The following is a 57,671-nucleotide window of genomic DNA, read 5'->3' as shown; positions in this document are numbered from 1 at the left end:
TTTTTTCATGGATTGAACGGGCTGATTCTAGGGCTTGAGCTTGTGCTTTAATGTTTTCAATCGTCTGGGCAATATTTTGAATATATTGCTGATGGGTTAAAAGGGTATGTTGCATTGTTTCAAGCTTGAGCTCCTGTTCTTGCACCTTGTTCTCAAGTTCAATAATATCTTGGGGTTTTTGATCTTTTAACTCTGACGTTAATGTTTTGACCTTTTCCTGTGTTAATAGATAACGTTGAGTAAATTTTTCGACTACCTGCCGATTATCTGAAAGCTTAGGAATCAGTTTTTGTGCTTGCAGAAATTGCGTTTCATCAGCAGACTGACTTCCTTCCCGTCCCTCACTCTCCTCGTCTTCCGTAGTTGTTTGTCGGCATTCTATTATCCATGAGGCATTGAGAAGCACTTCTTGGAAAGCGCATTCTGCTTTTTCTAAACTCGTGATAATTTTTGCTTTTTGCGCTTGATATTGCTCAACGCTTTGAGCGGCAAGTGCACCTTGTTGTGCTGTTTCTTGGAGGTTTTTTTCGGCTTCTTTTAAGCGGTTTTTGAGGGTTGTGAGTCGTGATTTTTGTGCGCCTAAATGTGTTTGATAGGCAGTGGAATCCCGGAGGCTTTCCGGGATATGTTGTAAAATTTGGGTTAAGGCGCTTTGGGCTTCTGTTAATCGTGTTTTTTCAGTCTGATGGGATTCTTTCAGCACTTCAAGTTCTGACTGTTGTTGTGTGATTAACAGCTCAATTGCGCTAATCTCTGAGCGTAAAGTCTGTAATGACTGCCAATATGTTTGTCCCTTTTTAAGCGCTAATGCCACCTTATTGCTGTTAGTTTCTATGACAGACGTTGTCATTGCTTCCGCGTTAAGTTCTAAGGTGAGCGGTGCAATATATTGTGCTTCTCTGTTTGCGAAGTAGCGCACTGTTTGCCATGCTTGATAGATCTCTTGCTCGATACTTTCAATATTTGCAAGTATCTCTTGAGCGCGATGAACTGCTTGATCATATTCTCGTTGCGCTAGACTTAAAGCTTCATTGGCGCTATCAAAACCGGCTTGAGGATTTTGAGCATGATCTCCAAGGATTTGCGAATGATGAGCCTCTGCTTTTTGCGGATGCTCGATGCTACCGCATACAGGGCAGGGTTCGAACTCTTTTAAAGTGTATGCAAGATTCACCGCTTGTTCTTGATAGAATTTTATGGCAGCGCTTTCTCTTGCTTCTTTTGCTGCTTGCAGTGTGATCGATTTTTGTTGTTTTTTCTCATTAGCCGTAATGAGTGCCTGCTTTTGTTCTGCTTGTTTTGCGGATAACTTTGCTAGTTGCTCTAAATAGCTCTGTAATTGTTGATAAATGGCAATAGGGTGGCTAATGGTTTCAGCTTCTCTAACGGCATCCTGTAGCCTATTTTTTTCTGATTGCTTTGTGGTGATTTCTTGTTGTAAATGGCTAATGTTTTGCTGAAGTTGCGCACTCTTTTTTTGAGTCCTTATAACCGTAGCTTGCAGATCGTCGAGCATTTCAACGTCTCTTTTTCGGCTCTCAAGCAGGGTGATCTCTTCGCTTAATGCAAGTATTTCAGCCTCTTTCTCTTGGGCTTCTTGATATTGCTCCGTTGCATGTTGGTGATTTTTTTGCACTTCAGTGAGTTGCTGTTTTGCCGCTGAAAGATGATTTTCGGTATCCTGCTTCTCTTGTCGTAAGCGAAAAACTTCATGGGCAAACTTCTCCATAGATAACGCTTTTTCAGCCAATGAAATCTCATTTTTCAGTCTATTAATCTCTACTTGTTGTGCATTTAAGTTATCAAAATCTTGTTGAGCATTCGCTAAGGCTTGAAATTTCTCATTGATATTTTGGGTATTGAGTAATGTCTGTTTCTGCACATCGAGTTTTTGCTTTTGAGTCATAATATCGCCGGTAATGGCTTTGACTTTCTCTTGGTAAAAGAGGCTCTCTGCTTCTAAACCTTCAATGGCTTGATAACTATTGATTTGCAGCTCAGCTTCTTCTTGGAAGAACTGAAAAAAGGGAGACTCGCGAACTGGAAGTTGTTGATAAATAGATTGAATCAGTGAGTTATAATGGGCTTGCAGTTTGATGACCGATTTTTGTGACTGATCGGCTTTTAATTTGAGGTTTTCAACGACATTTTGATACTTTTCAGTATTAAAGACTGTACGTAAAATCGCCTCTTTATCAGCAGTTTTAGAGGTTAAAAAGCGCTGATATTCCCCCTGAGGAAGCATCACGAGCTGATTAAATTGATCTCGATTTAAACCAAGTAATGCCTCGATCTTAGGGTTAACCATATTGGGAATTTGCCGTTCCACTAAGGGGGTTTCGGCAAAAAGATCATCTTGATCACCCGTATTATTGAGTGCATATATCTCTGCTTTACCTTGTGTCAGTGTTTTATTCCCACTTTTGAGATAAGGTAGTTGCCGGAAGATACGATACTGCTTTCCTCGGAGTTCAAAAATCAATTCCGCCGTTGTCGGCTCTTGATCGCTCGCAAAATCACTGCGAAGTGACAAGGTTGCATCTTTACGGTCAGCACCGCTCGCTTCCCCAAAGAGTGCATAAGAGATGCCATCAAAAATCGATGTTTTGCCGGCACCGGTTTTCCCGGAAATCACAAAGAGATCGTGAGGTGCAAGTTTACGAAAATCGATCACTTCTCTCCCTTGATAAGGGCCAAATGCAGTTAATGTTAATTGGATAGGGCGCATACCGATTCTCCTTTATATTTTATCGCTATGTTGAATCGCATCGGCAAAGATCTGTAATGTCTCAGGGTCAGGTTCTTTATCGAGAAGTGTTCGATAAAAGCCCTTAAATAGGGTGAGATCATCTTCTCGTGTTGTTTGCGAAGTGTCGAAATGTTTCTTGTGAAACAATGGCGTATTTTGGGGAATACGCTGGATATGCATTGCATTAGGAAATACGGTACGAATCTGTTCCATCGGCTGTAGAACCGGCGTTTCATCGAGTAATGTAACAAAATAGTAATCCTCACTCATCGTCATTTGCAGAATCTCTTTCAAGTAGCCTTTCACTTCCCGAAGATCGCGCCGAGGTGTTAAAAAGCATTTTTCAATGGTGAGCTCACCTTTTTGATTGAGTTCGATCTCTAAAATAGCTTTGCGATGATTGGCTTCAGATTGTGAGTATTTGAGTAGCGAGCCAGAATATTGGATACGTTGATCTTTAATATAGTGAGCTTGGTGGAGATGACCTAGCGCCACATAATCAAAAATATCGAGATATTCAGCAGAGACATATTCACTGCCCCCAATCGAAAGCGGTCTTTCTGAATCTGAAGTCTGTTTCTCTGGGGAGGAGGAATGGGTCACAAAGGCATGTAAAATAAGCACATTTCGAACATTGGGGTCGTATTGTTCTTCAATTTTGGTCACGATCGCTTGAAGTGCACTATCGTGATCGGTGATGGAAGGATCTTGCAATGTGTGGCGAACAATAGCGGGCTCTAAGTAGGGAATAGGATAAAAATGGATCTCGCCAAATTGATCAAAGAGTACGATTGGTTTAAAAGCCGGATCTAATTCGGTGATAAGGTAACACTGTTTGGCTTGAAGGAAATCATTCCCAAATTGCAAGCGTTTGGGGCTATCGTGATTGCCGGTAATAGCGATAATGGGAATATTGAATTCTAACGTCACACGATTGAGGAAATGATTTAAGAGTTCAATGGCTTCAACCGGTGGGATGGCACGATCATAAATATCGCCGGCGATAATAATGAGATCAGGCCGCTCTTTTTCAATATGATCGATCAGTTGCTTAAGCAGAAAGCCTTGATCCTCAGTCATATAGATACCATGAATCAATTTGCCTAGATGCCAATCTGCAGTATGGAGTATCTTCATCGTTTACCTTACTTTCCTCATTATTAATATCTTCAATTGCCGTGTGATAGTATTGAAATTATAGCTTATTCCGGGGAATTAGGGCAGTGAAAGAGATTGGATACGAAAAGCCTATTGCTCGATGAATCTTTTTGTTGCAGGGAACAATTTTTAAATCGCTTTTCAAACAGAATAAACCCGTTATTAAATGTCAATGTGCTAAAATAGTTGTCAAATTCAATTAATAAATAGGTTATTAATGGTGATTAAAATGGTGATTAAAAACACTATCATTTATGACATAAATTGTGGATATTACACCTCTAAAGGAGCTTATGATGACAACACAACCAGAACAAGTTTATAAAGATAATCAACGGGGCAGAATTATTCTGACTTTCTTCTATCTCTTTAATCTTTTGATGCTCATTACGTATTTAATCGGCTTTGGTGCTCTGCATACTCTTGCATCAGAGCATGTACGAGAAGCCGTGCAATTAAGTAAAATCTTGCCATTTTCGATTATCACTTTCTCGGCCATTTTACCCCTTGGGTTATTGTTGGGGTTCTGGATGAGCGCTTTTGCCTCGCAACCTCTCGATCAGCACTTTAGAATGGCAGCGATGAAACGCGGATTTGTGCTCTCATTCTTCTATCTGCTTCTCTTTATCGGTCTTGTGCTCTTTATTGATGAGCCGATTGCGCAGATGCTTGGCTTGCAAGCTTTCTCTTATCAGCTTTTAATCGTCGTACCGATCGGGGCAGTCTTAAGTGCGATTTATGCCTATATCTGTGCCATTGTGGTGGGTAAATTCTCCAAAGTGGCTAAGAAATATGATGAAACCGTTAAACCTGGGCGTGTAGAAGAGCCTAATTAATAAATATCAGAATAATAAACATTAAAATCAAATAAGCATCAGAATTAGAACAAAAATAAGAACGAGATAATTGAACGTAATGAAACAAAATAATCATTCAAACGCTTCTACTGAGGCGTTTTCTTTTTTCTTAGCGCCGATCGAAGCACGATCAGATGCTGAGATCGATCAGCTCATGACAATTTGGAAAAGAGCGGTAGAAGCGGTTAATCAGCGCTGCGGCAAATCACTCTATAAGGTGGATGAAGCACAAACTGCCGCCTTATTGCAGGCAATTACAACCTTACTAGGCGCTTATGATGAAGAGAGCCGACGCTTATTGGGATTTATTGCCATTGAGGAAGATTCTATCGAGCGATTTGCGGTGCTTCCAAGTGATCAACATCAAGGGATCGGATCTGCGCTCTTAAAGGCGGCACAAGAACATTATCAGGCAGAGTATCTCGATCTGTATCAAGAAAATCGAGCGGCAATCCAATTTTTTGAAAAACGAGGATTTACCCCTTTTGATGAGACGATTCCGGAACCGGGTGATCTTTTAGCAGAACCTTATGCCATTGCGCATTTAAAGTGGTCAGCATAAGTTGAGATTGTGGTGTGTGAATAGAGTATCAATATCAAGTACAAATATCAGGATATAAGTGAGAAGAAGATGAGTATAGCGGCAGAACTATCATTAGAAGTTCTCGTTCAAGAGATGAGAGAAGCCATCAATAAAGGTGAGAGTATAGAGCCGATAACGGGGCTTCGTGGGGCGATGTTAAGCTTTCAACGGGATCCTTTTTTATATGGGGTTGACGGGGCATACCAATATTTAGACGATGCGCTCATTGTGATGAAAGCCGGGAAAATTGTGGCTGTAGGAGAGGCTTCACAATTGTTGCTACAAATAGCACCTTTAGAGGATGTTGTAGCGATTACTCATTATCGAGATAGTTTGATTTTGCCGGGGTTTATCGATAGTCATGTGCATTATCCACAGACAGAGATCATTGCTTCTTATGGTCAGCAGCTACTTGATTGGCTGAATGATTACACTTTTGTCGCGGAGCAGAAGTTTCAAGATCGCGCTTATGCCGATCAAGTGGCTAAAATATTCTTGACGGAGCAACATCGCAATGGCGTAACCTCTTCCACTGTTTTTTGTACGGTCTATCCTGAATCGGTAGAGGCGCTCTTTACAGAGGCAGAGAAATACAATATGCGTATTATGGCCGGCAAAGTCTGTATGGATCAAAATGCGCCTGAAGCGCTTCTCGATACGCCGGAGCGCGCTTATGATGAATCGAAAGCGCTAATTGAAAAGTGGCATAAAAAGGGGAGAGCAGAATATGTGATTACCCCAAGATTTGTGCCTACATCTACGGTTGCACAACTTGAAATGGTTGGCGCGTTAGCACAAGAATTTCCCGATACCTTGATTCAATCTCATGTCTCAGAAAATAGGGATGAGATTGCTTGGGTACGGTCCTTATTTCCGGATGCCATTGATTATACAGATGTCTATGAGCGCTTTCATCTTCTGCGAGATCGAGCGATCTATGGGCATGGCGTGCATTTAACGGAACGGGAATTCCAACGATTACATGAACGAAATGTGGCGATTGCGCATTGCCCGACTTCGAATTTCTTCTTAGGTTCCGGTGCGTTTAATGTGCAATTAGCAAAACGGAAAGATCGACCGGTAAAAGTGGGGCTCGCCACAGATGTAGGGGCAGGCACCTCTTTCTCCATATTGCAGACTATGAATGAGGCGTATAAAGCGGCACAGCTCAATAATGCACCTTATTCCTCTCTGCATAGTTTTTATCTGGCCTCGAAAGGAACCGCCGAAGCGTTATCATTGGCCGATAAAATTGGTTCTATCGCACCGGGAATGGAGGCGGATCTGACAGTATTAGATCTTCATTCAACGCCGATTATTCGTTATCGAATGAGTTACGTGGAGAGTTTAGAAGAGGCTCTCTTTGTGCAGATGATTTTAGGAGATGATAGGGCTATTAGGGCGACCTATATTGCAGGGCAGAAAATTTATGAGGCGATGTAGTAATTGGGGGGTAGCAGTGGTTATTACAATAATTTAATTGATTTAATATCAATAGGTTATGTTTGAGAATGTAAGATTATCGATGGCATAAAAAGAGCTTGTCAATTTTGTAAAAGATCGAGGAAACTGATCCTTTTTCCTACGAACTATTTGCATTCTCTTTAGGGCTAAGGTATAGCTATCTCTTAAGCGCTATCAGTTTATGTTTCTAATTTTTTGGACTGAGCGTGATTATTTTGCAGATCCGGTTAAGATCATTTAATCGCAATAAAATCTAATAGCACTCTTATGCTGTCAATACTTTTGGATGTGTATGAAGAGGCTAAATGATGCAGAGGATCTGTGGTAACCAATAAAATTTAGGAGTTCTTTTAATGACAACCTCAAATTGGAGTTTCGATACTCTACAACTTCATGGCGGCCAAACGGTGGATGAAACCCGTTCTCGTGCTGTACCGATTTATCAAACCTCAAGTTATGTTTTTGATGATTCACAACATGCAGCGGATCTTTTCGGTTTAGCAAAGCCCGGAAATATCTATACGCGTATTATGAATCCTACAACTGATGTCTTAGAGAAACGTGTTGCGGCGCTTGAAGGTGGCGTAGGGGGGCTTGCTACAAGCTCAGGGATGGCGGCAATTCTCTATTCGGTCTTAAATGTGGCAACGCCGGGTGATGAAATTATTACTCTAAGTACCATTTACGGTGGTACTTATACGCTCTTTAATAATCGCCTGCAGTCTCAATTTGGTATCAAAGTACATTTTATTGAGCCGGAAGATTTTACCGCACTTGAAGCAGCGATCAACGAGAAGACTAAAGCCATCTTTTTTGAAAGTATCGGCAATCCTGATATTAATATCCCCGATATTGAGCAAATTGTTGCAATTGCACAGAAATACAAGATTATCACTATCGTAGATAATACCTTTGGGACACCTTATCTCATTAATCTTAAACGTTATGGGATCAACGTTGTGGTTCATTCCTTAACGAAATATATCGGTGGTCATGGTACGTCTATTGGCGGCGCCATTGTCGATAATGGCAATTTTAACTTTAAAGATAATCCCCGTTATCCAGGATTTAATACACCCGATGCGGCCTATCATGGTTTGCAATATGCAGATTTAGGGGAGCAAGCTTATATTTTAAAAGCGCGCGTGGAATTACTTCGCGATACTGGCGCTTGTATTAGTCCATTTAACGCCTTTTTAATTCTACTTGGACTTGAAACATTGAGTTTGCGCGTTGAGAGAATGACAGAATCAGCGCTTAAAATTGCGCAATACTTACAAAATCATCCGGCAGTTGCTTGGGTGAAACATCCCGGTTTAGAGGGAAATCCGTATCACGATCGGGCACAGCAATATTTCCCGAAAGGTGTAGGCGCGATCTTTACTTTTGGAGTCAAAGGTGGGAAAGATGCGAGTATCCGCTTTATTGATTCACTTAAAATCTTCTCACTTTTAGCGAATGTGGCAGATGCGAAAAGCCTGGTGATTCACCCCGCTGGAACAACCCATTCACAATTAGATGAGGAAGGTTTGAAGAAAGCAGGTGTATTACCGGAGCTCATCCGTCTTTCGATAGGACTTGAAGATGTGAATGATTTAATTGCTGATATTGATCAAGCGCTCGCAAAATCACAGCGATCTGAATAGATAAATTGATCTTCAATGTAAGAGTTTATATAGGGTCTTGCCGAGTTGTTTGGCAGGACTTTATAGTAAACTCACTTTACCAATAAGTGTTCTATCTTTATTTGGTTTATCAATTCATTTTACTCATATATTGTTTAGTAATTTATTGCGATTTTGAAGCTTTTTATAAAAAGAACATCAATTTATATTGCGCAATGTATTGGCTTAATCGTGCTTATCATAGATACACAAGGAGGCAGTAATGCCTGTTAAAATCCCTAATAATTTACCTGCTTATCAAGTTTTACAAAATGAAAATATCTTCGTAATGGATGAAAATCGTGCGGTAACGCAGGATATTCGCCCAATGAAAATTGCAATATTAAATTTAATGCCACTGAAAGAAGTGACAGAAACACAGCTACTTCGAGTGCTAGGGAATACTTCTTTGCAAGTAGAGCCTGTTTTTTTAGCAACAGAGACGTATCAGCCTAAAAATACGGATCAAGCCTACCTGAATGCTTTTTATCGAACCTTTGAAGAGATCAAAGATGATGTCTTTGATGGTTTTATCATTACCGGTGCGCCGGTGGAAACAATCCCTTTTGAATCGGTACAATATTGGGAAGAGTTAACAAAAATTATGGAGTGGGCAGATCAGAATGTCTTTTCAACACTCTATATCTGTTGGGGGGCGCAAGCGGGGCTCTATTATCGTTATGGCATTGATAAATATGATTTGCCGGAGAAACGGTTTGGAGTGTTCCCCCATCAAATCTATTCGCCAACAGTAAAACTGCTTCGGGGATTTGATGATCGCTTTAATGCGCCTCATAGCCGACATACAGAAGTCCGTAGAGCAGATATTGAGAAGCATTCTGATTTGATGATTTTGGCAGAATCAGAAGAGGCTGGCGTTCATATAGTAGCAAACCGAGATCTTCGACATGTCTATGTGATGGGACATGGAGAGTATGATTTTGATACGCTTGATCAAGAGTATCGTCGGGATTTGGCTAAAGGAATGGCGATTGATCCCCCGCAAAATTACTATAGGGATAATGATCCAAACAATGAGCCATTAGTGACTTGGCGTTCTCATGGCAACATGCTTTTTGCAAATTGGTTGAACTATTGTGTTTATCAAGAAACACCTTATGATCTTCATACTTTAAAGCGTAGTTAGAAAAACTTTTGTATAATAAGCATTTATTAGTATGTATTTAACTTTATTCCGTATTATTTTGTATGAATGGTACTTTGCTAAATAGTTGTTAAGAGCCGTATTTTATGAGTAATAAGACTATATGAAATAGGGCGATCAGTAATATTGAATGGCCAATATAATATCCTACAGTGAACTTAGAGAGTTTGAGCATGAAAAGAAGCCTTGTTGCGGTGAGTTTAACTTTTGCTTTACTTCAGAATGCCAGTTTCGCGGCATCTGAAGCGCAAGAGCCTATTACAGTAAAGATTGATTTGGAGAATGTCTCTTCTCTCAATCAGGTGCTAAGCGGGGAAGTGGATATAGATACCTTACCTGCAACTGAAACTGCTACTGTAATTGAAGTACCGCAGCCACAAGTTTCGGTGCCGCCTCTTGAAATGAGCGCTAAAAGTATACCTGAAGAGCAAAGAGCCTCAAAATGGGAAGAAGCTAGTACGTCAGCATCCGTTAAGAGTGTACAGGTTAGTCAAAACGAAATGAAATCAGATCGTGTGAAACAAGCACATACTAAACGAGATGATGGGGGTATTGAAAACTTCCAGCCTTTTGAAGTTCCTGAACGGGTAATTGATTATCGGGCAAAAGCGCCTTTCTGGGCAGAGAAAGCACCGAAAGCCGCTGAAAGTTATAACTACAGTTCTCGTGTAGCCAAAGCCGATCTTCAAAAATTCCATAAACTGCAACAAGACCCAATGGTTGCTGATGAAACTGTATTAGTGACCGTTGAAGGGCTAACACCTAAGGGCGAAGCACTCTATACCGCACTTTTAGAGAGTGAAGGCTTAGGATTGCTACCACAACTTTATCATGTAGGACGTATCGAGAACCTATTGCAAAGTGGGGATGTGGCTGCGCATCAAGCTGAATTAATGGCGCTTTTAACAGAGGCCGGACTCTCTTATATTCGCGATATTGTTCAAGGAGTGCCGGAGATTAAGAAGCAGGATAAAGATTGGCTATTAGAGGGGCGTAATGTTGATGTCGCTGATGCCTATCAACAGATATTGTTGAGTGATGATATAAGTGCTGCATTTGCTGCGCTTGAGCCACAATATAAGGAATATCAAGATCTTAAAAGGGCGCTATTAGCTTTTAAGTTGAAAGAGCAGGGTGAGGAACCGGCGATAGTGCCTCAAGGTGCCACTATTAAGCCAGGTATGGGAGGAGAACGTGTACAATTGATGCGTGATCGTCTCAATTATCTAGGATACAACGCCGGAGAGGGAGCTACATATGATAGCCAGATGGTAAAAGCAGTAAAAGACTTTCAACGCACTCATCTCCTAGAACCAGATGGTGCTGCGGGTAAAAAGACAATTGCTGAGCTGAATCGCTCTAATGCCGAACGTATTCAGCAGATTCAGATTAATTTAGAACGCTGGCGCTGGATGCCTGAAAGTATGGGCGAACATTTTGTTGCTGTGGATATTCCGGGCTTTCGTTATGAAGTAGTAAAAGATGGGGAAACAGTTCTTAGTGCACGAACAGTTGTAGGGCGGGAAGGGCGCAAAACACCGGTATTTATGTCTCCCATGAGCTATATTGTCTTTAGTCCTTATTGGCATGTTCCCCGTTCAATGGCGGTGAATGATTTCTTACCTAGACTAAAGCGTAATCCTTATGCGCTGACAGGCTCTAAAATTAGAATTTTTAGGAATGGGCAAGAGATCGATCCTGGTACTGTAGATTGGTCGCAATATAGCCGTAATAATTTCCCATTCCAATTACGTCAAGATCCGGGTGACTACAATTCATTAGGGCGTGTGAAATTTATGTTCCCAAATGAGCATGCGATCTATCTGCATGACACACCTTCTAAATCACTTTTTAATCGTACATCAAGGGATTTTAGTTCTGGTTGTGTGCGAATCGAGAATCCAGAAGAGCTTGCCGAATACTTTTTGGGGGAAGCCGGGTGGAATCAATCAAAAATTAAATCGGCATTTCGTCAATCAAAAGAATCACATGTAGGATTGGCAAAAGATAAAAAGATACCTGTCTATACTTTATACATGACAACGCGAGTAAAGGATGATAGTATCTCATTCCGTGCTGACATCTACAACAAAGATCAAGTGCTGATTAACGCACTTAATAATCTGGGTAAATAGAGGGTGTCAAATAGTTTGAAGTTAAGTTTTATGGTTGATAAAAAATAAACATAAATTTAATTGACAGGCAAAAAACACGGTGTATAATAACAGCTTCTTTGGTGGAGTTCCCGAGCGGTCAAAGGGACTAGACTGTAAATCTGGCGGCTATGCCTTCGAAGGTTCGAATCCTTCCTCCACCACCAATTTTAAATGAGTTCTGCGGGTGTAGTTCAATGGTAGAATCTCAGCCTTCCAAGCTGATTGTGTGGGTTCGATTCCCATCACCCGCTCCATTTTATGCTCATATAGCTCAGTTGGTAGAGCGCGTCCTTGGTAAGGACGAGGTCACCAGTTCAATTCCGGTTATGAGCACCATCCCCCTTCCGTGTAATTAAATCTAATCTAGAAGAGTGATATTATGTCAAAGGAAACTTTTAGTCGTAATAAGCCGCACGTAAACGTCGGTACAATTGGGCACGTTGACCATGGTAAAACTACGTTGACGGCTGCATTAACTAAAGTCGGTAATGAATCTTCAGGTGCGAATGTTCGTGCTTATGATCAGATCGATAATGCACCGGAAGAGAGAGAGCGTGGTATTACAATCTCTACTTCTCACGTAGAATATGAGTCACCATTACGCCATTATGCACACGTTGACTGCCCAGGACATGCTGACTATGTTAAAAACATGATCACTGGTGCGGCACAAATGGACGGCGCGATCCTTGTTTGTTCAGCTGCAGATGGTCCTATGCCACAAACTCGTGAGCATATCCTATTATCACGCCAAGTAGGCGTTCCATATATTGTTGTTTTCTTAAATAAAGCAGATATGGTAGATGATGCTGAGTTGATCGAATTAGTTGAGATGGAAGTTCGTGAACTTCTTGATGCGTATGAATTCCCTGGCGATGATACTCCAGTAATCGTAGGTTCAGCACTTAAAGCAATTGAAGGCGATGAGTCTGAAATTGGTGTGCCTGCAATCAAAAAATTACTTGATGCACTTGATAGCTGGATTCCACTTCCAGAGCGTCAAATCGACAAGCCTTTCTTGATGCCAATCGAAGATGTATTCTCAATCTCAGGTCGTGGTACAGTTGTAACTGGCCGTGTTGAGACTGGTGTTGTTAAGACTGGTGAAGAGTTAGAAATCGTTGGCATCCGGCCTACACAAAAAACTACCTGTACTGGTGTTGAAATGTTCCGTAAGCTTCTTGATCAAGGTCAAGCAGGGGACAACGTAGGTGTTCTTCTTCGTGGTACTAAACGTGAAGATGTTGAACGTGGTCAAGTATTAGCAAAACCAGGTTCAATCAAGCCACATACAAAATTTGAAGCAGAAGTATACGTTCTTTCTAAAGAAGAAGGTGGTCGTCATACTCCATTCTTCAAAGGTTATCGTCCACAATTCTATTTCCGTACTACAGACGTGACTGGTTCAGTTGAGTTGCCTGAAGGTGTAGAAATGGTTATGCCTGGCGATAACGTGAAAATGGTTGTTGAGTTGATTAACCCAATCGCTATGGATGAAGGTTTACGTTTCGCAATTCGTGAAGGTGGCCGTACAGTTGGTGCGGGCGTTGTAGCTAAAGTTATTGCATAATTACTGCTAGCAGTATCTGGGTCAATAGCTCAATTGGCAGAGCGACGGTCTCCAAAACCGTAGGTTGAGGGTTCGATTCCTTCTTGGCCCGCCAAAATAAATAAAGCAGTCAGTCTCTGACTGCTTTTATTTTATGTAATTAAAATAATCGAGTATAATGCAGCTCTACTATTTATAGAAAAGAGAAGTAATAAGATGAATACAAAGAAAAAACCTGCTGATACAAAGGCAGTAAAGACGGCTCCTAAAAAAGCAGTGGTAAATTCAACTAAAGGGCAAGAGATAAAAAATGAGGGTAAAGGGCTAATGTGGCTCTCGTTACTCATTGTTTTAGCAGGTGTGTTTACCTACTATTATTTTGAGGGGGTAAATAGCTTGTATGCATTTGGTGCATTACTTGTCGGTTTAGTTGCCGGTGTCGGTCTCTTCCTTACCTCTCCTAAAGGGAAGCAACTCATTACTTTCTTTAAAGAGGCAAGAATTGAGTTGCGCCGAGTTGTATGGCCAACAATGGATGAAACAAGAAAAATGACATTGCTTGTAGTGATTGTTATGGCTGTGACATTGTTATTTTTGATGTTAGTTGATTTTATTATTAAAAATATCATCTCATTGATATTGTCATTTTCGTAGGAGAGAGCGATGCATTGGTATGTAATACAAGCCTATTCAGGGTATGAAGGGCAGGTAGTTCGAGCATTACATGAGTATATTGCGCGTGAAGGTTTTGAATCTAAGTTTGGTAAGATTTTAGTTCCAACAGAAGAAGTGGTGGAAGTAAAAGATGGTAAACGTCGCAAAAGTGAGCGTAAGTTTTTTCCAGGATATGTTCTAGTTCAAGCTGATATGACAGAAGAAGTGTGGCATTTGGTAAATAGTGTTCCTCGAGTAATCGGTTTTGTGGGTGGAAAGAGCGATCGCCCTAGTCCTATCTCTGAGCGAGAAGCGCAAGCAATACTTAATCGTATAGCTCAGGCTGAAGAAGGGCCACGTCTCAAGGTTCTTTATGAGGTAGGTGAAGAGGTTCGTGTTATCGATGGGCCATTTAATGAATTTAATGGCACTGTAACAGAAGTGGATTCTGAGAAAGGTCGTCTTAAAGTTTCTGTGATGATCTTTGGTCGAGCAACGCCTGTTGATCTGGAATTTAGTCAAGTAGAGAAAGTTTAATAATAAAATCTTGCGATAAGGTATACAAAAGTCGGCAATAAATCATCAGGTTGTACGGTGAATGATTTTGTGAAAAAATTGAAGATTTAAAATCAGTGCTTCTAAAATCAGAAATAAAAATTATTAAAGAATTGTAGTGCATAAAAAATAGTGCTACAATTATTGGTCTTTAAAATAGGGGAGCACTTTTGTGCGTTGACCCATTCATAGGAGTGTCGCCAAATGGCAAAAAAAGTAATGTCTTATATTAACTTGCAGGTTGCTGCAGGTAAAGCTAGCCCATCACCACCAATCGGTCCTGCGCTTGGTCAACATGGTGTTAATATCATGGAATTCTGTAAAGCGTTTAATGCTGCGACTCAACAGTTAGAACCTGGAATGCCAATTCCAGTAGTAATCACTGTATATAATGATCGCTCATTTACCTTTATTACTAAAACTCCACCAGCTGCATATTTGCTCAAAAAAGCTGCTGGTATCAAATCTGGTAGCCCAAGACCCAATACACAAAAAGTGGGCAAAGTGACTCGTGCGCAATTAGAAGAAATTGCAAAAACAAAAGAGCCAGATTTATCTTCAGCTGACTTAGATGCTGCAGTGAAAATCATCGCAGGTAGTGCGCGCTCAATGGGTATCGAAGTGGAGGGCGTGTAAGATGGCTAAATTAACTAAAAAACAGAAAGCAATTTTAGAATTAGTAGATTCTACAAAAGTATATACTTTAGATGAAGCAGTTGAGCTTCTCAAAAAAGTACCTGCTGCAAAATTTGAAGAGTCTTTCGAAGTTGCACTGAATCTTGGCGTTGATCCACGTAAATCTGACCAAGTCGTTCGTGGTGCAACTGTCATGCCTAATGGTACAGGTAAAGATGTCCGCGTTGCTGTATTTGCACAAGGTGCAAACGCAGACGCTGCAAAAGAAGCGGGCGCTGATGTTGTAGGTTTTGAGGATCTTGCTGATAGTATGAAAGGTGGAGATCTTAACTATGATGTCGTTATCGCAACTCCAGATGCAATGCGTGTTGTAGGTCAATTAGGTCAAGTGTTAGGGCCACGTGGATTGATGCCAAACCCACGTGTAGGTACTGTAACACCTGATGTTGCAACTGCAGTTAAAAATGCAAAATCTGGTCAGGTGCGTTTCCGTACTGATAAAGCAGGTATTGTTCATTGCTCAATCGGTAAAGTTGCATTTGATACTGAACAACTTCGTGGTAACTTAAAAGCATTAATTGCTGAAGTAACACGTTTGAAACCAGCCTCTGCAAAAGGTGTTTATATTAAGAAATTAACTGTTGCATCAACAATGGGTCCTGGTATCGCTGTTGATTTGGCATCTGTTTAGTATTTTAATAAAGAATTGAACTTATCTTTTAATTTTAATTAAAGGTGAGTCGAAGACCGTAGATGCCTTAACTGGCTTAATAACGAAAGTGTTCTACGTAGACGGTAGTTCTAAATTAGGGTTACCGTATAGGGCTGAATATCTATGAGCCTTTAAAGTTGATAGATATTCGGGTTTATAGGTGGTAAGTAAAATTACCAAAAATGTAAAGGTGAAAAATGAGTTCTTTGCAAAGTAAACAAGAAGTGGTGCAAGAAGTTCATGGGGTAGCAAATGGTGCTCACTCTCTAGTACTTTCTGAATACCACGGGCTTACGGTAGCTCAGATTACATCTCTTCGTAATGCGGCAAGATCTGCGAATGTAGATATCCGCGTTGTGAAAAATACATTAGCAAGATTAGCATTGAAAGACACTCAGTTTGAAGATGCTATTCCAAGTCTTGTTGGTCCTATCATTATGGCTTTTTCAATGAGTGAAGAAGATCCAGTGGCAGGCGCACGTGTAATTCACAATTTCCTTAAGGAAAAAGCGAACGAGAAGTTAGTTGTTAAAGCAATCGCCCATGATGGTGAAGTTCATGAAGGTTCTGCATTGAAAGCAATCGCATCACTTCCAACGAAGGAAGAAGCGATCTCAATGTTCTTGGCTGTATTGAAAGCACCAGTTCAGAAACTTGCTGCAACATTAGCTTCAGTAAGAGACAAAAAAGAAGCAGAAGCAGCTTAATTACGCGACTGTTTGTAATTCTTAATTTAGAATTATATATTAATCAAAATTTTAAGATAATTTAGGAGTTTTATATTATGGCAATCTCACACGAAGATATCCTTAATGCGATTGAAGAGATGAAAACTGCAGAAGTGATGGAATTAATCTCTGCTATCGAAGAAAAATTTGGCGTAACTGCAGCAGTAGCTGTAGCTGCAGGTCCTGCTGGCGATGCTGGTGCGGCTGCTGAAGCACAAACTGAGTTTGATGTTGTAATGACATCAGCTGGTGAGAAAAAGATCAACGTTATTAAAGTTGTTCGTGGAATCACTGGTCTTGGTCTTGGTGATGCTAAAGCCCTCGTTGAAGGTGCTCCTGCAACAATTAAAGAGCAAGTCTCTAAAGAAGAAGCAGACAAAATTAAAGCTGAGCTTGAAGAAGCTGGTGCAACTGTTGAGCTTAAATAGTATTATCGATAGAAGAGATGGTAAAACCTATGCCTGAGAAAGGCTCTCTTTTAGACAATAATGAAGCGTAAAGGCTAGGGTTTAAACCCTAGCCTTTACTAGCTTTAAAAAAATATTTTCGAGCGTATAAATTAGGCCTGTTGAAAATCATCGCGATTAGGCTGAAAAAGCCACAAAGGATTAATTTATATGTTTATATTTCCTACCTTATGAGGAATTCATTGCATGGTTTATTCGTTTACAGAAAAAAAACGCATCCGTAAAGATTTTGGGCAACAAATTGAAGTTCAAGAGGTTCCTTTTCTTTTAGCTACCCAAATTGATTCATATCACAATTTTTTACAAGATACTGTTCTTCGTAAAGAACGGAGTGATCAAGGGTTGCATGCGGCTTTTAAGTCCGTATTTCCTATCGAGGCAATTAAGGCTAAAACGGCAACATCAAATGGTTTTCGTCTCTCATTAGAATATGTCGATTATCATATCGGTGAACCTGAGTTTGATGTTCGTGAATGTCAAATGAGAGGCACGACTTATGCTGCGTCACTTCGGATTGGGATGCGTCTTAAAATTTCAGACCTTGAAACAGGGGAAATTAAAGAAATTCGTGAAGCGGATATCGATCAATTTGGCCGTGGTGGCGTTTACCTTGGTGAAATTCCATTGATGACTGAAAATGGTACCTTTGTGATTAATGGTACTGAGCGCGTTATCGTTTCTCAGCTCCATCGTTCACCCGGCGTATTCTTTGATCATGATAAAGGGAAAGGTCATTCTTCAGGGAAGTTACTCTTCTCTGCACGAATCATTCCTTATCGTGGTTCATGGATGGATTTCGAATTTGATGCGAAGGACCTTGTTTATGCTCGTATTGACCGCCGCCGTAAACTACATGCAACGATTATCCTTAAAGCATTAGGCCTATCTGATAGTGAAATTTTAGCGGAGTTTTTTGAAACAAATACATTCAAAATCCGTAAACAAAAGCTTTTCTTAGAATTAGTGCCTGCTCGCCTTCGTGGTGAGATGGCTGCGTTTGATATTATTCTTGACGGGGAAGTGCTTGTTGAGAAAGGTCGTCGTATAACCGCCCGTCACGTGAAAAAATTAGAAGATGCGGGTGTTAAAGATCTAGAAGTACCTTTTGAGTATCTCGTAGGCCGTGTGATCTCTCAAGATATTTTAGATGAGTCAACAGGTGAGCTATTAGCACTTGCAAATGATGTCGTGACACAAGATCTACTCGAAAAGTTTGTGGCATATGGTATTGATACAATTCCTGTACTTTTCACAAATGATGTAGATCGCGGTTCATATATCTCTGATACGCTCCGTGCAGATACAACGAAGAGCCAGTTAGAAGCCCAAATCGAAATTTATCGTATGATGCGCCCAGGTGAGCCGCCTACAAAAGAAGCAGCTGAGAGCCTATTTGCAAGCCTCTTCTTCTCTAGCGATCGTTATGATCTTTCTGCGGTAGGCCGAATGAAGTTTAACCGTCGTCTAGGTCGTGATTCAGATACAGGAGAAGGTACACTTTCTAATAAAGATATTTTAGATGTCTTAAAAGAGCTCATCTCTATTCGTAATGGCCATGGCACTGTGGATGATGTGGATCACCTTGGCAACCGTCGTATTCGTTCAGTAGGAGAGATGGTTGAAAATGTTTATCGCATTGGTTTAGTACGTATTGAGCGTGCAGTTAAAGATCGCTTGTTATTAGCGGAATCAGATGGTTTAACGCCACATGAATTGATCAATGCGAAACCTGTAGGTGCTGCAATCAAAGAGTTCTTTGGCTCATCACAGTTATCGCAATTTATGGACCAAAATAATCCTCTATCAGAGGTTACGCATAAGCGTCGTATCTCTGCATTAGGCCCTGGTGGATTGACACGTGAGCGTGCAGGCTTTGAGGTTCGTGACGTTCATGTAACCCATTATGGTCGCGTATGCCCAATCGAAACACCGGAAGGTCCAAACATCGGTTTGATCAACTCATTGGCAAGTTATGCTCGTACCAATAGCTATGGATTCCTTGAAACACCTTATCGAAAAGTCATTGATGGACGAGTTACTGATCAGGTGGATTACCTCTCTGCGTATGAAGAGGCGCATTATGGTATCGCGCAGGCGAATGCAAAATTAGATGAAAATGGCGCTTTTGTTGATGATCTTATTGCCGCTCGTGTAGAGGGAGAGTTTACACTCTTAACTAAAGAGCAAATTAGCTATATCGATATTTCACCAAAACAGATTGTATCTATCGCAGCAGCACTGATTCCATTCCTTGAACATGATGATGCGAACCGTGCACTTATGGGATCGAACATGCAACGACAAGCTGTTCCTACTTTAAATGCCGATAAACCACTCGTAGGTACTGGAATGGAGCGTATTGTTGCGCGCGATTCTGGGGTTTGTGTGGTTGCGAAGCGTGGCGGTGTGGTTGATTATGTCGATGCTACTCGAATCATTATTCGTGTGAATGATGAAGAGACAATTGTGGGTCAATCAGGGGTTGATATCTATAACCTCACGAAATATCAGCGTTCAAATGCAAATACTTGTATTAACCAAAAAGTACTCGTAAAAGAAGGCGATATCGTTTCTAAGAAAGATATTCTTGCAGACGGTCCCTCAACGGACTTAGGCGAGTTAGCCCTTGGTCAAAATATGCTCGTAGCGTTTATGCCATGGAATGGTTATAACTACGAAGATTCAATTTTGATCTCTGAGCGTGTTGTGAAGGAAGAGCGTTTCACAACGATTCATATTGAAGAGTTAACCTGTGTGGCTCGGGATACTAAATTAGGGCCTGAAGAGATTACTTCAGATATTCCTAATGTATCAGAATCAGCACTTTCTAAGCTTGATGAAGCAGGGATTGCTTATATTGGGGCGGAAGTAAAATCGGGTGATATTTTGGTGGGTAAAGTCTCTCCAAAAGGGGAAACAACTTTAACGCCTGAAGAGAAATTGCTTCGTGCAATTTTCGGTGAGAAAGCCTCTGATGTTAAAGATAACTCACTACGTGTTCCTTCAGGAATGGATGGTACTGTAATCGATGTTCGTGTCTTTACACGGGATGGTATCGAGAAAGATAGTCGTGCGAAAGAGATTGAAGATCGTGAGCTTCGTGGTGTTCGTAAGGACTTAAATGACCAATTACGGATATTAGAAGATGACCTTTTTGCTCGCGTAGGTAGAAACCTGATTGGTGCAGAAGTTGTTGCCGGCAATAAAGGGATTAAAGCTGGGGACAAGATCACAGATGAATACCTCCAAGGCATTGAGCGTGAAAAATGGCTTGAGCTTAAACTCAAATCGGAAGAGCAAGCAGAAGAGTTAGTCAAACTGAAGCAGCTTCTTGAGCAACAACGTAAAGATTCAAATAAGAAATTTGAAGAGTTACGTGAAAAATTAACTCAAGGTGATGAGTTAGCGCCGGGCGTTCTTAAGATGGTGAAAGTTTACCTTGCGGTAAAACGTCGTATTCAGCCAGGAGATAAAATGGCGGGGCGTCACGGGAATAAAGGGGTCATCTCGATGATCGTTCCTGAAGAAGATATGCCATACATGGAAGATGGTACGCCGGTTGATATCTGTTTGAATCCACTTGGGGTCCCTTCACGTATGAACATCGGTCAGATTCTTGAAACGCACTTAGGTTGGGCCGCGCATGGATTAGGTCTTAAGATCGATAAGATGATCAAAGCGAGAGCAAAAGCAGATGAGTTACGTGGTTTCTTAGATCAAATTTATAATAAAGATGGTAGCGCACAAACCGTTGATTTAGATAAATTCAATGATGATGAGCTCTTTGAGTTATGCGAAAACCTTAGAAAAGGGGTGCCGATGGCGAGCCCTGTATTCGATGGGGCATCAGAAGAGGAGATGCGTCGGATGCTTCGTTTAGCAGATCTTCCCGAGTCAGGCCAAATTACGTTATATGATGGTCGTACAGGGGATGCATTTGACCGTCCTGTAACGGTGGGTTTTATGTATATGCTCAAATTGAATCACTTAGTGGATGATAAGATGCATGCTCGTTCAACAGGTCCATATTCACTTGTGACACAGCAACCGCTTGGTGGTAAAGCCCAGTTCGGTGGGCAGCGTTTCGGTGAAATGGAGGTGTGGGCACTTGAAGCTTATGGTGCTGCATACACGCTACAAGAGATGCTTACTGTGAAATCGGATGATGTTGCTGGAAGAACAGCCGTTTATAAAAATATTGTCAATGGTGAACACAACATTGAAGTGGGAATGCCGGAGTCCTTTAACGTACTGATTAAAGAGATTCGTTCTCTAGGTATCGATATTGATACGGTCAGCGATAGTGATGATGAGTAATCATCACTTATCAAACCGTTTCATAGAGACATTTCTTTAAATATAGATTGGAAGATAACGAATGAACTTATTAAATTTATTTAAGAATGAAGATAAAGGTGGTTTTGACGCAATTAAGATTGGTCTTGCCTCCCCTGAGAAGATTCTTAGCTGGTCTTATGGTGAAGTTAAAAAGCCAGAGACGATCAATTATCGTACCTTTAAACCAGAGCGTGATGGACTTTTTTGTGCCAAAATTTTCGGACCTGTGAAAGATTATGAGTGCTTATGTGGTAAATATAAGCGCCTAAAACACCGCGGTGTTGTATGTGAAAAGTGTGGCGTTGAAGTCACGCTTTCAAATGTTCGTCGTGAGCGTATGGGGCATATTAGTCTAGCTTCCCCTGTTGCGCATATTTGGTATCTCAAATCACTACCAAGTCGTATCGGTCTTTTGTTGGATATGACACTTCGTGATATCGAGAAGATCCTCTACTTTGAATCATTTGTAGTGATTGAACCAGGCTTAACACCGTTTGAACATGGTCAAGTATTAACCGATGAAGAATTCCTCGATGCAATTGAAGAGTACGGTGATGAGTTTGATGCACGTATGGGAGCTGAAGCAATTCTTGAGCTCTTAAAGGCGATTGATCTTGAAGAAGAAGCATCAAAATTACGAGAAGAATTACAAGAAACCCGTTCAGAGACTAAATTTAAGCGTCTTTCTAACCGCCTTAAATTAGTAGAATCATTTATCGCATCAGGCAATAAACCTGAGTGGATGATCTTAACAAATTTACCTGTATTACCACCAGATTTACGTCCATTAGTACCACTTGACGGTGGCCGTTTTGCGACGTCAGATTTGAATGATCTTTATCGTCGTGTTATTAACCGTAATAACCGTCTACAACGTCTTCTTGAATTAGAAGCGCCGGATATTATTGTACGTAATGAGAAGCGTATGCTTCAAGAATCTGTGGACTCCTTACTAGATAATGGTCGTCGTGGTCGTGCGATTTCAGGGGCTAATAAGCGTCCATTGAAATCACTTGCGGATATGATCAAAGGGAAGCAAGGTCGTTTCCGTCAAAACCTTCTTGGTAAGCGTGTGGACTATTCCGGTCGTTCTGTAATCGTGGTGGGACCGACACTTCGTCTACATCAGTGTGGTCTACCCAAACAGATGGCGCTTGAGCTCTTTAAACCATTTATCTTCTCACAATTAATTCAACGTGGTATTGCAACAACGATTAAAGCTGCAAAACGAATGGTTGAGCGTGAAGTGCCGGAAGTATGGGATATCTTAGAGCATGTTATTACTGAGCACCCAATTTTACTTAACCGTGCGCCAACCTTGCATAGATTAGGGATTCAGGCATTTGAACCTGTACTCATCGAAGGTAAAGCGATTCAGTTGCATCCGCTCGTTTGTACCGCATTCAACGCCGACTTCGATGGTGACCAGATGGCGGTTCACGTACCATTATCAATCGAGTCACAGCTTGAAGCGCGTGCATTAATGATGTCTTCGAACAACATTTTGTCACCTGCTAATGGTGAGCCAATCATCGTACCTTCTCAGGACGTTGTATTAGGTCTTTACTATATGACCCGTGAGCGTTTAAATGCGAAAGGTGAAGGTCGTGTTTTTGCAGATACTGCTGAAGTTCATAGAGCATATGCCCTTAAAGAACTTGACGTGCATGCAAAAATCTCTGTCCGTCTTCCAATCGTGATGTTTGAAGATGCGAAAGAGGGTGAAACTTATCGTCGTGTAGATTCAACTGTTGGACGTGTGATTTTGACGGATCTTCTACCTGTAGGCTTACCCTTCTCCGTAATTGATAAAGTATTAACCAAGCGTGAGATCTCTAACCTGATTAATACCTGTTATCGTCGTTTAGGTCTTAAAGATACGGTAATCTTTGCCGATAAATTGATGTATACCGGCTTCTATTATGCGATGCGTTCAGGCTCTTCAGTGGGTTATGAAGATATGGTGATCCCACCACAAAAACAAGCGATTATTGAGCGTGCAGAAGCAGAAGTTAAAGAAGTTCAGCATCAATATTCACAAGGTTTGGTCACGAACGGTGAGCGTTACAATAAGGTCATCGATATTTGGTCTCGTACCAATGAAGAAGTTGCAAAAACAATGATGAGCAACCTCGGTAAAGATGAAGTCATCGATGCGAAAACAGGTAAAAAAGTTGAGCAGACTTCATTTAACTCGATCTTTATGATGGCCGATTCAGGGGCGCGGGGTAGTGCGGCTCAGATTCGTCAGCTTGCAGGGATGCGTGGTCTGATGGCGAAACCAGATGGTTCAATCATCGAAACACCGATTACTGCAAACTTCCGTGAAGGTCTTGACGTTCTTCAGTACTTCGTATCAACCCATGGTGCTCGTAAAGGTCTTGCGGATACGGCACTTAAAACAGCAAACTCAGGTTACTTAACGCGTCGTCTTGTTGACGTTGCGCAGGATCTTGTGATTGTGAATGAAGATTGCGGTACACGCGATGGTCTCTTAATGACACCTATCGTTGAAGGTGGGGATATCGTTGAGCCATTACGCGCTCGTGTGTTAGGGCTTGTAGTTGCTGAAGATGTCTATGTTCCAGGTTCGGATGAAGTCTTATTTGAAGCCGGTACTTTATTAGATGAAGCTGCAGTTGATCTTCTTGATGAGAAGGGTGTGGATGAGTTATTAGCCCGTTCACCAATTACTTGTAAGAATCGTCATGGCCTTTGTGCAAAATGTTATGGTCGCGATCTTGGTCGTGGTCATCTTGTCAATCCAGGCGAGTCCGTGGGCGTTATTGCAGCACAATCGATTGGGGAACCAGGAACACAGTTAACGATGCGTACCTTCCATATCGGGGGGGCGGCATCAGGTTCGGCAGCTGTTTCAAATGTACAGGTTAAAACAAAAGGTACATTGAAGCTTGTTCGTGTGAAAACAGTTCGTAACAAAGATAACAATTTAGTATCTACCTCTCGTTCGGGCGAATTGATCATCATGGATGAATTTGGTCGTAACCGTGAACGTTATAAAGTACCTTACGGTGCGGTGATCGTTGTGGATGAGGGCGGTAGTGTAGATGTAGGCGATATCGTTGCAACATGGGATCCACATACTATCCCTGTTATCGTTGAAGTAACCGGTTATGTGAAGTTTGTGGATTTTGAAGAGAATATCAATATTCAGAAACAAACAGATGATGTTACAGGTCTTTCTAACTTGATCGTACTTGATTCTAAACAACGGAATGCTGGCGGTAAACGTCCTTCGATCTATGTTGTTGATGAAGCCGGTAATGAGCTTAATATTCCGGGTACAGATGTGACTGCAATGTACACATTACCAGTCGGGGCGATCTTGAACTTGAACGATGGGGATCAAGTAACTGTAGGTGACCCTCTTGCACGTATTCCACAAGAATCATCTAAAACACGTGATATTACCGGGGGTCTTCCACGGGTTGCGGACTTATTTGAAGCGCGTCGTCCTAAAGAAGCGGCAATTCTTGCAGAGCAGAGCGGTATCGTGAGCTTTGGACGAGAAACGATGAGTAAGCAACGCTTGATCATTACGGATTCAGCGGGCAATGCGCATGAAGAGTTGATTCCAAAATGGCGTCATGTCAACGTATTCGAAGGTGAATCAGTTGAGAAAGGTGAAATCATTGTGGATGGTGAGTTAAGTGCGCATGATATTCTTCGTCTTTTAGGCGTGAAAGAACTTGCGGCTTATCTTGTGAAAGAGATCCAAGATGTTTACCGTCTACAAGGGGTAAAAATCTCTGATAAACATATCGAAGTGATCATTCGTCAGATGCTTCGTAAGGTTGAGATTCTTGAATCAAATGACAGTACCTTCATCAAAGGTGAGCAAGCTGAATATGTTGCAGTACTTGAAGAGAATGAGCGTTTAGAAGCAGAGGGTAAGATTCCTGCGACATATCGCCCTGTTCTTCTTGGTATTACTAAAGCATCATTAGCGACAGATAGCTTCATCTCGGCGGCATCGTTCCAAGAGACAACTCGTGTCTTGACAGATGCTTCGATTAAAGGCTTGAAAGATCACCTTCGTGGCTTGAAAGAGAATGTTATTGTGGGACGCTTAATTCCTGCAGGTACGGGCTTGATCTATCATGAAGAGCGTCGTAATGCTGCTAAGTAGTAATCTTTAAAAGCTTTTTAAGATTACTTCTAACTTAAAAGAGTAGGCGCTCCTTTAATGGGGCGCTTTCTTATTTCAATATCAAGAGGATAATAGACGTGTCTATGTCAAAACGTAAATTAATCGAGTCTCGTAAATCTGCTCGATTTTTCTTAATTCAAGCGCTTTATCAATGGCAAATTGCCCAAAACTCTTTGAGTGAGATTAGTGCGAATCTTGCTGATAATCCTAAGTTTTCTGAAGCGAATAGTGAGTATTTTCATGAAACATTACAAGGGATTACACAAAATCGAACAGAACTCAATCAACTCCTTAATCCTTTGTTAGATCGTGATATCGAGAGTGTCGACCCTATCGAGCGTTCTATTTTATGGTTAGGGGCTTATGAGTTAGAGAATCAACTAGACATTCCTTATAAATCTGTGATTAATGAAGCGGTTGAATTAGCAAAACAATTTGGCGCGGAGGGAAGCCATCGTTACATTAATGGTGTTTTAGACAAACTTGCGAAAACAATCACAAGTCGTCAATCTGAGAATGTAAAATAATCATTGAAATGAGTAGGATGGCGTTTTTTTTGAAAGAAAAGTCATGATAACTTGTGTTAGGTCAGAATAAAGCCTAAAATTAATGGGTCACAACGATTTTATTTAAATTTGACAGGAGGAAGTATTATGTCATTTGAATTACCAAAATTACCTTATGCGATGGATGCACTTGCACCTCATATCTCTAAAGAGACTTTAGAGTACCATTACGGTAAACATCACCAAACTTATGTGAATACATTGAATACCCTTATTGAAGGTACTGAGTTTGCGAATGCATCACTTGAAGAGATTATTTTAAAAGCTTCAGGCCCGATGTTTAATAATGCGGCGCAAGTATGGAATCATACTTTCTACTGGGAATCACTAAAACCACAAGGTGGCGGTGCAGCGACGGGTAAAATTGCAGAAGAGATCAATAAAAAATGGGGTTCTTTTGAAGAGTTCCAAAAAGCATTTGATAAATGTGCAATCGGTACTTTCGGTTCAGGTTGGGCATGGCTTGTGAAAAATGCAGACGGTTCTATTGAACTTGTTTCAACTTCTAATGCCGCAACACCATTAACAGCAGGTCAGACACCATTATTGACTTGTGACGTATGGGAACACGCATACTATATTGATTACCGTAACAGCCGTCCTAACTACTTAGAGAACTTCTGGGCGTTAGTAAACTGGGATAAAGTAAACGAGCGTTTAGGTTAATTTCAAACGGACCGGTATATTCGAATATCCGAATATGTTTCAGTATCAAAAATATTAATAGAGAAGAGATGCACTGGTGGCATCTCTTTTTTATTCGAAAGCTTTCTGAGAAGCTGATCGATATCTCATCGATATGTTAAGATTCTTAGAAAATAGATAGGATTCATTATATAGTGAATTTGGTTTAAGAAAAGTAGTTTTTAAGCAGCTAGTATAGGATTTTAAAAGAACATAAAACCGTACTAAATAACGCTTGCAAGATGCCGGATAGAATAGCTTCCTTGCCTCGATCAACAGATGCGCCGGCATTTAAGTAAGCTTATTTTAAACCTATATACTATAGATAAAAGAGGGTAGTGTGAAACAGGATTATGATCGACGATTTTCAACTTTAGAGCGGTTATATGGTGCGGAAGGATTAGCACGCTTAGCCGCAACACACGTGGTTGTAATCGGTATTGGTGGCGTGGGTTCATGGGCGGTAGAAGCCTTAGCGCGTAGCGCAATAGGGCAATTGACCTTGATTGATCTAGATAATATTGCAGAGAGTAATATTAATCGGCAAATTCATGCACTAAGCAGTACGATTGGCGCCCCAAAAGTAGAAGAGATGGCCCGGCGCATTGCTGAGATTAATGATCGCTGTCAGGTGAATATCATCGAAGATTTTTTAACAGTGGATAACCTTAAGGGGTATTTAGCAGCGCCGAGAGAAAACTACTGGATTATTGATGCGATGGATCAAGTGAAAGTCAAAGCCGCTCTGATTGCATTTGCAAAACGTGAGAAGTATCGAATCATTACCACCGGTGCTGCCGGCGGTAAGCAAGATGCCGCACAGCTTCTGGTGGATGATCTCAATGCCACATTCCACGATCCCTTATGCGCGCGTTTGAAAGCGATTTTACGTAAAGAGTATGGTTTTCCTGGTCATACAGAAAAAAGTGGTATCCCTATTGTTTTTAGCCGAGAAAACCGTGCACCGGTGAAGAATTCAAGTGGCGGCTTAAGCTGTCAAGGTTATGGTTCATCAGTCGCTGTAACCGCTACAATGGGCTTGTTAGCCGCCAATTATGTGATTAATAGGGTTGTGAAGGGCTAGAAGGTGGCAATACTGTTATGGCTCGTAATGGCTATATTACATGACGTTTAGGTCGCCGTTTCATTATTGTGTTACCGGCAGTTGTGTTGCACCATTTTCATAAAGAGGGTCAATGACTTTCGTTTGAAATTGATCTGGTGTTGAATATTGAACCACGGCGCGCGCTTCTCCTTTAGGGTCTAACAGAATATCCACACCTTTTTCAGGATAGAGATAATGGATGATACCATTATTGGCTTCTTGTAGTTTGAGTGGGTGAGCACCAAATCTCCCGAGAATGACTGCTTCATCCAATGTTACCGCAATGGGAATAAAAGAGAGGCTTTGGACGATATGATCATAAAATTGTGGATGCTGATCTTCAGAGATCTCATAAATTCGATGTGTTGAGAGTGATTTTTTACTCGGCGTTAAAGGATCGGTGAGCGCTTTCAATTCTGATTGAGATGCTTGTAGTGTAAAGGGAATACGTGCAGTCAATCCCCCTACAAATGTTTCTCGAATATAGCCTTCTAACTGATATTCGCCATTTTGCTCAAAAACCGAGAGATCAAGACGATTTCCTAATACATCAATGAGATCTCTTAGGGAGGATTGATTGAGTGTTAGATCGAATACGGTGAGAGAGTTCGGCGTAGTTTCGATCACCCAAAAGGGTTCTGTTTGCCGATCAGATTGTGCCGGTGGCATAAAGAGCGGTTGGGCGAAATAGGCAAAAATAGCAATAAAGATCACAACGCCTAAGATAGAGAGACTACGTTTCATTGGGATCAATCCTTGAGTTATAGGTCGAGTAGAATAAGAAGTAGAATAAGAAATAGATCATTATCATTCATTCAATAATATTTAAAAATAGTATTTATAGTAAGATCGGTCCAAAATAAGCATTATTCAAATGCCGGCGCATCGGTTGATCGAGGCAAGGAAGCCGTTCTATCCGGCATCTTGCAAGTGTTGGTGAGTCAGGTTTGATGTTCTTTTAAAATCCTACACGAGCTACTTAAAACTATTTTTTTAAACCAAATTACCATAAAAGTGAATATGTCAATACACTAAAATGATTGGAAATGGTTGAGCGGTGATAAAAGAAAAGGCTACCTAAAATCGTAGCCTTTTCTGCTTTCAATCGCAAAGTTTCTTTTCTGAAATCTACGTTAAAGCTTGCAATTAGATTAGCGCGAAGCCATTAGAGAGAAGGATCGATTGTTTTAAAGATCTCTTCGCTAATCTCATTAATATCGCCATAACCATTGATTGTTTTGAGTTTTCCTTGAATGGTGAAATAGTCCACTAATGGGAATGTCTCATCTTCGAACACTTTACGGCGTTTAAGAATTGTCTCTTCATTATCATCAGAACGGCCACGAGATTGTAGACGCTCTTTGATGACTTCAAAAGGGACATCAAAATAGATGACTTTCTCAATCGGCATATTGATCTCATCAAGTAAAGCATCGAGTTGCTCTGCTTGATTAATATTTCTTGGAAAACCATCGAGTAAAAAACCATTTTCAGCTTTAAGAATATGATTTTTAACCATTCCTAAAACGATCTCATCAGAGACTAATTTACCCTCATCCATGATTTTTTTTGCTTCTAAACCTAGCGGCGTACCTGCACTGACTTCGGCACGAAGCATATCACCTGTTGATAGATGGGTAATACCAAATTTTTTAACAATATTTTCAGCCTGAGTTCCTTTTCCAGATCCCGGTGCGCCAAGCAGGACAATACGCATAAATGATTCTCTCCTTAAGTTATAAATATCCACCTCTACGAGATGGCTTAATGACTCTTTTATCATACACATTTATGAAGTGACGCTCAAATCCGTTATGGTCATAAAGTGGACTATTTATAGATTCTTTTTAGGAAGTAGAGACGTATTACAGGATTCATCATCAGGATAGGGTGTGATAAAGGAAATCAAAGCCTTATACGATATATTAAATTATATATTGTAATTTTAAATATTATTGTTATGATAGTTGTTAATGAAAGTAAGTAGGGATCGGAAATCTGGCTTCAAGAACTTGCTACTGGAAAATAACGAATGGAAAACAAACATCCATCTAGTGAAACTAATTTTTAAGAGGAAAATATGATGTACACATTTAACTTAGCAACCCCTGATAATGCCGATGAAAAAGCGAAACCTATTTTGACTCAACTTCAGGGGAAATTTGGAATGTTACCAAATTTCTTCGGTGCTTTAGGTATTGATGGTGTCAGTTTAGAAGCCTTTATGGCATTGCAAGCAAAACTTGAGCAATCAAAATTCTCTAAGCGTGATCAAGAGATGCTTGCTTTAGCGGTCGCGAATTATAATGGTTGCCACTATTGTGTGAGTGCTCACACCTTTTCCGCTAAGAGAATGGCTGGTATGAATGAAGAAGAGTGCCGAGAAGCGCAATATGGGCGAGCAAAAGATTCGCGGGAACAGGTGATTATTGATATCGCGCTAGCGGTACTTAAAAATCATGGTAAGTTAGATCAAGCATTATTAGCGCGTGCCAAAGCGGAAGGCTTTACAGAAGCTGATATTGTGCAATTGACCTTATTAACGGCGCTCAATAGCTTTACGAATTGGCTCAATAATGTCGTTGATCCTAAGATCGATTTCCCTGAAGTGCCATTAGTGTAAAATTGTAAGAATACAATCCACAATAGCAAAGAGCCCGTCACTGTAGCTGTTATGGGCTCTTCTTTTATCTTAGATCTTTTATTTTAAATTATTGATCGCCGATGATAGGGATAGTAAATTATTCCCACTCAATGGTGGCAGGTGGTTTATTAGAGACATCATAAGTGACACGAGAGACACCATTGACTTCTCGAATGATTCTATTAGAGACCATTTCAATAAAATCCCAAGGAAGATGTGCCGCGCGAGCGCTCATAAAGTCTACGGTTTCAATAGCGCGTAGTGCAATCACATAATCATAGACCCGTTTTTCATCGACAACGCCCACAGATTTCACAGGAACAAAAACTGCAAAAGCTTGGGAGACTTTATGATAGAGATCCGCTTTGATCAGTTCTTCAATGAAGATATCATCGGCAAGGCGTAGAATATCTGCATACTCTTTTTTGATCTCCCCTAAAATCCGCACGCCTAAACCCGGCCCTGGGAATGGGTGGCGATAAACCATTGATTCCGGTAGTCCAAGTGCAACCCCGAGTTTACGAACCTCATCTTTAAAGAGAGAGCTAATCGGTTCTAGCAATTTAAGATTCATCTCTTTCGGTAATCCGCCCACATTATGGTGCGATTTGACGGCAACGCCATCTTTAGTGTTGAGAGATTCTAAAATATCAGGATAAATTGTGCCCTGAGCAAGCCATTTTGCTTGGGGTAATTTATGTGCCTCTTCTTCGAAAATCTTCACGAAAAGTTCGCCAATAATCTTCCGCTTCTGTTCGGGATCAGCAACACCTTTAAGTGCCTCTAAAAAGCGTGCCTCGGCATCTACACGAATCACTTTAATGCCCATATGATCTGCAAAAGTCTGCATTACCTTATCGCCCTCATTAAGACGAAGTAATCCAGTGTCCACAAATACGCAGGTAAGTTGTGTGCCGATCGCTTGATGAATGAGCGCTGCAACGACTGATGAATCAACGCCACCGGAGAGTCCTAAAATCACTTCATCTTGACCAACGCTATTTTGAATCGCTTTTGTATGGTGTTCGATAAAAGCAGGGATATCCCAGTCTCTTTTAATATCAAGGCTTTGTAATTTTTGTATTAATGAGGCTTTTGTGTAGTGCTGACTGACCTCAAAAACGGTTAAACAGATGCCCGCATCTGAAATAGCAGGTGCGATAGCATCACTGTCGTCAGTAAAGATTACTGATGCTGAATCTTGTTGAAAGTAGAGGTGTAAATCTTGGGGCTCGATAATATCGTAGCTATAATGATCTTCATGCAGATAATTTGCAATTTTTTGAGCATCTTGCGGATTTCTGTGTACAATTAAGACATTATTTTTGATTTTTTCAGTCATCTGTAATGTGATCCTTTATCTTATAATGGAGATGAACAGTCGGAAACTGAACTAAACTATCACAAATAGCGTGATCATACACTCTATTTGTCGTGCAAATAGCGCTCTTTATAATAGGGCTATTGGGGATAAAATTATCAGTAATATTCATATCAATGAATTGCCTTGTGGAGATAAGATGGCACAATATTTACATTCAAATGTTAGAGTGAAAGTAAAAAAAGTAATAATAATTCTTGCACTTTCGTTGTTTTCAGCGTTTGGTTTGTCTAGTATGGCAGTGGCCGATCATAGACCTAGTATATTTTCAGATTTCTCGAGCATTAAGAATGCTGCAATTTCCTATGCAAAAGAGCAGGTTGGGACACCTTATCGTTTTGGGGGAGCGCAGCCAGGACGAGGGTTCGATTGCAGTGGTTTAATTCAATATGCTTATCAGAAAGTCGGGATTAAAATCCCAAGAGATACCCGTTCGCAATATCAATTTTTACCTAAAACAGCAACGCCTGAGCCAGGAGATCTCGTATTCTTCAAAATTAAAGGGAATCGTATCTCTCATGCGGGAATTTATATCGGTGATAATCAGATGATTCATGCGCCACGTCCTGGTAAACGCGTAGAAATCACCCGTTTTGATACCCCATATTGGCAAAAACATTTTTATGGGTTTGGCAAAATTTAAAATAATGACAACATTGTTGTCGATTGTTACAATACAGCCACAAGTAAGTGAATTTTATAAATTTATTCACATTAAAAATGTGTCAAAATGTTTGACTGGGATTCTTAACTAAGTTTGATTAAGCTATTAATTAAACCGTTACAATAGTCAATGATTGCAAAATACCTTAGAGGTTGACCACGTATTATGAAAAAAAACCTGTTATATATTAGCGCCCCATTTATTCTTGCGGCGTGTTCATTAGCCCCTGAATATGACCGTCCGGCACTACCGGTGATTGATACTTTCCCGGCGGCATCAAAGGTTCAGGCAGGAAGCCTTGCTGAGCAGAAGTTTGCCTATGAAATCTCTTGGGAGCAATATTTTAAAGATCCACGTTTAAAAGCGTTAATAAGCCTCGCTTTAGAGAATAACAAAGACCTCAAACTTGCAACTTTGAATATGGAAGCGGCGAGAATCTCTTATGGGATCTCTATCTCTGAACGTTTACCCGGCGTGAACGCGGGCGGAAGTTATAACCGTAGAGATGCTGGGAGTTCTAATACAGCTCCTGGAAAGTCATCAATTTCTGAATCTTCAGCACTTAACTTCGGTGTGAGTAGCTTCGAGCTTGATTTCTTCGGTAAAGCAAAATCGATGAGCGATGCAGCTTTTGCAAGTTATCTTGCATCTGAAGAGGGGCAAAAAGCGGCGCGTATTTCACTGATCTCAGGGGTTGCACGAGCTTACTTAACAGAAGTATTAGCACAAGAGCAGCTTCGTGTTGCGAAAGAGACATTGAATTCAAATCGTGCCTCTTATGCGTTAGTACAGCAACAGGTTAATGCAGGTATCGCGAATGACCTTGATTTGGCTCAAGCAAAAGGGCAGGTCTTCTCGGCGCAGGCACAAGTTGCGAATATTGAAGGGCAATTAGGTAAAGCACGAAATGCACTCTATACTTTAGTCGGAACCGTGGCGACAGATCTTCCGAAAGGCTTATCGCTTAGAACAAATCAATTTGTAGAGAATCTTCCGGTAGGTCTACCTTCACAAGTCTTACTGGTGCGTCCTGATGTTATGGAAGCGGAATATAATCTATTGGCCGCGAATGCGAATATTGGGGCTGCCCGTGCGGCATTCTTCCCAAGTATTAGTCTCACAACGACTTTAAATAGAGCCTCTGAAGATCTCTCTGATCTCTTTAAGGGTGGCCACAGCGGTTGGTCATTTAACCCAACAATCTCTATCCCGATCTTTAACTGGGGTAAAATTCAGCAGAATTTAGATCTCTCTTATGTTCGTAAGAATATGGCTGTCGTTTCTTATGAGAAAGCGATTCAAACAGCCTTCCAAGAAGTTGCTGATGCGCTAGTCTCTAAACAACCACTTGCAGATCAATTACGGGCACAACAAAACTTAGTGGCGACAACATCAGAGCAGTTACGTTTAGCGAATCTACTCTACACGAATGGGATTGCAAGTTATCTTGATGTCTTAGATGCACAGAGAACGCTCTTCAGCTCACGTCAAGCATTACTGACTACCTACTTTGATAAACATATCAATGATGTGATGCTCTATGCGGCGTTAGGTGGCGGTGCTGAAGTTAAAGTGCCTGAGAGTAATGCTGTACAAGCAGATAGCTCAATTGCACATATTAATGGCGTTAAAGTCGAAGTTCGTACACAAGAACAGTAAGTAGAATTGATTGACAAGCGTCATTGAACAGTCGGAGTAAAAAGTCGATCTTTTGGTGAATAAGGACAGTTCTCTTATTCGTTACAAAAAAGGGACGATTTTCTATTTCAGATTGAAAAATAGGCGCTTGCCTAATATAGGCAAAATGGTAGGATAGCGGTTAATTGCTTGCCATTTTGCTTTTTATTTGCTACTATTTAACCCTCATTTTGTCGGGGCATGGCGCAGCCTGGTAGCGCACTTGCATGGGGTGCAAGGGGTCGCAGGTTCAAATCCTGCTGTCCCGACCAACATATTTATCGTTATTTGAAGAGTTCTATGTCAAAAGAAGATCATATTGAAATGGAAGGAACGGTTACAGAAACCCTTCCTTATACACAATTTAGAGTAGAGTTAGATAACGGTCACGTTATTACAGCGCATATTTCTGGGAAAATGCGTAAAAATTATATTCGCATTTTAATGGGAGATAGAGTGAAAGTGGAGCTCACTCCTTATGATTTGACCAAAGGTCGAATTGTTTATCGTGGTAAATAAGTCAACAGAGGGGTAATGCCTCTTTAATTAGTAGACTATAATGAATAAGTTTAAAAGTCATTGATATTAATAAGTCGAATATGTAGGTTTATAAGCTTTATTATTGTAGCTTATTTGTTTAATCTAGCTTAATCTGATACCCGATAGTTATTCACTAATGTATTCATTACACGTTATGTGTAAACATCGACGCCCGTTTTAGTAGACGGGCGTTTTTGTTATTTGACTGTTACTATCTAAAAGATTTAAATCCATAACATCCAAAAAAGAGAGAGAAGATTGATGCGCCCATCTAATAGAAAACCCGATGAAATGAGAAGTTTGCAATTTATTCCTAACTTCACAATGCATGCTGCAGGGTCAGTACTCGCAGTTTTTGGTAACACTAAAGTCCTCTGTACCGCAAGTGTTGAGGAGCGAGTCCCCGGCTTCTTGCGTGGTGAAGGGAAGGGATGGATTACGGCAGAATATGGTATGTTACCAGGATCAACGCATACGCGTTCACAACGGGAGGCTGCAAAAGGCAAACAGAGCGGTCGTACTTTAGAGATACAACGTTTAATTGGGCGTTCTCTACGGGCTGCTGTCAATCTTGAGTTATTAGGTGAGCGTACAATTACGATTGATTGTGATGTCTTACAAGCCGATGGCGGTACGAGAACAGCGGCTATTTCAGGAGGCTATATCGCTTTAGTTTTAGCGCTTCATCAGTTGGTTGAATCAGGGCTTCTGGATAAAACGCCGCTAGTTGCACAAATTGCGGCAATCTCTGTCGGCGTTTATCAAGGAACACCGGTATTAGATCTTGATTATGCAGAAGATAGCCAAGCTGATACCGATATGAATGTCATTATGGCGAGTGATGGTAAGCTCATCGAAATTCAAGCAACGGCAGAGCAAGCCCCTTTTGCTAAAGAAGAATTGATGGCAATGCTTGATTTAGCAGAAAAGGGAATCAAGCAGATTACAGAAGCGCAAATTGCGGTGTTAGCAGCTGAGATTCAATAAGAATATCGATAATAGATTTTTCATAGATTATGGTTTATGAAAACCGCCTTTCAATCAAGGAAAGGCGGTTTTATTGTAGCCACGATAATATTTAGAATAGATGCTTCGCTTCTTACAGTCGATGTGCCGGCGTTCAAACAAGTTTATTTAAATACCAATCTGACTATATGAGTTTGAGTTCCAATTTCTAACGAGAGAGTTAGAGGAGATTAAAACTCATGTCGATATCCAAACTCGATCTGTTTCTGATCAAATCGTTGCCCTGTACTATAGTTCAGATTAAGGTAACCATGGGCACGTTTGTTGAATTGCCGAGTTGCCCCTAACTCATAACGCCACCAATGACCTTTCATTGAGTATTTCTCCCGACTATTATTCAAATAAAATTGCCCATCATCGGAAAACTCTTTGAGATAAGATCCTCTGAAATAGAGGTTGGTAATATTATTCGAATCTAATTGATACCCAATTTCAGTACCTAGTCGACCTAATTGAGATTCTCTACGATTTACTTTGATATTGAGGCCATTGGTTGCATGGAATGTACCGCTACCAAACTTTGTATAGGTAAATTGTGCCTGTGGTGTGATATACCATCCTGTACGATCCTCATTAAAGTAGAAGCGTTGTCCAATTTCTGCAGATAAAGAGAATAGATTCAGAGACATTTTCCCCTTAACAAGGGTATTAGCGCTATCGCGTACATCAAATTGACTTTTCATTCTCCCAGCCTTAAAAAGGGTATCAACATAGAAGTTATGATCATTGATATAAGTGGCATAAATATAAAAGTTGTAGTTTTTTAAGTGACCAGAACCTTTCTGACTACGATATTGAATTTCACTATTATCTAAATAGTTTGAACGTTTATCAAAATCTTGATCTGCTTGCAGGTAACTTGCTGCTATGCCTAAATAGAGGCGCGAATTCTCAAAATGCCACTTATGATCCGCTCCAATTTGCAGAGAATAGTACTTCATATCAAAGCTATCTAATCCTTGATCAGCAAAAGAGTCTAATTTACCTCCATAAATACGTCCCCATATGCCATATTCATAATCTTGATGCAGTGCACCCATCCGTTGCAGCAAAGTTTGGGTATCTACAAAGTTAGCAAGATAGGTGCTTATAATGCTATTGGCTGCGGCATCTGCGGTAGATGTATAAAGTGGTTTATTGTTGGGCGGCGTTATTTCACCATCACTGCCGGGATTATCGCCAGGTTCACTGCCGGGATTATCGCCAGGTTCACTGCCGGGATTATCGCCAGGCTCATTGCCGGGATTATCGCCAGGTTCACTGCCGGGATTATCGCCAGGCTCATTGCCGGGATTGTCGCCAGGTTCACTGCCGGGATTATCGCCAGGCTCATTGCCGGGATTATCGCCAGGTTCACTGCCGGGATTATCGCCAGGCTCATTGCCGGGATTATCGCCAGGTTCACTGCCGGGATTATCGCCAGGCTCATTGCCGGGATTGTCGCCAGGTTCACTGCCGGGATTGTCGCCAGGTTCACTGCCGGGATTATCGCCAGGCTCATTGCCGGGATTATCGCCAGGTTCACTGCCGGGATTATCGCCAGGCTCATTGCCGGGATTATCGCCAGGTTCACTGCCGGGATTGTCGCCAGGTTCACTGCCGGGATTGTCGCCAGGTTCACTGCCGGGATTATCGCCAGGTTCACTGCCGGGATTATCGCCAGGTTCACTGCCGGGATTATCGCCAGGCTCACTACTATTAGGGGTATAGAGTTCCCAATCTTTATCTCCATTTGTTTGGCGTAGTAAAAATTGATATCCGCCGGATTCCACTGTATGGGTTAAATAAAATTGGTCAGATTTTCCCCCTGATTCTGTGTTGACGATGATGAGAGTATCGTCACGAGTTGCATTTGCAGCCCCATTATTTTGAATATCTAACCCTTGCTTTGTAGAGGAATTTAATTGTCCGACCTTAAGTAAATCGCCGGTATGATTTGCAATATCGGTGTGCATGATGATATTACCTTGACCGAATAATGTATCAGCAGATACCGTAATGTATTGCGGAAGATTAAGGCTAAAGCCATTATTTATATTTAATACACCTGAATTATCGAGATTTCCAATTCCTATAAAAGAAGTGGTGCTATCTAAGGCGGTGTTGTTTGTAATTAAAGCCCTAGCTCCTGATTCTATCGTTAAATTATCGATGGTCTTTGTATCAGTCTCGTTGGTGATTATTTCAACTTGCCCGCCATGTTGAATATTGAAATACCCTTGAGAATGAGCGCCTGAGGCGAAGTAGCTTTTACCTTGAACGTTACTATCTTTAATTGTGCCTTCTGCTTTGACATTTTGTTCCGCATTAAGTGTAATTGTATTGTTATCTGCTAATCCTCCAAAGACTAATTGCTTGCCTGATACATTATTGTTAGAAGCAATGCCGCCAAACACATTTTGTAGGCCACCTTCCTCAATCTTATTATCCGTTGCTGTGCCACTTCGTACATCTTGCCAAGAATCGCTTCCAATAGTAGTATTTTCTGCTTTTCCTCCACTGACATTTTGTCCAGAACCCTCGTGGATTGTGTTGTTTTTGGCAAGTCCATCTGATATGGTCTGCCAAGAACCTTGACTAATGGTATTATTGACAGCGGTTCCCTTATTAATATTTTGACCACTATTATTAGTAATTATATTGTCATTGGCAGTTCCACCTTCCAAATTTTGCCAAGACTCATTATCGATATTGTTATTGGTAGCGATACCTTGTTCATGAATTGTTTGTGTGGCATTATTGAATCGATTATCAGTAGCTATACCATTGATAATATCTTGAGATGAATTAGTAGAAAATTGACTGTTATTTGCAAAACCATTCGTAATAATTTGACCTGAATTATTGTAGAACGTATTGTCAGAGGCGTCCCCCCCCTTAATATTTTGCAAGGAATCATTATCGAAACTATTTTTAGTGGTTTTTCCACTTGTTATAGTTTGGCCTGATTTATTATAAAAAGTATTGTCAGAAGATTCACCTCCATTAATATTTTGCCAAGAGTTATTGTCAAAGCTATTTTTTGTCGCTTCTCCCCCGTTTACAGTTTGGCCTGATTTGTTATAAAAAGTATTGTCAGAGGACTCACCTCCATTAATATTTTGCCAAGAGTTATTGTCAAAGCTATTTTTTGTCGCTTCTCCTTCATTTATAGTTTGGCCTGATTTGTTATAAAAAGTATTATCAGAGGCATTTCCACCGTTAATATGTTGCCAAGAACCGCTATCAAAGCTATTTTTAATTGCTTCTCCGCCCATGATGGTTTGCTCAGAGTAGTTATAAAATGTATTGTCAGCGGTTGTGCCCCCGTAAATACTTTGTTTTGCCTGATTATTAAAGCTAGCGCGGAGGGATGTCCCGTCATTAGAGACTACTTGGTGCCCATCATTAATCACAACGCTTCCGACGGCTTTCCCCCCGTTTTCTACATATTGATCGCCATCAATGGTTTCGTTAATTGATTCTTTTCCAGGTGCATTGATATAAGGATCGTAAGCACTCCATCCGATTGAGGTTGAGCTTAAAATGAGTAGGGAAGATAATGCCAAGAAATATTCACTATATTTAAAATATTTTTTCATAATAATTACTAATTATTGATATGGTTGGCTTATTAAGATCTCTGTTATTTTGGTTTTGCATAAAGGAGAGATTAATAACATTAAATAGTGTTGCTATTTAATGTGGATTGTACCACTTATTGTTGTAATATTATAAAATTCGGTATTTTTTGATATGGGCTTTTTTGCGGTTTTCCGCGGGCAATTGTCAATAAATATAAATATATAGGGCTGTGCTATCGATAATTGAGTTTGATTACTTAAAGATTCCCATTAAGATTTAATAGTATTAATCAGTAGTTATGATAGATATTATGTAAGTATCTGCCGTGTTATCATTTAAGGAAGTTATAAAGTTTTATTTAAAAACCAAAATGTAAAAATATGAAAAAATCAAGAACGTATATTTTTTTGATCTAGATCAGCCTGAAGTGTGTATTCTTGATTCTGACGACTATAGTAAATCGGGTTTAAGAAAAATAGTTTTAAGTAGCTAGTGTGGGATTTTAAAAGAACATTAAACCGTACTAAACAACACTTGCATGATGCCGGATAGAACGGTTTCCTTGCCTCTATCAACCGATGCGCCGGCATTTTAATAAGCTTATTTTGAACCGATCTCACTATAAAAAAGATTGTAATTAAGAGGTGTTCGCTAAATGGCTATCGCATCTAAGAATAGTGTTGTTTGTTTAATAATCTTTTCCGCAGTCAAACCATAATCAGCCAAAATCTCTTCTCGCTCCCCATGTTGTGGGTAGTAATCTTTGATGCCAAAATGTTTGATTGGGAGATAGAAGCCTTCATCATTCAATAATTCTGTAATAGCAGAACCCGCACCGCCCATAATCGCGCCATCTTCGATGGTGATAATGCCTTGATGTGTTTTTGCAAGTTCGAGTAGGGTTTCTCGATCGAGCGGTTTAACGAATCGAAGATCAAGGAGCGAGGCATTAAAGTGTTCAGCTACAGTGGTTGATGTTGTAATCAATGCGCCGATATTAATGACAAGTAGTTTCTCGCCACGTTGTAGTAGATGGCTCTTGCCAATAGGAAGTTGATCTTGGATGCTTGCTTTGATTGCTCGGCCGATGCCTTTTCCACGAGGGTAACGAACTGCTGCCGGGCCTTTATATTGGTAAGCAGTTGTGAGCATTTGATAACATTCATCTTCATTTGAGGGGGCCATAATCACCATATTGGGGATCGTACGAAGATAGGCCATATCAAATGTCCCTGCATGCGTTGCACCATCAGGGCCCACAATGCCGGCTCGATCAATAGCAAAAGTGACATCTAAATTTTGAATTGCCACATCGTGAATCAGTTGATCATAAGCGCGTTGTAAGAATGTTGAGTAGATCGCTACAACCGGTTTAACGCCACTTAATGCCATGCCGGCGCCGAGCGTTACAGCATGTTGTTCGGCAATCGCTGTATCAAAGAAACGCTGAGGATAACGTTGGCTAAATGCCACTAAACCAGAACCTTCACACATTGCCGGTGTAATGGCCATCAAATTAGGATCTATAGCCGCCATATCACAGAGCCATTGGGAGAAGACCTCTGTATAGGTGAGCTGTTTTGGTTTAGTTGCTGCCGGTGCATTTGTTTGATCGGTTGTACTACTATTTTGAACATTTTTCGCCACAGGCTTAGAAGCTGAAACAGCATGGAATTTTACAGGTTCAGCTTCGGCTTTGGCATACCCTTTCCCTTTTTTAGTGGTAATGTGTAGCAGCTTAGGACCATGCTTATATTTGAGGTTTTTGAGCGTTGTAATCAGCGTTGGTAGATCATGACCATCGATCGGCCCAAAATATTGAAAGCCAAACTCTTCAAATATTACGCTCTGCTCTGCAACCGTACTCTTCACATGCGCTTCGGCACGTTTTGCAATATCAAGGGCATTCGGGAAGGGGAGGTGTTCAAGGATCTTAGCGCCACCTTCACGAATCGATTGTAGTGCAGGCTTTGAGAGCATTCTTGTGAGCATCGTACTGAGTGCTCCGACATTAGGTGAAATCGACATATTGTTATCATTGAGAATGACTAGCATGTTCGATTTTAAGTCACCGGCATGGTTGAGTGCCTCAAAAGCTTGTCCAGCGGTGAGCGCACCATCACCAATGACGGCGATCAGTTGTCGATCTTCATGATGATGTTTCGCGCCAATAGCCATCCCTAAAGCGGCACTAATCGACGTCGATGAATGACCAACGCCAAAGGCATCATATTCACTTTCAAAAATGGAAGGGAAAGGACCAAGGCCCCCTTTTTTGCGAATAGTATGAATTCGATCTTTACGCCCTGTGAGAATTTTATGGGGATAGGCTTGGTGCCCAACATCCCAGATGATTTTATCAAAAGGGGGATTAAATACATGATTGAGCGCAACTGATAATTCGACAACGCCTAATCCCGAGGCAAAATGTCCGCCGGAATCGAGGACGCTTTCGATGAGAAATTGTCTGAGTTCATCTGATATAGTCTGCAGATCTTGCAGAGAACGATTTTTAAGATCATCAGGAGAGTCGATCTCTTGTAATAACGTAGTTGCATTCGTCATGTTGTTATTTAACCTTAGTGATTACGCTTTTGGATATAGTGTGCCAAGTCGATGAGCGGTGTGGCTTTCGTTCCAAAAGGCTCAAGTTGCTTGATAGCTTCAGCAATAAGCTGATGAAGTTTTTCGATAGAAGTATCTAGACCAAGTAATGAAATATAGGTTGATTTCTCATGTAACTGATCAGCACCGGGCTTCTTACCGAGCTCTTCTTGGGTGCCGGTCACATCTAGAATGTCATCTTTGATTTGAAAAGCAAGACCAATATTGTCCGCATAGATAGAGAGACGATCATAATCATCTTGGCAACCATCGCCGGCAATCACCCCAGAAAGAATTGAGGCTTTAATGAGCGCCCCTGTTTTATTGCGATGAATCCGCTCTAACTCCACAAGTGACACTTTTCGTTCTTCAGCTTCGATATCAAATAGTTGGCCACCGACCATACCATTTGCACCACTTGCGTTACTGATCAGTTGGATAAGCTGAATGATTTGCGCCGCAGAAAGATCATCAATGTGACTTAAGCAATTAAAACTCTGCGTTAAGAGCGCATCTCCGGCGAGGATAGCTGTTGCCTCGTCAAATGTTTTATGGCAGGTGAGCTTCCCTCGACGATAATCATCATCATCCATCGCCGGTAGATCATCATGGATTAGAGAATATGCATGGATCATTTCAATAGCAATGGCAATGGTTGTAAGCGGTGTTTTAGGTGCATTAAAAAGTTCGCCGCTGGCAATGACTAACAGTGCGCGTAGACGCTTGCCACCATTTAAGGTGCTGTAGAGCATGGCTTCTGTAAGACGATCAGGTGCGGGAATCGCTGTTAAATAGCGCTCAAATGCTGCTTCAAAAGCCGAAAGCTGTTGGTTAAACCATGCGGTAGGCATTATTTTTCTAATCCTTCATTTTTGCTTAATCTTGTGATAATAATTGATTGATGCGTTTTTCTGAAGCTTCTAAGGTCTCTTGGCACGCTTTTGTCAGTGCAATGCCTTGTTCAAATTGTTTAAGGGATTCTTCGAGCGGAAGTTCATCACTCTCTAGCGATTCAACAATTTCATTGAGTTTTTGTAATAAAGATTCAATACTTTGATTTTCTACGTTTTTTTCAGACACAGAGCAATCCTTAAAATTATTTAATAATATCGATCTCATATTCTAGATTGAGTAGGCGCTATATGCAATAATAATAGCTTCATCTGACGTGGCATTCTGTTTACGTATAATTTTGTTCTCCTAACATATCGTGATTATTATCTACAAAGTGATCTAAAGAGGTATTTAGTACATGGCTCAGCGACTATTAACGCTGTTTTTTGTGTTATTAATGAGTGTTAGTACCGCTTACTCTCAAGTGCATCCTATTAGCTCTATTTTACAAAATGGATTGAGTGGGGAAACAAGTAAAGAAGAGATTAAAAGCCTTCCTGATCCTTTGCATTTGACGCCAACTTGGTGGAGCTACTTCGAGGATAAAAAGGTAACTGACCTACGGCAAGCGGTGATCGATTTCTTAAATGAGATTGAAGAATCAGCGCTCCTGTTACCGGAGGAAACCCGTAAAAAAGAGGCGACAAAAATCTCTCATATCAGTGCTAATCTCTTTGCTTATGTGGCATTAGTAGAAAAAAGTGTGAGGGCTAAAGCACCAAAATTTTCCGCAAAAGAGCATTATAATGTAGCAGAGTTATTATCTATTATTCATCGTGAACGAGAGTTGAGTTCTGACTTAATGAGTACACGGGAGAATCTTCGAGATCAAGAGCATCAGGCAAGGGATCTTTCTCGACAGATCAGCCAGCAGTTTGTGACCTATTTTGAGACCAATGAGAAGACTCCGGCGCGTTATCTAGAGGCGCTTAAAGTCATTATGCAACAGACAGAACTTGCATTACTCAATGAGCGTTTACGGATTTTACGGGAGAACCTTACTTTCTCAGAAGAGGAATCTGCATTATTGCAACGGGTTAAATCAGATGCCATTACACGTTTGAGCTATTCCGATGCAGAATTTGAAGATGTAGAGCATCGATTAAGTGATGCAATTGTCCGTTTACAAGAGGCGAATACCCGATTACTTCGTGAACAGTCTCAATTATTATTGCTACCCGAGACAACCGTAGAAGATCAAGCGGTTGCGCGCTTACGTAATCAACGAGTCTCTAAAGAGAAGATCAATGTTGCGATTTTAGAAGCGCAAATTGATATGTATGAAAATGAGCGCGATACCTTGATGTTGCTTGCCGAAGAAGAGGGATTAGATGTTGAACGGATTCAGAAGGATTATGCCGAGAGACAACGCTCGATTCAGGAGTTACAACTTAAAGCGAAAGATTGGTTTAATCAAAATGAAGCAGAGAGAAGTAGTACCAATGCGCTGCTTGCCGATATTGAAACTCGTGGTGGCATCAATGAGAATAGTTTTCTAGCAGGCATTGCCAATGATCGTCTTGCGCTTATTCAAGAGACTTCCGTATTGCTCCAAAAACTGCAGACCGATATTGCCGACAGTCAATTTATGGGGCGGATTTTAGAAAATCAATTACTAAAATATCAAGGGGTATTACTCAATACCATTAATCGCACCAAAAGTGCCCTGAGCTATGCTTGGCGTAATGTGAAGCAATTGATTCGCACGCCCCTCTTTACAATTGGCGATACGCCGGTTACAGCGCTGAGTTTTGCTCAATTTTTATTGATTGTCCTTGTCTGTTGGTGGATTGCATTTTGGCTCAATCGTGTCTTTAACAGAATGGGGAATAAGCGCGGCGATGATAAATTGCCGGCCTATTATCTTGCCGGTCGTTTAACTTATTACGGCATTATTCTCTTTGGGTTTCTTTATGGTTTGACCGCAGTTGGGATTGACTTTACGAACTTTGCCTTAGTGGCAGGGGCGTTAGCGATCGGGCTCGGTTTTGGTCTGCAATCTATCGTCAACAACTTTGTTTCAGGATTAATCCTACTTTTTGAGCGCTCAATTAAAGTGGGTGATTTTATTGAGCTGCAAGATCAAAAAAATGGCAAACCACTTTGGGGAGAGGTGAAGGAGATCAATGTTCGAGCGACGATTATTACTGATAATGATAATGTCGATATTGTCATTCCGAACTCAGAGTTTATTAATACCAAAATGCTCAACTGGACGCTCAAAGAGCCCCAGCGCCGTATGCGTTACCCTTTTAGGGTTGCTTATGGTACCTCGAAAGAGTTGGTGCGGGAAGCGGTATTAGCAGCGGCGGAAGGCTTACCCCATACATTAAAAGGAATTCCTGGGCGAAATCCTGCGGTTTGGCTCGTTAATTTCCAAGATTATTATTATGAATTTGAACTCGTCGTCTGGTTAACCTCCAGAGCGGTAAAACGGCCTAATGGCATTCGTGCCGCCTATATGTGGGCGATTGATACAGCGCTTCGAGAAAATGGCATCGAGATTCCATTACCACAACGGGAGCATCGTTTTAGAGAAGGGGAGATTCTTCCGATTGAACGAGTGCGCCGGGATATCTTGGCGCAAGAGGCGATTGAAGAGGCACAAGCCGATGTGGAAGCAGAGATGGCTGAACGGGAAGCGAATGAGGCTACGAAACAAGGGTGAGATCGATCAAGTATATATAAAATATATAAAGTGATTTAAATGGCTTCAATAGCTTCAGCATTGTGCATAGTGTTTCGTTATAATAGACGTGATGATGCGTCATGATCTACTACCATGTGAGAAGATAGGCGATGCATAGAGACAGTGGATGAATCGAATTGATGAATGCGGATCGTGACGAAAGATTAATGTGAAACGATTGATTTTAAAAGGCTGATTTTAAAAGGCTGATTTTAAAAGGTTGATTTTAAAAGATAGCGTTAAAAAAGAGAGAAGAGAAAGAATAAAATATGAAAAAAATGACCTTTCAAGAGATGATTTTTACCCTTCAAACCTATTGGGCAGAGCAGGGTTGTGCGGTGTTACAGCCTTATGATATCGAAGTGGGTGCCGGGACGTTCCATACCGCAACTTTCCTTCGTGCATTAGGGCCTGAGCCATGGGCAGCGGCTTATGTACAGCCTTCACGCCGGCCCACCGATGGTCGTTATGGAGAGAATCCAAACCGATTACAACACTACTATCAATTTCAAGTCGCGATTAAACCGTCTCCTGAAAATATGCAAGAACTCTATCTCGGTTCTCTTAAAGCCTTAGGGATTGATCCGACAAAACACGATATCCGCTTTGTAGAAGATGATTGGGAATCCCCAACATTAGGTGCCTGGGGCTTAGGTTGGGAAGTATGGCTTAATGGAATGGAAGTGACGCAATTTACCTATTTCCAACAGGCCGGTGGCTTGGAGTGTAAGCCGGTATTAGGGGAGATTACCTACGGTCTTGAGCGCTTTGCCATGTATGTACAAGAAGTGGAGAGCGTTTATGATCTTATCTGGTCAGATGGCCCCTTAGGCCGCATCACTTATGGGGATGTCTTCCATCAAAATGAGGTGGAGCAATCGCACTATAACTTCTCTCATGCCGATGTGGAATTTTTATTAAATTCTTTCAATTTCTACGAAAAAGAGGTCTCTCGTCTGTTAGAGGCTAAATTAGCATTGCCGGCCTATGAGATGGTCTTGAAAGCTTCCCATGCTTTTAACTTACTCGATGCGCGTAAAGCGATCTCAGTGACAGAACGTCAAGGTTATATTCTGCGGGTGCGTAAGATGGCTGGCATGGTGGCAAAAAGCTATTACGAATCCCGTGAAGCACTTGGCTTTCCTATGTTAAAACAATCGTGATGTAGTGGATTTCTTAAAGACAATAATAGATTTGGTGATTAAGAAGATGATCCCTCATTGCTATCATGATAGTTATAGATAAAGAATGATCGATAGGTGCAAAGGCGTTATAAGGCTTTTGCACCTATTTTTATATTTTTATGTTGATCTACTACTCAATAGATAACGAATAGAAGATAACGAATAGAGAAAGAATTAATCAATTTAACCGAGAGAGGAAGAGAAGAGATGGAGATGCAACCCTATTTAGATTGTGCTTTAGAAGCATCAGAGATTGCCCGACAATTAATTCAAACGGCTTATGAAGAGAATGCTTTTAAAATTGAGATTAAAGCGGATGCTACGCCGGTGACAGAAGTAGATGTGGCAGTTGAAAAGGCGATCTATCAACATATCTCTAGCCAATTCCCAGAACATGGCTTCTATGGAGAAGAGAGCGGACAGAAGCAGATGGACTCAGACTTTATCTGGCTCATTGATCCCATTGATGGCACGAAAGCCTTTGTCCGCGGTCGGCCGTTATTTTCTTGTCAAATTGCCTTAATGGTTCGTGGAGAAATTATTCTCGGCGTATCAACTGCCCCGTGCTTTAATGGCGGAGAGAGAATCTATGCGGTCAAAGGGCAAGGTGCTTTTTTAAAGGGGAAGAAAATTTCAGTGAGTGATATTGATACGCTTTCCCAAGCGGTCTTCTCTTCCGGGAATTTAAAGCGCTTAACCCAAGATCCTGAAAAATGGGCACGTTATGGGAATTTAGTGGGGCAGGTCAATTCAACACGAGGCTTTGGGGATTTCTTACAATATCATTTCTTAGCAACCGGAAAAGTGGATCTGATTGTGGAATCTGATGTCAATATTCTCGATATCGCAGCGCTCTCTATTATTGTCAATGAAGCCGGCGGTAAAATGACAGCCCTTGATGGCTCGCCGATTGATCTCTCAGTTTCGACTATTCTTGCGGCAACCCCGAGTCTGCATGCACAGGCTCTAGAAATCTTACAATTTTAATGTTGCACTACATTACTCTCAGAAGCTACAAGGAATTATCAATGCAAGTGGTTCAATGGATGAAACAGATCTCAAGGATGAAACAGTTTACATGGATCAAATGGCTATGTTTATCGAGTGCGATAGGCATTTTCTTAGTGGCTTGCAGTTCGGCACCACAAGGGCCTTCTTATATTTCAGGCGGTACTTTGAGTGAGCGATTAAAGGATTATGATTTAGAGCAAGGGGATGAAGTCTTAATTCGAATCTTTAAAGAAGAGGGCATGCTTGAGCTCTGGATGAAACCTAAAAATAGCCGAGAGTTTCGCCATTTTGCTAATTACCCGATCTGTAATTTCTCTGGAATCTTAGGGCCAAAAATGTATGAGGGTGATCTACAATCGCCGGAGGGGTTTTATCGCGTTTATCGTTCCTCGCTTAATCCTCATAGCCGGTTTTATAAGTCTTTTAATCTTGGCTACCCCAATAACTTTGATCGCTCTTTAGGGCGGACAGGGAGCTATTTGATGGTGCATGGTAAATGTGATTCTGTGGGCTGTTATGCGATGACTGATGCGCAGATCGATGAGATCTATCGTTTAGTTGAGATGGCGCTACAAAATGGACAAAGCTATGTAGAAGTACAAGCCTATCCTTTTAAGATGACGCCGGAACGCTTAGAGCGCGCGAAACACTCGATTCATTATGAGTTTTGGAATAATCTGCATGAAGGGTATGAGCAATTTGAAGCCCGTAAGCAACCGTTAGAATATTCCGTGGGTCGTGGGCGATATCTATTTCTCAAGTAGACTTGTCAAAAGGCGCAATATTTAGTATCTTATCGGTCTCTACTGAGTTTATGAGAAGCCTTGTATAAGGTGAATTGAACTAACTGTAGAAGATCAACATGGAGAAGTGGCCGAGTGGCTGAAGGCGTTCGCCTGGAAAGCGGATATACGTTAATAGCGTATCGAGGGTTCGAATCCCTCCTTCTCCGCCATATTAGTGAGATAAAGCTCTGTTAATACAGGGCTTTTTTCTTTTATGTTTTACAATTTTATATTTGGTAAAGTGTTTCTGCGGTTTATTGTATTACGCTACGACATATGTTTGATAGAGATATCATTGATCTATAAAGTGTATTAATATTATATGATAGATGGAATATCTATGGCTTATAGAGGTTATTATAAATATTGGAGGATATAATATGGGGCAAGTAACGATCGGCATTATCGGTATTAGTGGCCGAATGGGGCAGGCGGTAAGTGCGGAAGTAGAGAAAGCGGGCTATAAAGTCGGGCCCTCTTATAGCCATGAATTGGCGGATCAAGTATCGCTTGAGGAGGTCTTTGCCGGTAATGATGTGGTGATTGATTTCTCTCATGCATCATTAACTGCCACCTTGTTAGAGGCAGCACTTACGAATCCTAAGCCATTAGTAATATGCACAACCGGTTGGGATCAAGCGGCGCTTGCTGATAAGCTTGGGCAATTAACCCGCCAAGTGCCGGTGATTGTGGCAAGCAATACCAGTATTGGGGCTGCGATGCAGCGTTATTTGGTGCAGGTGGTAGCGAAGGCCTTAGGGGATGAGTTTGATATTAATCTCCATGAGCGGCATCATCGTTTTAAAGTCGATAGCCCATCAGGCACCGCGAAAACCTTAATTGCCGATATTGAGCGGGCAAAGCAGGCAAGAGGAGAAGAGATTACGCCGTATGTAGTAAGCGATGGTGCAAGAGAGCCGCATCAACTCGGCGTATCGGTGGCGCGCTGTGGCTCGATTGTCGGCGAGCATGAGGTCACCTTTACCAGTTTAGAAGAGGAGATTACGATCAAGCATACGGCATTTGATCGCACGCTTTTCGCAAAAGGGGCGGTGAAATGCGCGAAGTGGGTATTAACGCAGGGAGCAGGGCAATATACGATTTTTGATGTATTATCCCTTAAAGCAGATATTGCGTAGAGATTAATATATATCATGCATATATAGTAAGATCGGCTCAAAATAAGTGTATTGAAATGCCGGCGCATCAGTTGATCGAGGTAAGGAGGCTGTTCTATCCGGCATCTTGCAACTGTTGTTGATAAAGATTCACGGTTATTTAATATGGCATCACAATGATTCTGTAGCTATTGAATAGATCTTACATCGTCACCATTATCATAAGATCAAATTACGGTTATATCGCTTTAAAATAGTGGTTATTTTGATGATGGATCGTGATGGATAAATATCTGTTATGGCTATTATTAATTGAAGTTTTGCTGCTTGAAGGCTTGGTTTTATCGAAGCTTAAGGCTTTCTTAAGGAATCTTTGTCATAATAGCTCTATGCTAATAGTTGATTAGCGCTCTACTGTTTTAGGAGGCTCATTTTGAGTAACCAACTATATATTGATGGAAAACCTGCATCCCTCATGCAGCGTATTGCGACCACAATTATTGCTGTGGCTTCATTGGTATTTTTTGCATTCTTTGGTGTTGCGATCTTTTTGATCGGGTTAGCCATTGCGCTCGTATTTGGGGGCTATTTCTGGTGGAAAGTTCGCAAAGTGCGTAAGCAGATGGAAGAGGGTTTACGCCAAGCGCAAGCGCGCGGTGAGATGAATGGTAATATGAACGGCAATATGAATAATATGTATGGTTTTACCCAAAATAATCAAAATAATTCAGGGCAAGCTGCTTCAGTGCAACCTAATGGAAAAGGGGATGGTAAACTCTACGAAGGGGAATATCGCGAGCTCTAATTTATCTATCTGTTTTCAATGAGTAATGACATTAAAGGGTATCTTTTTACCTGAAGTTGTTGTATCATTTTGCCCACATTATGATGGCTCTGAAACAAGAATTAGAATAATGTATTTGTAATATAAGCCGTTGCTTTGTAACCTATTATTAATTAGTAGCTTATATAACGTTGCCAATTCCCCATAATGTTGTCTTTTATAATTGTATTGTAATGATTAAGGTATTGAATAAATTAATTAGTAATATAATTATTAATGCTTATTGTTAGGGTGTTATTAAGGCACTTATATATTTTATATCTCTTATTGGTCATGGTGATGATACCCAATATGATTACTATCCCAAAAGAGATTAGAGAGGATTTTAATGAAAAATCAAGAGTTTAAAGATTTTAAGCCCTATGAGTTTGTAGAGGGTGAAGAGTATATGAACGATGCGATGAAAGAGCATTTCCGCCTTATTTTAGAAGGTTGGCGTGCAGCATTAGTTCAAGAAGGAGAGAAGACTGTCAATAATATGCAAGATGAAGCATTCAATCTCCCTGATCCCAATGATCGTGCAACGCAAGAAGAAGGTTTTTCATTAGAGTTGAGAACACGTGATCGGGAGCGTAAATTACTCGCGAAGATCGAAAAAACACTCCGCCGATTAGGCCTTGATGATTATGGCTATTGCGATACTTGTGGTATTGAGATTGGCGTTCGCCGCTTAGAAGCACGTCCTACCGCTGAGCTCTGCATTGATTGTAAAGAGATTGAAGAGCAGAAAGAGAAAGCGCGGATTAATTAAGGTTGAGTATTGATACTCTGATAAAGTGAAACGGCTACATAATGATGTAACCGTTTTTTGTATATTGAATGTTGTATTTTATTGATTGTCGGAAGCCTCGATATTGATGAAAGCAAAGCGAAATTAACAATTAGTGATATTCTATTTGATAGACAATGGTTGTTGAGAAGTGGCCACTCTTAATCTCATCATTATTAGGAGAGCGTTCAATCTCTGCACTAAATTTATCTTGTATGTGAAATGCTGCATCATCTCCAGGGATTATAGATTTCCCTAAAGGTTTACCAAATTCAATATTATTCCCATCTTGATCTTTGATGCGTAAAACAAGGCCATTATATAAATCAACAGATTGATTATCTAGTAGATTAGCCGAGTTAAATATAACCTTTGGTGTGATATCGTATGTGCAATGACCTGCTTTTTTGGTAACATTCATGGCAAAGGGCTCTTGATATCGCTTACCCTGCTCAAGAGCTACTTTATTGATTGAACCAAAGTTAATAAATGGGCGAGTCATTGAAACATCAAAAGCTTTACTTGAGCACCCCATATCACTAGGTTTAATATTGACCGTGAGTGTGAGATTAAATGCTTCAGATTCCCCGGTAGAAGGAAATATAGATATAAGGCGCCCTCCAGTTTGATATATTTCTGAGCCTGCACCACCGATTCGCAAGAATTCATCTGAGAGCAGTTGGAGATTTGTTATAGTAACATTTACGTAATACATAATTCTCGCTCCAAATGGTGTTATCCAAAATGTTTGTAGGTCACCAGATGATTCCCCTGTGAATAGGTTATTACTTGCTTGCATTCTTTTGGGACCATACCCTTGAGTATAGGTTATGAGAGTATTCGCTATACCTTCAGATTTTATGGGTTTAAAGGTATGTTGGATTTTTTGGATATTTTGTTTAAATTGAGACTCATTATTTAATGAGTAAAGCGTAATTCTATCCGTTTGCCGTTTTGTATCGACATAGCATTGGATGTGTGCTTGTAGTTTAAAATATGCAGGTGATTCATTTTGCTCTATATCTATGGATACGCGCATATCATTGGGTCTTCTAAAGCTGCCTGTGAATGTTCCTTTATTTTGGGTCCATGATTGAACAGTACAACCAAGATCAAACTCGCCTGGATAATCGGCTGCCTGAGCATTAGATTGTGTAGCTAAGAAAATCATGAAAAGTAGCGAAAATAGAAAGGTTTTAATATATTTTTGAGTTAGCATATTGTTGGATATCATTTTAGTAGTTAAAAAATTAACTAGAATTAGCTAATCATGAAGTTATATAGAGCTACTATACAGCTACTTTATGGGGTTAAGTTGCAAAGAGTGCCATTACATTGATAAGTATTAGTTTCGGTAGTGCCATAATCATTAATAAAATAGACCGTTGGTGTATTACCTACTGATAAATTGACTGTTTGGGTCTCAAAAGGCTTAATGGTGATCTCTTTTTCAATAAAGTGACCTTTTTTACCATTACTAAACCCCAAAATGACAAGGTGATAGGGGGATGGATTAGCCAATGTATATTGATTCCCCTTTTTTTGAACTTCTAAAGTCTTTATCCAACCATTATTAGGGTATTGTGGTAAACCTTTAGGACGATAGAAAAGTTTGATTTTGGATTGGATGACAATATTAACTTGATTACCATCACCATTCCCCTCTTTAGGAGGAATACCTAGTGCGTTAAAGTAGAGTAATGATTCCCGATCTGTCGGTAAGTTATTGTTGCCGGTGAGAGAGATCTTAACCTGCTTTTCCTGTTTCACCTCTAACCGCTGTAAAACAGGAAGAGCGACAAGCGGCTCTTCAATTTTATGTCCATTCTCATTTTCAACCCAAGATTGGGCGAGATAAGGAACTGAAGGATTTGTATTTGTGAGCGTGATTGATTGAGAGTTTGAGTGAGCCCGATCAAAGATTACTCGGGTGCGATCGAGACTCAACTGCCCATAAGCAGTACTTAAAAGGGTAGTGGTGATTAGCAAAGAGAGTGTTATAAGATGTTTCATAGATACGTCCTTTATGAATAGTGGTTTCATGATTATTCTGGATAACAGATTAGATTTTTGAGTTTATGAAGTTCAGTCGATGGGATATCTAAGCGACAAGTATGCGTTTTCCCCCATTTAATGATAAATTTCGCAGTTTTATTTATCCCAGTGATATAAGCTAGCCCTTGATCTGCAACAATCGCAACTTCTATTTCATCTTTATCAAAAACACGATAAACGCCAGCACCAAAAGGGGGATGAGAGCCATCAGGGAATGAAATCGTAGAGAGTACTTTCTCTCCGGTAATCCCTTTGAGTGACCGATAGGCAATAGCCCCTTTTGTCACAGCCACTTCTATCACATTATCTTGAATTTCAACATTATCAGGAAGATTGTCATTATCAACATGATAGATCATACGATAATAATCTGGGACATTGCTGATGCCGGCTATACCAAAGATGTTAGTTTTGCTGGGAGTGCCACTAATTTCAACCCCCGGCGCATCAGCATCGATAATTAAGCGAGCTCCTTCAGTATAAACTTGGGGTTGTGCAGTAATCCCATGTTGTGTGACTGTAAATGAGCCATTCAGACCTGCATTGAAGCTCTGCTGATCTTGAGAATAGCTACTCATCCCCGTAAATCCACCAAAATTAAAGTCGGTGTAGTAAGAGGCATTGAGGTTATAATCCGTAGACCGATCATATTTCCATTGATGGTTGAGGGAAGTTCCAACGGAGTAACGCCCCCCTAATCCTGAAGCACTATAACTTACTTGTTGAGACATGTTTTTGCTGTTCTGACTTGCAGATGCTTGATAAGAGAGTCTTTGGTCAGGGGTTTCTAAAGGAATGTTAATAAACAAGGATATTTGATTGTCATTAGCTGTGTAATTCGATTTTCTATGGGATAGCGATAGTGAAACTGATGCATTCGCGAAAAAACCATCTTGAATAACTTTGTTGGCAGTAATGTTGTAATACTCTTGGGATTCATTATTCCAATAGCTCGATTTAGATGCTGATGCGGTAAAATTAATATCCCAAATGGGGAGGGTTTGCGAGATACTGGCAGATAGATGCTGTTTTTCTCGGGGAGAGTGTCGATGACTATTGGTAGACTTTTGCTGAATGTAGTTATTGAGACTGGTATATTCTTTACTAGAGAATCGGTAACCGACTAAATTCAGTGTTGTGCCTTGATCAAAGCGTTTTGCATAGTTAAAACGGTAGCTATGCCCATTGAGTCTCTTTTCAGAGTCCGCTTTATTGACCGATTGTGTAATATCGAAAGAGAGCGCGCCAAAGCTTTCAAGGTTAATCCCGAGCCCCACATTAATCGCAAGATACTCTTGATTAGTGGTATATTGCGCGCCGCCTAATAGTGAAATGTTATTCGTTAATCCATAGGAACCATCGAATGAAATAATATTGGTTTCAATCCCTTTGGTCTGAAAAGGATCGAGCTTTCCTGCATTGAGATTATAACGTAGAGCGCCTTTTCGAGTAAGGAAAGGGACTTGTGAAATGCTCACCTGATATTGACTAATTGAGCCATCGCTCTCTTCGACGCTAACATCTACAACGCCATTAAGATAAGAGGGAAGGTTCGAGATGACAAAAGGCCCTGGTGGAACTTGAACGCTTTTAATAATTGAACCATATTGCTTAACGGTCACAACCGCATGCGTAAGCGCTGTTCCAGTAATTTGAGGGGCATAGCCTTGTAGATAATTAGGCATCATATTCTCATCGGTAAAGAGACTAACGCCTTTGATACGCGTCGAATCAAAGAGATTGGTTCTAGTATAAATTGCACCGGCATAAATATGTGCATTCCAGGCGCCAATATCTGTGAAACCATAGGTTTGAGTCCACTCTAATTTATTACCAAAATGTTTGTTCGCATCATATTGGTAATTGCTTCTAAGGCGAAATCGCCCAATATTAGCCCCGATAACACCGTAGCTGGTGAAATTATTCCGGCTTTGAAAGCGGGAGCCAAATTTATATCGGTTAAAAGATTGAAGTAGATTGTAATCAAAGATTAAACCTGCAATACCGTGATCTCGTTGTTCTGGTGGCACCCAGCTAGGGTCAAAATCGACTAAATAAGCATGGGGTATCTGGATATTCACTTCTTGCCTAGATTCATCGAAGTCAATGAGAATTTGAGAATCGTAGTTTTCTACGCCATAGCAACTATCTGAATCGAGCTCGTAACTTGTTGTCTTTTGTACTTGTGTAATAAAATTTGACTTAAGCGGTAATCGCTGGATAAGATCAGCATTGAAGCAGAGATGGCTGTGATCTTCTTCTATGTAGAAATAGATAGGGTGATTACGTAAAATCTCTTGTTCATTGATTTGTAAATTTGCAACATATTTCCCAGATCGCTTATTATCGATACCATTGAAGATGGTTAAATCCACATTATCAAAACCTAAGGATTCTAAAATCTCATTGTCAAATTCAAATGAAAATCCCGGATTGATACAAAGGAAGCATCCTAGCATTATCCAATGTTGTTTAAAGGGGTACATACTGTCTCGCCAGCCATCTATTTGTTATATGGAATTAAATTAAAGATAAATAAGATATGAAAGAAAACATAAAAAGAAACATAAAAGAGTAAGTATTATCACATATATGAAATACTTACTCTTTTTAGGGGGTGATTAGGATTTATAAAGAAGAGGTTTGAATATCCCAATATTATTTCATCCCTTTGATGTAACAATATGACTATTTATAATTGGCAACAAAGTTGACAGTTGTCCTAACAGTACCAGCAGTAACACCCTCACCATCTTTCACCATACGTCCTTGTACGGGGAATGTTACTGTGTTAGAAGTAGCATTAACTGTTCCTTCGATCGGCTTTGCTTCTGTTCCCTTTGGTTCAACAGTATTTCCTGCTACTTTAATTTCTACAGCAACATCCGCTGCAGTTCCTAAAGAAGCCCAATAGCTTTCAGTTGTAGCGGCTGTGCCACCTACTATTGTAAGGGCAATGGTTTCTACTTTTTGGGCACTTTCTGGAAGATCTAAGTTACAATCGATAAATTCGATCTTAGATTCACCCCAAGAACCGTTACCTTTTTTGAGTGCAGCAACAGACATAGAGCCTAATTGGACATTTTTAACAGGCAGTAAAGTACAACCTGCTTCTGTCACAGTACCCTCAAATATGATTTGACCAGAAGCATTTCCTGCTGGAGTTTTAGCTTCTTCAGCTTGAGCGATAGTGAACAAAGAAGAGATGATTGCTGTTGATAATAATAATTTTTTCATAAAACCCTCATAATAAAATATAACAATATTTAATTTTTTTTACTGTAACTTAAACAGGCGACAGATAGTAATAGTAATCTTTATTTCAAGAAAAGTAGGGGCTGTTGAACATTCATAACTTCAGCCAAATATAGGCACAAGCTAAAGCAACGTTGTTTTCATAATGTTGTTTTAGCTTGTCATATCTTGTTGCTATACTTCTAAAATGTTTCAGCCTTGCAAATGCATTCTCCACTAAATGCCGAGTTTTATAAATATGCCAGTCCATATGATTATTATTCGTAAGAGTATTCCTCTTTTTAGGAATAATAGCTTTAGCTCCTTGATTTATAATATCTTCTCTAAAACTCTCAGAATCATAACCTTTATCTGCACTAACGTAATCTGTCGTATTTAAATGAACCCTGCTAAGTAGCTCTGGAGCGACCTTGATATCGTGGGTCGTTCCATCTGTTACGATAAATTCACAGGGATTACCGCAAGCATCTACGATCATATGAATTTTTGAACTATTTCCACCAACACTTTTAGATATTGCTTGAGGATTATCTGCGGTTGCTCCTGTGCTATGCTGGTGAGCTCTAATGTGAGTTGCATCTATAAACAGCCATTCATAGTCAACATCTTGTGATAGTTTTTTAAATAATTTCAAGAGCTTGTTATTTTTAGACCAACGACTAAAAGTTTTAAAAATAGTATTAGGTCGCCCAAATTGCTCAGGAATATCCCTCCAAGGAACACCTGTTCTCATTCTAAATAGAATACCCTCAACGATATTTCTTAAATTTGGTTTGTCATAGATATTCAAATCTAGGAGAATAGGCTTCAGTTTCAGCCATAGTTTATCTGTAAGCATGGTTCGAGACATAGCGAGAGGTAGGTTTTTTTTGACGATAATATTCTACCGCTCGCTTTTTTTATTTTGAACTGCAATGTTCAACAGCCCCTAAATATTGTTTTGAGAATAATTAATATTTTTTGCTATTTCCTAGGGGCTGTTGAACATTCATAACTTCAGCCAAAT

General features: G+C 40.6%; 45 protein-coding genes and 6 tRNA genes (2 of these 51 only partly in view). 36 read left to right on the top strand and 15 right to left on the bottom strand.

Annotation, left to right across the window (positions count from 1 at the left end; genetic code table 11):
- On the bottom strand, positions 1–2,728 hold the 5' portion of the coding sequence (locus WMO13_RS08235) for an AAA family ATPase (protein WP_026878134.1). Its footprint begins 536 nt before the window's first position; 2,728 of the gene's 3,264 nt are visible here — the first part of the coding sequence; the start codon lies at positions 2,726–2,728; the stop codon falls past the left edge of the window.
- A gap of 12 nt (positions 2,729–2,740) precedes the next feature.
- A complete protein-coding gene (locus WMO13_RS08230; protein ID WP_026878133.1) occupies positions 2,741–3,886 on the bottom strand; it encodes an exonuclease SbcCD subunit D in 1,146 nt (381 codons plus the stop codon).
- 314 nt (positions 3,887–4,200) lie between these two features.
- Here WMO13_RS08230 and WMO13_RS08225 point away from each other — a divergent pair, with 314 nt between their 5' ends.
- The 22 genes from WMO13_RS08225 (at position 4,201) to WMO13_RS08120 (ending at position 27,940) form a co-directional block, all read left to right on the top strand.
- On the top strand, positions 4,201–4,743 hold the full coding sequence (locus tag WMO13_RS08225) for a hypothetical protein (protein ID WP_156923232.1): 543 nt from the start codon (positions 4,201–4,203) through the stop codon (positions 4,741–4,743).
- A gap of 79 nt (positions 4,744–4,822) precedes the next feature.
- A complete protein-coding gene (locus WMO13_RS08220) occupies positions 4,823–5,326 on the top strand; it encodes a GNAT family N-acetyltransferase (RefSeq protein WP_026878131.1) in 504 nt (167 codons plus the stop codon).
- Positions 5,327–5,440: 114 nt separating this feature from the next.
- Positions 5,441–6,790 carry a guanine deaminase gene (guaD, locus tag WMO13_RS08215; protein WP_245601132.1) on the top strand — a complete coding sequence of 450 codons (1,350 nt, stop codon included), beginning with the start codon at positions 5,441–5,443 and terminating at the stop codon, positions 6,788–6,790.
- Positions 6,791–7,164: 374 nt separating this feature from the next.
- A complete protein-coding gene (locus WMO13_RS08210; RefSeq protein WP_026878129.1) occupies positions 7,165–8,457 on the top strand; it encodes an O-acetylhomoserine aminocarboxypropyltransferase/cysteine synthase family protein in 1,293 nt (430 codons plus the stop codon).
- Between the two features lie 241 nt (positions 8,458–8,698).
- Positions 8,699–9,622: a homoserine O-acetyltransferase MetA gene (gene metA, locus WMO13_RS08205; protein WP_026878128.1), complete on the top strand. Its 924-nt coding sequence runs from the start codon at positions 8,699–8,701 to the stop codon at positions 9,620–9,622.
- A 191-nt stretch (positions 9,623–9,813) separates the two neighbouring features.
- The gene (locus tag WMO13_RS08200) at positions 9,814–11,775 is read left to right on the top strand and encodes a L,D-transpeptidase family protein (RefSeq protein ID WP_051396026.1); all 1,962 of its coding nucleotides are present in this window, start codon (positions 9,814–9,816) and stop codon (positions 11,773–11,775) included.
- 100 nt (positions 11,776–11,875) lie between these two features.
- Positions 11,876–11,960 (top strand) — tRNA-Tyr (locus tag WMO13_RS08195).
- A 16-nt stretch (positions 11,961–11,976) separates the two neighbouring features.
- Positions 11,977–12,050, top strand: a tRNA-Gly gene (locus WMO13_RS08190).
- A gap of 6 nt (positions 12,051–12,056) precedes the next feature.
- Positions 12,057–12,132, top strand: a tRNA-Thr gene (locus WMO13_RS08185).
- Positions 12,133–12,175: 43 nt separating this feature from the next.
- The gene (gene tuf / locus WMO13_RS08180; RefSeq protein ID WP_109188571.1) at positions 12,176–13,366 is read left to right on the top strand and encodes an elongation factor Tu; all 1,191 of its coding nucleotides are present in this window, start codon (positions 12,176–12,178) and stop codon (positions 13,364–13,366) included.
- An 18-nt stretch (positions 13,367–13,384) separates the two neighbouring features.
- Positions 13,385–13,460 (top strand) — tRNA-Trp (locus WMO13_RS08175).
- Positions 13,461–13,561: 101 nt separating this feature from the next.
- Entirely contained in the window at positions 13,562–13,999 is a 438-nt protein-coding gene (secE, locus tag WMO13_RS08170) for a preprotein translocase subunit SecE (RefSeq protein ID WP_211240393.1), read from the top strand.
- A 9-nt stretch (positions 14,000–14,008) separates the two neighbouring features.
- Entirely contained in the window at positions 14,009–14,536 is a 528-nt protein-coding gene (gene nusG / locus WMO13_RS08165) for a transcription termination/antitermination protein NusG (protein WP_026879334.1), read from the top strand.
- A 222-nt stretch (positions 14,537–14,758) separates the two neighbouring features.
- Positions 14,759–15,190, top strand: a complete 432-nt coding sequence (gene rplK, locus WMO13_RS08160; protein ID WP_026879333.1) for a 50S ribosomal protein L11 — start codon at positions 14,759–14,761, stop codon at positions 15,188–15,190.
- Position 15,191: 1 nt separating this feature from the next.
- Entirely contained in the window at positions 15,192–15,881 is a 690-nt protein-coding gene (rplA, locus tag WMO13_RS08155; RefSeq protein ID WP_026879332.1) for a 50S ribosomal protein L1, read from the top strand.
- Positions 15,882–16,099: 218 nt separating this feature from the next.
- On the top strand, positions 16,100–16,609 hold the full coding sequence (gene rplJ, locus WMO13_RS08150) for a 50S ribosomal protein L10 (protein ID WP_026879331.1): 510 nt from the start codon (positions 16,100–16,102) through the stop codon (positions 16,607–16,609).
- 77 nt (positions 16,610–16,686) lie between these two features.
- Positions 16,687–17,058 (top strand): 50S ribosomal protein L7/L12, encoded by a 372-nt coding sequence (gene rplL, locus WMO13_RS08145; protein ID WP_026879330.1) that lies wholly within the window; start codon positions 16,687–16,689, stop codon positions 17,056–17,058.
- Positions 17,059–17,283: 225 nt separating this feature from the next.
- Positions 17,284–21,414 carry a DNA-directed RNA polymerase subunit beta gene (gene rpoB / locus WMO13_RS08140; RefSeq protein WP_026879329.1) on the top strand — a complete coding sequence of 1,377 codons (4,131 nt, stop codon included), beginning with the start codon at positions 17,284–17,286 and terminating at the stop codon, positions 21,412–21,414.
- A 61-nt stretch (positions 21,415–21,475) separates the two neighbouring features.
- On the top strand, positions 21,476–25,585 hold the full coding sequence (rpoC, locus tag WMO13_RS08135) for a DNA-directed RNA polymerase subunit beta' (RefSeq protein WP_051396290.1): 4,110 nt from the start codon (positions 21,476–21,478) through the stop codon (positions 25,583–25,585).
- Positions 25,586–25,689: 104 nt separating this feature from the next.
- On the top strand, positions 25,690–26,133 hold the full coding sequence (gene nusB / locus WMO13_RS08130) for a transcription antitermination factor NusB (protein WP_026879328.1): 444 nt from the start codon (positions 25,690–25,692) through the stop codon (positions 26,131–26,133).
- A gap of 126 nt (positions 26,134–26,259) precedes the next feature.
- Positions 26,260–26,838, top strand: a complete 579-nt coding sequence (locus tag WMO13_RS08125; protein ID WP_026879327.1) for a superoxide dismutase — start codon at positions 26,260–26,262, stop codon at positions 26,836–26,838.
- A gap of 358 nt (positions 26,839–27,196) precedes the next feature.
- On the top strand, positions 27,197–27,940 hold the full coding sequence (locus WMO13_RS08120; protein ID WP_034855996.1) for a tRNA threonylcarbamoyladenosine dehydratase: 744 nt from the start codon (positions 27,197–27,199) through the stop codon (positions 27,938–27,940).
- Positions 27,941–28,003: 63 nt separating this feature from the next.
- On the opposite strand, the gene WMO13_RS08115 is transcribed toward WMO13_RS08120, so the two are convergent.
- The gene (locus WMO13_RS08115) at positions 28,004–28,705 is read right to left on the bottom strand and encodes a hypothetical protein (RefSeq protein ID WP_026879325.1); all 702 of its coding nucleotides are present in this window, start codon (positions 28,703–28,705) and stop codon (positions 28,004–28,006) included.
- A gap of 421 nt (positions 28,706–29,126) precedes the next feature.
- Entirely contained in the window at positions 29,127–29,678 is a 552-nt protein-coding gene (locus tag WMO13_RS08110) for an adenylate kinase (protein WP_026879324.1), read from the bottom strand.
- Between the two features lie 363 nt (positions 29,679–30,041).
- On the opposite strand from WMO13_RS08110, the gene WMO13_RS08105 reads away from it, so the two are divergent.
- Complete coding sequence (locus WMO13_RS08105) at positions 30,042–30,584, top strand: carboxymuconolactone decarboxylase family protein (RefSeq protein WP_084331522.1); 543 nt, start codon at positions 30,042–30,044, stop codon at positions 30,582–30,584.
- Between the two features lie 118 nt (positions 30,585–30,702).
- On the opposite strand, the gene guaA is transcribed toward WMO13_RS08105, so the two are convergent.
- Complete coding sequence (guaA, locus tag WMO13_RS08100; protein WP_084331521.1) at positions 30,703–31,947, bottom strand: glutamine-hydrolyzing GMP synthase; 1,245 nt, start codon at positions 31,945–31,947, stop codon at positions 30,703–30,705.
- 178 nt (positions 31,948–32,125) lie between these two features.
- Between guaA and WMO13_RS08095 the strand changes: the two genes are divergently transcribed.
- The 5 genes from WMO13_RS08095 to rph all read left to right on the top strand — a co-directional run bounded on the left by WMO13_RS08095 (position 32,126) and on the right by rph (position 35,854).
- Positions 32,126–32,629, top strand: coding sequence for a C40 family peptidase (locus tag WMO13_RS08095; RefSeq protein WP_026879322.1), 504 nt, complete (start codon positions 32,126–32,128; stop codon positions 32,627–32,629).
- Between the two features lie 186 nt (positions 32,630–32,815).
- On the top strand, positions 32,816–34,309 hold the full coding sequence (locus WMO13_RS08090) for an efflux transporter outer membrane subunit (protein WP_084331520.1): 1,494 nt from the start codon (positions 32,816–32,818) through the stop codon (positions 34,307–34,309).
- 213 nt (positions 34,310–34,522) lie between these two features.
- Positions 34,523–34,599 (top strand) — tRNA-Pro (locus tag WMO13_RS08085).
- 28 nt (positions 34,600–34,627) lie between these two features.
- Positions 34,628–34,846: a translation initiation factor IF-1 gene (gene infA / locus WMO13_RS08080; RefSeq protein WP_026879321.1), complete on the top strand. Its 219-nt coding sequence runs from the start codon at positions 34,628–34,630 to the stop codon at positions 34,844–34,846.
- 282 nt (positions 34,847–35,128) lie between these two features.
- Positions 35,129–35,854, top strand: a complete 726-nt coding sequence (gene rph / locus WMO13_RS08075; RefSeq protein WP_026879320.1) for a ribonuclease PH — start codon at positions 35,129–35,131, stop codon at positions 35,852–35,854.
- A 209-nt stretch (positions 35,855–36,063) separates the two neighbouring features.
- On the opposite strand, the gene WMO13_RS08070 is transcribed toward rph, so the two are convergent.
- The 4 genes from WMO13_RS08070 to xseB all read right to left on the bottom strand — a co-directional run bounded on the left by WMO13_RS08070 (position 36,064) and on the right by xseB (position 43,141).
- Complete coding sequence (locus WMO13_RS08070) at positions 36,064–39,474, bottom strand: autotransporter outer membrane beta-barrel domain-containing protein (protein WP_342386837.1); 3,411 nt, start codon at positions 39,472–39,474, stop codon at positions 36,064–36,066.
- A 634-nt stretch (positions 39,475–40,108) separates the two neighbouring features.
- Positions 40,109–42,022 (bottom strand): 1-deoxy-D-xylulose-5-phosphate synthase, encoded by a 1,914-nt coding sequence (dxs, locus tag WMO13_RS08065; protein ID WP_026879353.1) that lies wholly within the window; start codon positions 42,020–42,022, stop codon positions 40,109–40,111.
- Between the two features lie 14 nt (positions 42,023–42,036).
- Positions 42,037–42,912, bottom strand: a complete 876-nt coding sequence (locus WMO13_RS08060) for a polyprenyl synthetase family protein (protein WP_026879354.1) — start codon at positions 42,910–42,912, stop codon at positions 42,037–42,039.
- Between the two features lie 25 nt (positions 42,913–42,937).
- Positions 42,938–43,141: an exodeoxyribonuclease VII small subunit gene (gene xseB, locus WMO13_RS08055; protein WP_034856022.1), complete on the bottom strand. Its 204-nt coding sequence runs from the start codon at positions 43,139–43,141 to the stop codon at positions 42,938–42,940.
- 172 nt (positions 43,142–43,313) lie between these two features.
- On the opposite strand from xseB, the gene WMO13_RS08050 reads away from it, so the two are divergent.
- From WMO13_RS08050 to dksA, 8 genes are all read left to right on the top strand, one after another.
- Positions 43,314–45,623: a mechanosensitive ion channel domain-containing protein gene (locus WMO13_RS08050; RefSeq protein WP_026879355.1), complete on the top strand. Its 2,310-nt coding sequence runs from the start codon at positions 43,314–43,316 to the stop codon at positions 45,621–45,623.
- Between the two features lie 290 nt (positions 45,624–45,913).
- Positions 45,914–46,807: a glycine--tRNA ligase subunit alpha gene (gene glyQ / locus WMO13_RS08045; RefSeq protein ID WP_026879356.1), complete on the top strand. Its 894-nt coding sequence runs from the start codon at positions 45,914–45,916 to the stop codon at positions 46,805–46,807.
- A gap of 228 nt (positions 46,808–47,035) precedes the next feature.
- Positions 47,036–47,815, top strand: a complete 780-nt coding sequence (locus WMO13_RS08040; RefSeq protein ID WP_026879357.1) for an inositol monophosphatase family protein — start codon at positions 47,036–47,038, stop codon at positions 47,813–47,815.
- Between the two features lie 41 nt (positions 47,816–47,856).
- Positions 47,857–48,603: a L,D-transpeptidase family protein gene (locus tag WMO13_RS08035; RefSeq protein ID WP_245601175.1), complete on the top strand. Its 747-nt coding sequence runs from the start codon at positions 47,857–47,859 to the stop codon at positions 48,601–48,603.
- A 100-nt stretch (positions 48,604–48,703) separates the two neighbouring features.
- A tRNA-Ser gene (locus WMO13_RS08030) sits at positions 48,704–48,794 on the top strand.
- A gap of 210 nt (positions 48,795–49,004) precedes the next feature.
- Positions 49,005–49,763 carry a 4-hydroxy-tetrahydrodipicolinate reductase gene (gene dapB / locus WMO13_RS08025; RefSeq protein WP_026879358.1) on the top strand — a complete coding sequence of 253 codons (759 nt, stop codon included), beginning with the start codon at positions 49,005–49,007 and terminating at the stop codon, positions 49,761–49,763.
- A 412-nt stretch (positions 49,764–50,175) separates the two neighbouring features.
- Positions 50,176–50,547: a hypothetical protein gene (locus WMO13_RS08020; RefSeq protein ID WP_051396296.1), complete on the top strand. Its 372-nt coding sequence runs from the start codon at positions 50,176–50,178 to the stop codon at positions 50,545–50,547.
- 367 nt (positions 50,548–50,914) lie between these two features.
- Positions 50,915–51,337, top strand: a complete 423-nt coding sequence (gene dksA, locus WMO13_RS08015) for an RNA polymerase-binding protein DksA (RefSeq protein WP_026879359.1) — start codon at positions 50,915–50,917, stop codon at positions 51,335–51,337.
- Between the two features lie 130 nt (positions 51,338–51,467).
- On the opposite strand, the gene WMO13_RS08010 is transcribed toward dksA, so the two are convergent.
- The 6 genes from WMO13_RS08010 to WMO13_RS07985 form a co-directional block, all read right to left on the bottom strand.
- The gene (locus tag WMO13_RS08010; protein WP_026879360.1) at positions 51,468–52,574 is read right to left on the bottom strand and encodes a hypothetical protein; all 1,107 of its coding nucleotides are present in this window, start codon (positions 52,572–52,574) and stop codon (positions 51,468–51,470) included.
- A gap of 83 nt (positions 52,575–52,657) precedes the next feature.
- On the bottom strand, positions 52,658–53,368 hold the full coding sequence (locus WMO13_RS08005; protein WP_051396297.1) for a fimbrial biogenesis chaperone: 711 nt from the start codon (positions 53,366–53,368) through the stop codon (positions 52,658–52,660).
- Positions 53,369–53,400: 32 nt separating this feature from the next.
- Entirely contained in the window at positions 53,401–55,896 is a 2,496-nt protein-coding gene (locus WMO13_RS08000; RefSeq protein ID WP_084331526.1) for a fimbria/pilus outer membrane usher protein, read from the bottom strand.
- Between the two features lie 202 nt (positions 55,897–56,098).
- Positions 56,099–56,647 (bottom strand): fimbrial protein, encoded by a 549-nt coding sequence (locus WMO13_RS07995; protein WP_026879362.1) that lies wholly within the window; start codon positions 56,645–56,647, stop codon positions 56,099–56,101.
- Between the two features lie 112 nt (positions 56,648–56,759).
- The gene (locus WMO13_RS07990) at positions 56,760–57,515 is read right to left on the bottom strand and encodes an IS5 family transposase (protein ID WP_342386815.1); all 756 of its coding nucleotides are present in this window, start codon (positions 57,513–57,515) and stop codon (positions 56,760–56,762) included.
- A 138-nt stretch (positions 57,516–57,653) separates the two neighbouring features.
- Positions 57,654–57,671: the end of an IS5 family transposase gene (locus WMO13_RS07985; protein ID WP_342386815.1), read on the bottom strand. The gene runs 738 nt beyond the window's last position; the window shows 18 of its 756 coding nt (coding positions 739–756); its start codon lies beyond the right edge, outside the window — the gene reads right to left on this strand; its stop codon occupies positions 57,654–57,656.

It is taken from the genome of Ignatzschineria larvae DSM 13226, assembly GCF_038500265.1.
GTDB lineage: Bacteria > Pseudomonadota > Gammaproteobacteria > Cardiobacteriales > Wohlfahrtiimonadaceae > Ignatzschineria > Ignatzschineria larvae.
This window is presented reverse-complemented; position numbering and strand designations above follow the sequence as displayed.

What these genes read in the sequence shown, in the direction of transcription:
- guaD (WP_245601132.1), top strand. Translation starts at nt 5,441, where the DNA reads ATGAGAGAAGCCATCAATAAAGGTGAGAGTATAGAGCCGATAACGGGG.
- infA (WP_026879321.1), top strand. Translation starts at nt 34,628, where the DNA reads ATGTCAAAAGAAGATCATATTGAAATGGAAGGAACGGTTACAGAAACC.
- WMO13_RS08200 (WP_051396026.1), top strand. Translation starts at nt 9,814, where the DNA reads ATGAAAAGAAGCCTTGTTGCGGTGAGTTTAACTTTTGCTTTACTTCAG.
- rplJ (WP_026879331.1), top strand. Translation starts at nt 16,100, where the DNA reads ATGAGTTCTTTGCAAAGTAAACAAGAAGTGGTGCAAGAAGTTCATGGG.
- WMO13_RS08005 (WP_051396297.1), bottom strand. Translation starts at nt 53,368, where the DNA reads ATGAAACATCTTATAACACTCTCTTTGCTAATCACCACTACCCTTTTA.
- WMO13_RS07990 (WP_342386815.1), bottom strand. Translation starts at nt 57,515, where the DNA reads ATGTCTCGAACCATGCTTACAGATAAACTATGGCTGAAACTGAAGCCT.
- WMO13_RS08035 (WP_245601175.1), top strand. Translation starts at nt 47,857, where the DNA reads ATGCAAGTGGTTCAATGGATGAAACAGATCTCAAGGATGAAACAGTTT.
- metA (WP_026878128.1), top strand. Translation starts at nt 8,699, where the DNA reads ATGCCTGTTAAAATCCCTAATAATTTACCTGCTTATCAAGTTTTACAA.
- WMO13_RS08060 (WP_026879354.1), bottom strand. Translation starts at nt 42,912, where the DNA reads ATGCCTACCGCATGGTTTAACCAACAGCTTTCGGCTTTTGAAGCAGCA.
- nusB (WP_026879328.1), top strand. Translation starts at nt 25,690, where the DNA reads ATGTCAAAACGTAAATTAATCGAGTCTCGTAAATCTGCTCGATTTTTC.
- rpoC (WP_051396290.1), top strand. Translation starts at nt 21,476, where the DNA reads ATGAACTTATTAAATTTATTTAAGAATGAAGATAAAGGTGGTTTTGAC.
- dapB (WP_026879358.1), top strand. Translation starts at nt 49,005, where the DNA reads ATGGGGCAAGTAACGATCGGCATTATCGGTATTAGTGGCCGAATGGGG.
- WMO13_RS08230 (WP_026878133.1), bottom strand. Translation starts at nt 3,886, where the DNA reads ATGAAGATACTCCATACTGCAGATTGGCATCTAGGCAAATTGATTCAT.
- WMO13_RS08110 (WP_026879324.1), bottom strand. Translation starts at nt 29,678, where the DNA reads ATGCGTATTGTCCTGCTTGGCGCACCGGGATCTGGAAAAGGAACTCAG.
- glyQ (WP_026879356.1), top strand. Translation starts at nt 45,914, where the DNA reads ATGAAAAAAATGACCTTTCAAGAGATGATTTTTACCCTTCAAACCTAT.
- WMO13_RS08095 (WP_026879322.1), top strand. Translation starts at nt 32,126, where the DNA reads ATGGCACAATATTTACATTCAAATGTTAGAGTGAAAGTAAAAAAAGTA.
- WMO13_RS08090 (WP_084331520.1), top strand. Translation starts at nt 32,816, where the DNA reads ATGAAAAAAAACCTGTTATATATTAGCGCCCCATTTATTCTTGCGGCG.
- WMO13_RS08050 (WP_026879355.1), top strand. Translation starts at nt 43,314, where the DNA reads ATGGCTCAGCGACTATTAACGCTGTTTTTTGTGTTATTAATGAGTGTT.
- WMO13_RS08010 (WP_026879360.1), bottom strand. Translation starts at nt 52,574, where the DNA reads ATGCTAACTCAAAAATATATTAAAACCTTTCTATTTTCGCTACTTTTC.
- WMO13_RS08040 (WP_026879357.1), top strand. Translation starts at nt 47,036, where the DNA reads ATGGAGATGCAACCCTATTTAGATTGTGCTTTAGAAGCATCAGAGATT.
- secE (WP_211240393.1), top strand. Translation starts at nt 13,562, where the DNA reads ATGAATACAAAGAAAAAACCTGCTGATACAAAGGCAGTAAAGACGGCT.
- WMO13_RS08115 (WP_026879325.1), bottom strand. Translation starts at nt 28,705, where the DNA reads ATGAAACGTAGTCTCTCTATCTTAGGCGTTGTGATCTTTATTGCTATT.
- tuf (WP_109188571.1), top strand. Translation starts at nt 12,176, where the DNA reads ATGTCAAAGGAAACTTTTAGTCGTAATAAGCCGCACGTAAACGTCGGT.
- nusG (WP_026879334.1), top strand. Translation starts at nt 14,009, where the DNA reads ATGCATTGGTATGTAATACAAGCCTATTCAGGGTATGAAGGGCAGGTA.
- WMO13_RS08125 (WP_026879327.1), top strand. Translation starts at nt 26,260, where the DNA reads ATGTCATTTGAATTACCAAAATTACCTTATGCGATGGATGCACTTGCA.
- WMO13_RS08070 (WP_342386837.1), bottom strand. Translation starts at nt 39,474, where the DNA reads ATGAAAAAATATTTTAAATATAGTGAATATTTCTTGGCATTATCTTCC.
- WMO13_RS07995 (WP_026879362.1), bottom strand. Translation starts at nt 56,647, where the DNA reads ATGAAAAAATTATTATTATCAACAGCAATCATCTCTTCTTTGTTCACT.
- rplK (WP_026879333.1), top strand. Translation starts at nt 14,759, where the DNA reads ATGGCAAAAAAAGTAATGTCTTATATTAACTTGCAGGTTGCTGCAGGT.
- rpoB (WP_026879329.1), top strand. Translation starts at nt 17,284, where the DNA reads ATGGTTTATTCGTTTACAGAAAAAAAACGCATCCGTAAAGATTTTGGG.
- rplA (WP_026879332.1), top strand. Translation starts at nt 15,192, where the DNA reads ATGGCTAAATTAACTAAAAAACAGAAAGCAATTTTAGAATTAGTAGAT.
- WMO13_RS08105 (WP_084331522.1), top strand. Translation starts at nt 30,042, where the DNA reads ATGATGTACACATTTAACTTAGCAACCCCTGATAATGCCGATGAAAAA.
- guaA (WP_084331521.1), bottom strand. Translation starts at nt 31,947, where the DNA reads ATGACTGAAAAAATCAAAAATAATGTCTTAATTGTACACAGAAATCCG.
- WMO13_RS08000 (WP_084331526.1), bottom strand. Translation starts at nt 55,896, where the DNA reads ATGTACCCCTTTAAACAACATTGGATAATGCTAGGATGCTTCCTTTGT.
- rph (WP_026879320.1), top strand. Translation starts at nt 35,129, where the DNA reads ATGCGCCCATCTAATAGAAAACCCGATGAAATGAGAAGTTTGCAATTT.
- rplL (WP_026879330.1), top strand. Translation starts at nt 16,687, where the DNA reads ATGGCAATCTCACACGAAGATATCCTTAATGCGATTGAAGAGATGAAA.
- dksA (WP_026879359.1), top strand. Translation starts at nt 50,915, where the DNA reads ATGAAAAATCAAGAGTTTAAAGATTTTAAGCCCTATGAGTTTGTAGAG.
- WMO13_RS08210 (WP_026878129.1), top strand. Translation starts at nt 7,165, where the DNA reads ATGACAACCTCAAATTGGAGTTTCGATACTCTACAACTTCATGGCGGC.
- dxs (WP_026879353.1), bottom strand. Translation starts at nt 42,022, where the DNA reads ATGACGAATGCAACTACGTTATTACAAGAGATCGACTCTCCTGATGAT.
- WMO13_RS08225 (WP_156923232.1), top strand. Translation starts at nt 4,201, where the DNA reads ATGATGACAACACAACCAGAACAAGTTTATAAAGATAATCAACGGGGC.
- WMO13_RS08220 (WP_026878131.1), top strand. Translation starts at nt 4,823, where the DNA reads ATGAAACAAAATAATCATTCAAACGCTTCTACTGAGGCGTTTTCTTTT.